The sequence below is a fragment of the Planococcus sp. CPCC 101016 genome (assembly GCF_007859295.1).
Classification (GTDB): Bacteria; Bacillota; Bacilli; order Bacillales_A; family Planococcaceae; genus Planococcus.
Genome location: NZ_VOHB01000003.1, coordinates 288,358 through 346,028 on the forward strand (window position 1 = coordinate 288,358; position 57,671 = coordinate 346,028).

Here is a 57,671-nt window from a genome sequence, read left to right on the forward strand (position 1 = left end):
AGCAGTAGTATAGTGAAAATATTTAAAACTGATTCTTTACCTGAGTGAGTAAAAAAATCCGATAAAAAAGCCGCGAATCCCTTCGCAGCTTTTTTTACGTATATTATTTCACTCCAAAAACCCAACAATCCCCTCCATTAACCCATCCGCCAATGGTAAATCAGGGTCCCTGTATGCAACCTCATTTTCACTTTCATCCGATACCGTTTTCAGCACATGGTGCATACCGTCAATGATCAGAAGTTCAAATTATGGATACGTGTATATATCATTGTGTATTGAAAGCTTCGTTTAGACTTGTTTTAAAACATGGACGCGATACTATTATTCTCGTGAATATACTAAATCGTCTCGGACATAGGGACGTTATTTTCAATAAAATTCAACGATTATTTCATTTTCTTCATCGGAGTTTAAGAAAGACTTTAAGACTTCCTCTGTTCTTTTATCAGCTTCCGTTAAAAATCCTTGGCTGATTTTCTCTTCTTCAAATTTCTTCTTTTCAATGTTTATATCCTCAATAATTTGCTGGGTAGGAGGGTCTGGAAAGATATTTCCTTTTACATCTTCTACCTTCATGTTCTCGGTCTCCACAACATTATCGAGAATTTTCGCTTTTGGGAGGCGGACCGTTACTTGATTGGACACTTCATCATATGTCACATCCACTTTCGACAGATCCGACCCAGCTTTCATATATCCCGTGTACTCAATGAGCTTTATCGTCTCTGCAAAGCGAATATCAGTCAACGGGATGTTCTTTGAATCCCGATTTACCATTGCTTTACTATACTCATACTTTAATGTCGCTAGCTCTGACAACTCCACGACTCTCTCCTGGATTATGGACGTATTAGAACTTTGGTTAGCAGTAACTCCAAATGGTTTAAATTGAATAAAAACAACTAAAACAATTATTCCAATAAGTAACACTGGAACCATCATTCCTACTATCAGCTTTTTCATGCTTAAATTCTCCCTACTTGTTTTTTTCTCGTCTCAAGGACGTGATTCTTGTTTTTGATTTTGGATAAAGGAAAGAGCAGCTATCCCATGATTTGCTCGAATCTTAGTATTTGGTCCCTGTATTCCACTCAATTATGAATACCTACCATTTTACTTTTGAAAGCTATTTTGATAATTCGTACCAAGAAGTCTAACATTTTTTCTTTCACGATGATGAGATTTCTAAAAATCATAAAGACAATCGAATATTTATTGCACCTTCAACCATTTCATATGATTTGATATTACCCACAGGAATTTTTTTTACAACATCCCAAGCATTAAAATCTACTTTAATCGTTCGATTCGTATATTCTGCAAAAGGAGGTTTGTTAAAAATTTTGCTGGTAATGATATTTATATCAAAAGGCTTCATGTCTATTAATTCAAATTGAATTGTCCTTTTATCCAACTGGATCGGCTTCAATGTAATCTTGAATGGCACATTTTTCTTGAACATCATTTTCTTCACTTCTGTAGTTCCATGAAGCACTAAATACTCAGACGTTATTTCAACTCTAACATCTCGGTTACCTAATTTCATTCCGATTAATTGTTCCATATTGGCAGAAGAAATTGGTATTTCAAAACCATTCACAGACGCACTAATGAGTTTTTCTTTAAGTTTGTTTAACAAGATTTCATCTCAATTCAAAAGTATTTTTATTAATTTCATCTTTGTAACTATCAAAAAAATTTCTAATTTATCACAATTTGAGTCTGAATTCAGTATATCCGAATGTATCTCTTTCTTAAAATATGATATTTAGAAAAGAAAAGACTTAATGAAACAAATGAAAGAATTATAGCATAACTATTTTTCCTTTAAACAAAACCTTTTTAGCGGTCTTTCCGATTATATTTTTTCCTATACCATCTACTGTGCCCCCAATGTAGTGATACTCATCACTTTTGAATCAATCCAACTTCCAAAAGCACCTTTTCAGCTTGCACTGGATAATCAACTTCCACACTGCCGTCTTGTTGAACCCAAAACCTTATAAATCCAGCAAAGTTAATAGATTTTTTCACTTTATCCACTCTATTTCTTATTCTAGGTATATCGGGATTTGCCATAACGTACAGAGCGTTTTCTTTTCCGAGAGTTTGATACTCCATCAATTTTCCAATCTGCATATAAGTGTGCGTCTTAATTTGTCCTGAGTCGAACACTGTATCCAGAGCATGATTGTTTGCGTGAGAACCTTTGGATTCGATATAGATTTTATGACCATCTTTTTCTCCTTCTACGTCAACGCCTGTTTTATTGCCAGTTAAGAAGTTGGGACAATGAAAGCCTGCCGCCTTGATGAAATTCCACACTGCTTCATTGACGGTATCTTCATTCATAATAAATGGGTCTTTAATCAGGAGCTTACTGTTACTTGTTGGCATGCATGATTCCCCTCACTTTACGTTCTCAGCCACTTGCAAAAGGCTTAAATACTGCTCTTTAAATCGTACTGGAATCCCCTGCTTGCTGCTTGCAGATTTTTGAAAAACGCTATTGATTCCTTGCATAAACTGCAAATCAAATCCTATTTTGTTTTCAGTAGCCTTAAATAATTGAGTATCTTTATAGCGATTCGTTTTAGCAGCAACAAAGAGATTATCCGCCACGACGATGTAGCCTATGCGATTTTCGATTGCACGAAGCTTGAGCATGGCAATCGCTTTTTCTTCCTTTACCGGTCCATCAGACAAGTAAATCCCAATGTGGTGACCCTCTTCAGCTATCGGCTGTTTGTATAAATAGGTTCGATCAACTAACTCTGCATAGTTCGCTACATGAACATGAACGGATTCTCCGTTCTTCATCAAGTGCAAAGATGTCTCAGCTTCTTCGTCCTCATCAGTCAGCTTTGATGAATAAATCTCCAGCTTTTCCAAATCTACTGTACAATCCGCTTCTTCACTAAAGCCCACTGTAAATTGCGTGTATTGCTTGTTACTATAAAAAGGCTCAGCTGTCTCTTCATCTATAACTGGATCATCTGTAGAGAACAGGCTAAATGCGTGTGTCTTCTCTCCATTACCCAATTTATAATTTGCTTTCAACCGTTCTCCGGATTTAAAGCCAATTCGATCTGAAGGTTGCTTTTCATCTGTCCGATTGGCCATGGTACACAAAACAGTCGTGTCCAACTCAATAGATCGCCCTTTTAGTACATTGCACCATTTCGACATCTTCACATTGCCGCCGGTTAAGTTAATAAGAATATCCAACCCTTCTTGTTCAAGTTTTTCTGTGACTAATGGGAAAAACATATCATGACAAATATAGACCTGAATACGTTTGTCATTTAAAATGACTGGTTCATATACTCTCATCTTTTTTAAATCATCGGGATCTAAATCGAAAGCAAGTTTCTTAGCTGTTGAATGTTTTATGAAAATAGACTTTTCTGTTTCTCCTTCTTCAGCTGCTCCATTTACATATAGTGCGCGCTCTGTGCCATCTGGAAATGATATACCACAAATAATTGGTGTATCTAAATACTCTTCTAAGTCTTCTACTATTTCCCATGCTTCTTCTATAGTTGCTGCACCCATATAACCCTCAGGGAAAACAATTAATTCAACCGGTTTCTCTTCAATTATTTTTACCAACTGCCCAAAAAACTTCTCTCTCGAAAACTTTTTATTAAAATATGGCTGTACCAACAATATATTCATACGAGATAATCCTCCACTTCAATATGATGGACATTCTGCATGCCTAAATGGTGCTTATAGGTATCTACATACGGCTTCATCGTTCCAGGAGAAACAAGCCATCCAACATATTGAAAATTGGCTAGGTTTATCAATCCACCTAGTGCGTGCTTTGATTCACTAATTTCAATTTCGATACCCAATAGAGGGAAGTAAATGGTTTCTTCTTGTTTATCCAGCAGATACTGAAGGAAAGGAAAATGAATGACATCTGCGCCAATCCGTTGGGCGAGAAAGTACAGAAATTGAACATACCCTCCCTCAATACAAAATCCTGCTGCAACGTCGATTTTCGGAATGTAATAGTAATCACTTGCCGATTTCACATCCGCCTTTAGAAGAGGAGCCGGTGATTTAGTGAAGCTTTGTTTCAGTAAATATTTAGACTTTACCGGGACTTTTATTTGCTGGAACTTCTGATCAATATGATAAATCCATTTAAAATAATCGGGTTTGCGGTCATAGGCAATCTCCAAGTTCGTTTGAGAAAGTACTGGCAGCAGTTTTTCCGCAACTAAGATGGACTTCTTCTCACCGCCTGAACCTTTCAAACGTGGAAGGTTTTCCTTACCACTTACAAGTGGCACTATAGTTGTTTTTGCAAATGCCGGCAGTTTTTTCAGCATACTGCTGTCGAGGAAAAATAACTGCCGCTCGCCGTTTACTCTCTGCAGCGACCGCACAATTTTCATTCCTCTTCGGTAGGTGTCATTCTCTTTCGCAGCATGAGCGTTATTCACAACCATGAAGTTATAATAACAGGGTGATAACTGCAAGTTCCCCACATTACCAACTTAGTTTTTAGAAGAAGTAGTCGAGCCTTCCAGTTCAAAAGCCGCAAACGGAAGATATTTCCCAGCAATTAATTGAAGATGCTCCACTGAGCTCAAGTTCAATATTTCTACATCCAGCATCCACACCACGTCATATCTTGGTGCGTATGCATTTATTATCGATTTGAATGTGTATTCCTTTAAAGAATAGAATCCTAAATCTTCTCCTAAACGAACCAGTTGTTCTTGTACTGTTTTAGTAGATTGCTTAGCCATTATTAACCTCTTCTCAAAATGCCTGTATTACTGTTCGTTAAGTTTTGATTCGCTGAGAACTATCTCTCTACCACTTATTAATTCACCCAGCGTGAAATAAGTATGACCCGGAAGCGTGATCAAAGATCTTGGTTGATGATTTAATTCTCTATTTACAGTTAAAAGGTAAAATTTATACTCATCTTTTTCTCCAAAACCAAAATCTACCGTCCGTTCAGCAATATACCCTTTTAACCGATTTTGGAAATCTTCATTTAAAATAGAGATTGATTTTCCCAAATCATCGTCTAATGGACGTAAAACAAACTCACCTTGTATGCTGTAAAGTGTATCCATAATTCCTCCAGATTCACGAATCGCCATATGTTGAGCAACCTTATAAGAGCGTGGATGTGGATGGGCATGTACCAAATATTTTTTGATAATTGCTTGAGTCTGTCCGCCAGGCACAGATAATACTTCCTTCATATAGATCTCCTACTTTCAATTAGTTTAGAAACTCAGAAAATGCAAACCTTTATACGTTTTTTATCATCTCTATATACAGTATTTCTTCAAGACCAATTGCACGAATCTTTATAAAAGCTACCTAGTAAACTCGTCTACAATAATTGTAACTATTTTACTATTTATTTTATCAAGTAAATAGTATCACAAAAGATACAAGTAAATACATTTAAATCCTTATAAATATAATGTCCTTATTCATTTTTCTTTTTAAATGAGAACGCTAGCTTCTAAAACAAATATTCCCTTCTTTTCTCCATAGAAGTAATATGATTAATAACGAAAATACTTTTATAGGTTTCATGGTATTTTCTGTAATACAGAAATTAGATAGCTTGAAAGGAGAAACTTTATGACAGTTAACGCTTCAACCCTAATCCAGATTCACTGGGAAGGTTCTTATAAATTAGAGGATTTACCAATGCTGATGAATGACGAGATCGACTATGGGATCTATCAAATTTACGGGACGCATCCTGTATATGGAAGTAATGTCTTGTTGTATATAGGCAAAGCCGATTACCAAACCTTGGGCAAACGGATTTCTCAGGAAAATTGGTTGTATACCAATGACTCTAACAATCATAAAATCTATATCGGCCGGCTTCACGGCTCACAACCGCTAAATGATGAAATCTGGTCTACATATCTTGATTTGGCAGAACGACTGTTAATCTATACACATAAGCCTGCCTACAATGCTAGAAGCATCTCGTCTTTTCCAGACAAGGAACTGCAAGTTATCCATGTACTAAACTGGGGCCATTACCGTTCATTACTTCCAGAGGTTTCAGGACTGCGCTGGACGAGGAAGTTGGATGATGTAGAGTATGAGGTTTTTAAGGTTCAAGATGAAGAGACTACTATTTAATAATGAACTGAAAAAGATCTTTAGATGCAATTAGCCGAACGCTGGTGATGCTTCAGTGAATTATTTATTTTCAGAGAAGATTTTATGAGAGCAAACGAAAACGGCCGACACTAATTATTGCGCGACCTTTTTCGATTTGAGATTTGCCAGTAGTTACTAACAGGACATTCACTGTTTTTTCTTCAACAAAAAATTTCAAGACTCCACACCTAACTTAGCAGAACTCATCGAAGAGACAACTTTTCTCTTTTTCATTAAAATCCACTTGCTCCACCTTATATAGCTCGCAAAGGTTTCAGAGTACGACTTGGTCGAGAAGCCCTGATAGTCTGCAAAATCAATTGTTCTCTGTGTGCCGCTCAATTTTAAATGTTTACTAATCACCATATAAAACAGTAGGAATATTTCTACTACTGATTTCATTGTTTTCTTATGCAGTAATATTGATTTCTCCGATTGGGTTCAACACAGCTAAGCAGTTTTGAAAAGCTCAAAACCCCTGTTTATTAACAATTATATTTTATTGTTACTTAATAATCAGGAAAATAATAACATTTTAATGGTATAATACACAAAAAGGAGTGAATTGAATGGTTTCAGGTTTTGAGAACTTCGATAATATTTTTGAGGATATTTTTAAGCAAAAAAGCGATGAAATTAATGAACAATTAACTCGCAAGTTAATAATTTCAATGGTAGGTGATGTTAACTGTGGTAAATCTTCTACAATAAATAGACTCATGAAGGAAGACGTTGTAAGTGTCGGTGCGAAGCCAGGAGAGACAAAAGAAATTAAAGAGATTGCTTACAGAGAGAATATTATTTTTGTCGATACTCCAGGCCTAGATGACGTTGTGAAAACTAATTCGGATATCACTTTAAAGTACTATAAAAACTCCGATGTAATTCTGTTTTTCTTAAATGCTGCTGGAACTGTTCTTTCTGAAAGTGAACTTAAAAACTTAAAAGAAATTGAAAAAGTGAATCAAGACATCATCATTGTTTTAAATAAAATTGATGCCGCTGACGAAATTTCAGAACTTATTAAATATATACAAGATAATACTGATTACAACTATCCAGTCGCACCTATCTCTTCAAGAACGGGTGAAAACATCTCCTTCCTTCAAAATAAATTGATGGATATTCTCGAAAAAAAATCTAAAGATATTTTACTGGCTGCAAATTTAAAGGACAAGACCTCAATCGCAAATCGATGGATAATAGGCGCAGGCGCTTCTTCGGCCGCGGTTGGGGCTCTTCCAATTCCGGGAGCTGATTTTGTTCCCCTTGTCAGCATCCAAGTAGGATTAATAATAAAGTTATCTACGCTTTACAATAAACCGATCTCGAAAGAGCATGCTAAGGAATTAATTATCGCTACTGTTATAGGAAACATCGGTAAAACAGTATTCCGTCAAATTGTAAAAGTGGTTCCGGGTGCTGGTCTTGTTATTGGTGCAAGTGTCGCTGGAGCAACTACTGTAGCACTTGGATATGCTGTTAAGTATATGCACGAAAATGATATCGAATTAAATGCAGATCAATTAAAATCCGTATATGAAATGTTTTTAAGCCAACAAAAGAAGGCTTGATGACTACAAAAATTCTGTAACACTAGCAAGATTTTTATCAATATTCTCCCATTTCATTATATTAAAACTGTAGTATTATTGCTAAAATATAAAAAATGCAGGAAGATGACTCCAGTCCAGAAAGGGATGGCATTTTTCATGCATTTTTTGTATAGCTAAATTTTGTTAGACCTAGCTAAGCGGTTCACTTTTTGTCTAAGAATTATGGTCTTTTCAAAGTACTTCTTTCAACTACTTAAAGCTGTCCCCAGTGTGCGACACAGTTATCACGGCAGCCACTGCCACAAAATCACCAGAAAATATTTCCCTTTATATTTCCGGTTTCCAGCAGCACCTAGGCTCTCCCTGTATACCACTCACTTAAGAATATTTACCGATAATTATATAGATCCAATGGTAATTCTATTTACTGCCTAGTTTCTTAGTTATTGTATGCAGTATTTTTGCGTGTATTAAATTGGGTTCAACAAAGGGAAGCGGTTTTAATTGTAGTTCATTCATAAATTGAATTGTTTCTTTCTTAGGAACCTGATTTATGTTTTATATAATTGAAGGATATCCCAAGTTGTAATGATCCCCAGCAAACTTTCCTTCTTTTTACCTGAATGAGTAATCAGTAATGCATCTAACCTCGCTCTCGTATAAGAAAAGTCTTTAAATATCTCTTCAGCTTCGTATACCGTTATTTCTCTTCCAATAAAAATATAGTTATCTGCTTCTTCTTCAAATTCCAAGATATCTATAAGATTAGTTTCCTCGAGAGAAATAATATCTTCTTCAATATTTCTTGCTAGCCATTTCGTAATACCGTTCTCGGTTAATAAGCCAATGAATTCCTCTTCCTGATAAACAGGAAACTGAGTATAGTCCCTATCCCGTATTATCTTTAGTACTTCAGCCATTGAATTATTGTGCTTGAAGGTCTCCACTTTCTTATTAAAGTGAGTTATTACTTTTGGTGGGTTTGTCAATTCTTTTTCAACCCTTTCAATTTCTTCAACAACTGATTTATGAGGCTCAGCTATTGCATAAGCTCCTTGAGTGGATTCGTGGACAATGGCATTTCGGAGAGTTGCAAATTTGATCAATCGATCTTCATTTCGTTTTACGGTAACGTTACTTTTTGTCTGGTCTCTCACCAATTGTGTGAACGGTCTATATCTTTCACTCGAATTTCCATTGCTTAAGAACTGTTCAATTCGATTGAAGGCGGCAAGGAAATCATTGGAATTTCTCACTTCTTTTCCCCCTTGTTTCATTAAAATTTCGATTGCTTAGGTCGTTTTCATTTTAAAACCCCTCTTTTGCTCATTGCCACGTAAATATACTAGTTTTATCATTCCCTTAGTAAGCGTTCTCCACTAGCGTTACATGGAACCCAATTATGAATACTTACAGATCGCCATATAAATATAAAACGAATTCTTTCTACTGCTGATTTTCCTGGATTTCTTATACAGTATTATTGTATGTCTTGAATTGGATTCAACACAGGGAAGCTGTTTAAATCTATTTTTAACCTTCTTATGAATTTACGATTTCTTCAAATAAATTTTTGTTCCAAATTTTTTTACATAATTCTTTATAAAGTTTTTGCCTCTCTATTACATCGGCTTTATTAAATTCACTATAGGGCTTAAATGGAAGATTTTCTTGTTGAACAAAACGTAAAAAAGATGGGTTATTTACGTAGCAGTTGGCATTTAAGGACCTTGCCAATAAATTTTCGCTGTCGTATTTAATTACTTTCCTACCGAATTCCATATCTTGAAAACTTCTATTTTTATCTTTAGGTAAAATTAGTAAACCGCCAAATTGATTTCTAAAATTTCTATATTCATCTTCTGTTATAAAATCATTTTGATGAGTACTTCGAGAAAAGTCATCTGCCCATATATGCTCAATATCGTAAGGATTTTTTTGTTGACGATTAACATAATTGGGAAAACTGCTGTTTATCCCGCAGTTTGTTTCTAAGTAATAAGTCATTCTAGAAATAATATGCAGCATATACCTTTTTGTATATTGGTTCAGATAGAACTTATCTATGCCTTCTAATGGAATTTTCATATCAGGAAGAAATTGATATTCTTTAAATACTTCTAAAAGTTCCGTTAAACTTTTTCTTCTTATTTTTTTTGTAAGATTGAATACTGTGTATCTAACTGAAGAATAGTCTACTGTTCTAAAATTAAAGACTCTTGTTGCTATAAACTGATCGATAAAACAAGAAACCAGTTTAATTTTTTTATTAATAACTTCGGTTGTATCTATTGGAGAAATGGCAGCCATGATTATTTGATATTGTAAAGTAAAACCTCGATCAGCATTATGATAAACATACTCGTAGTCTGAATTGAAAGAGCTTGCGTAGCTTCTTAAACGCAAGTAAATATTCGAAAAAGTTTTAAAGTCAGATAAAATGAATCTCTCGAAATCTTCACTTTTTTCTAATCTCATCAACTCTCGTTTTTCTCTCACCCATTTATGAAATGTAGTCCCTATTATTTCAAAGTCCTCGTTTTCCGAATCTTTTTTTCCCTCTCTTATTGATTCAGCATATTGCGCTCTCAACCAGTTTTTTATAAAATCAGTATCCCCATCTTTCTCATCCTCTTTTAGCTCTAAAACTCTTTGCTTCCATAAGTCATTCGCTTGGTTTCTTTTCTTATTTTCATTAATCTCAGACAACAAGAACCCTTTTAGCATTTCAGTTGGAGTGAGTCTAAGTCCTCTGTCGTTCATCGTAACGAAAACTTTATGGGCATCTTGTTCAGAATCCGTCCTTATTTCAATGAACACAATTTTGTTAATTAACCACTCTATAAAAATAGGAAGAGCTTCCTTTTTTAAATTGTCTGGATAGATTTCTTCAATATTTTTATATCGGTTAAATAAGTTAATTACACTTTCTGATCTTTCTTGAGAAATATCATAAGTCCCGTTTTCAAAAAGACCCGCTAAACAAGGTTCTCTCTCTTCAACATTAATACAAAAGGTTTTCTGACCATACATTTCCGAATAAATTAAATTGTCTATATTAACTTTGGGAAAAGCAGAGTTTCTTTGTAGGTTATTAAGATATATGAGTAAAAGTGTCATCGAAGAAAGTCTTTGTTGACCATCAATTATTGTATGGCTATTCGTTAAAATTATAGGTCCTAAAAAGTAACTCCCATATTTAATAACATCACGCTGTGTATCTCTTTCTTCAAAGAACTCAAGAAATTCAGATGTTAAATCTCCAATTAATTCTTCAATCTGTTTTCTTTCCCAATTATATTCTCTTTGATAATACTGTACTGTGTAGCGGTTATTAAAAAGAGCACGAACATAAATTGCATTTCCCGTTATTTTTGTCATTACCTTTCTCTCCACCCTTCCACTTTTATCTACAAGCTATTATCTATTAGTATGCATCATGAACTGAGTCACCCGAAAAATTTTCAAGTATTGAAAATGCTAAGTATTATAGTGAAATGAAATTCCTTTTTAAAACTCTAGTTTTCTACTTACTTTTAAAAAGCATTCGCAAAGATATACTTATTTGCGGAAAGTTTACATTTCCTTTTAATTTTATCACTCTAAAAAATAAAATATAGATTATTCAGTTAATTATTTGATGATTACAAGCTAATTTAATAAAAAAGAACTCGTCTGCACTTAACCAGCGAGTTCTAATTCTCTATACTACGGAAGCTCGTTCACTTGTTTTATGACTTCCACAAACTTTTCAAATCTAATCTCGGTTCACAGTTTTATTCCCACTTATCTAAAAAACTTTCATATTACCAGAATTGCATCTCATCTAGAAACTCAATTTATTTCTTAGCCCGAGAATTATAATCCTTCTCAATATCCTTCTTCCACTCACGATCAATCTTCTTCCCCGTCCGGAAAGAAGCGACCGCTTCACTCACCACTTGGTAATTCAACTGGGTGCCTTCCGCGTCTGCATGGTAGTTGACCGCGAATTCCTCCCCGACTCCGAATTGGTTTGCAGTGGCCACCGCATCGATATTCGCACCGAGGAACATGAATTCCCAATTAGCTGCGGTTTTCTTCTGCGCAATCATTTCATGGATTTTCTTGTAATTGTATTCACAGCTGGAGTTCTCCATGCCATCCGTGGTAATGACAAACATCACGTTGTCGGCTTGCTGGTCCTGCAATGTGTTTTTTTGCACGTTGCTTATTTTCTGGATCGTCGAACCGATTGCATCGAGCAGCGCTGTCATGCCGCCCACTTCGTAATCCGTCTCCGTCAGCGGAGAAATGCCTTCCAGCGAAATCCGGTCGTGCAACAGTTCATACCCCTGATTAAACAGCACCGTCGTGACACGGACCTCTCCAGGAAGCTTGCGTTGTTTTTCAAGCAATGCATTAAAGCCACCGATTGTATCCTTTTCCAGTCCTGCCATCGAACCGCTTTTGTCGAGAATAAAGACCAGTTCTGTCGTTTGCGTTTTCATATCGTGTTCCTCCTCAAGTTTTCTTTACAACTTAAGGATATGATTTTTAAGAGATGAAAAGGTCGCTATGAAAGCGACATTTCAAGCACCCAGGAGCATTTGGTCAAACGCAAACAACGCCTCGTTGATTTCATGGATTTTGTAATTCTTTCGTTTAATGAAATAGATGATGATCAGATCGAATTTATGGCTGCGCGATAACCTGTACCCCGCTTTTTCAAGCAGCTCGTCCGTTTCGTGAAGATCCAGCTCAAGCGCTATGGCAAAGGCGACGATGGTCTTTTTCATAGGCGTGTATCTAGGGGAAGTGCGAATCTTAGAAAACAGTTTCCGGTCGATATTCGCTTTTTTATAAGTCTGTGTGTCAGTCATGCCCTTCTCGTCAATAAAACGGAGCAGCCGTTCTGAAAAAGATTCATCCATATCTTGAAAGAGATCTTCCAGTTCGAGATCAATTGGGGCTTCCACTCTGTTTTCTTCCATTTTGGGATACAAGCGAGTTTCTGGCTCACTTACCCTTCGATACCGACTATCCCTCTTCTCCAGTTCCCTTACTTCATTTTCATCAATAAAGGCTGCAATCGACTGGTAGAGTTTTTCACTGATTCCGAATGACTGCTTGTCGAATACAACAAGATAGACATGCATTTCGTGATCGATCAGAAAGGCTTCAATTTCTGAAATGGCAATCCGCAAAGCCGCTTCTTTTGGATAGCCGAAGATTCCGGTGGAGATGAGCGGAAACGAAATCGATTCACATTCGAGCTGGTGGGCAAGTTCCAGGGAGTTGCGGTAACAGTTCCGCAACAGGGCTTCTTCATTATGGTCTCCACCTTCCCAAACAGGCCCGACCGTGTGGATGATGAAGTCAGCATCAAGCGAAAAAGCCTCCGTATACACCGCTTCACCCACAGCACAGTGACCGATGCGGTCGCACGCCTCTTGCAATGCTTGAGGATCCGCTGCATGAAATATGGCACCGCAAACACCACCGCCCATCTTCAGGCCGGAGTTTGCAGCATTAACAATCGCATCGGTTTTCATTTTCGTAATGTCATTTCGTACGATTTCCAGTGGCATGTGGCTATCTCCTTATAGTTAATTCTAATCGTTTAAGAATCTATTCACTTTTGGGCTGAAGAAGGACAAAATCGAGAGCAAGTCGTGCCATAAAATTGAACCAGTATAGACAAGTTTTAGAGCCACTTCGGACAGCAGAGAACCACTCATAAAAATAAGAGAACCGCTTGAGGAAAAATGATTTTCTCAGAGCGGCGATGCGTGCAGTATAAATTATTGTATAATGACAAAAATAATTGGGAAGGCGTCTTTTCTCAGAATGAGGTCTAGTTCATTGTAAACGAGGGTAATTGAGCCGATTAGCCTCGTTCCAACACAAGATGAGTTATAAATTTCTACGATTCCCTAACCATTCCCATTTGTTCTCTGGCGCCGTTCAATTATGAATACTAACCGGTCACTATATAAATGCAATACGAATTCTTTCTGCTACTGATTTCCTGCTCTTCTTATGCAGTATTGTTGCATGTCTTGAATTCAATACAAGAAAGCGGTTTTACACGGAAACAAGTATTCGTAATCTTTCAAGTTCATTTTCATATTCCATTTTTTTTGCTTGTAATTCTTCATTTTTTTGTATTTCTTTATCTACTACAGCTTGGGGTGCTTTATCTTTAAATTTTTCATTCGTAACTTTATTGTTGGAAGAAATTAAACGCATTTTTATGCTTTCTAATTCTTTGCTGATTCTACTTATACTTTCTTTCTTATTTAAATCATTTGCAAATCTTCGAATCGCATTGAAGGTTTTTGATACCTCATCGCTATTTTTAGAGTGTACAAAGTTATAGCTATGTTCATCAAAAGAATGATGCTCTTGATTTTGTCCTTTCCAATTTATTATATCGTTTTTAATGATAGGTAAATCGTCATTATCCTTAAACTCATTTATCAAAATTTCATATATACTTTCAAGCGATGCTTTCAAATGATTACTTGTTTTATTATGCGTAAATCTGCCTGTCATTTCTAAATTTTTCTCCACACAATAACTTGTAGCAATTGATTCAAACCAAATTCTACAATAAACCAATGCTTGTCTAATATCATAATTATCTAGTGCATTGAGTATTTTTGATTCAAAATCTATATTGTATTGCTTAATAATAGTTCCAGTCTCAGTATTTTTGAATATATGGCTTATAGTGCTTGTATGTTTTTTCCCATTAATTTTATTAAATGAATTACAGTAACGCTCCCAAAAAAGCCTATCGTGCGTAGTAACAAGTTGCTGAGTTCTCTTTAAAAAAGAATTAGTAAACATCATCTCTATAATATTGGCTCTATGATCACTATCAATTGCATTGACAATATCATCGAAAACTATAAAAGGGACATTATTTTTTTCTGCTACCGCTAACATAATGGAGAGCCCTAATGATCTTAAATGTCCCTCACTTAATAAAGCATGAGCATCAATAACCTGATTCTTAGTTCCTTTATTAATAAAAATTCTATAGTTATCCTCTTCTAATCTAAAGCTTATTTTATTTACTACTTCACTCAGGTCGTCATGCTTATTTATCAAATTATAATACTCTAAAATTTTCCCTTCAATATTGGAGATTTGCTTCTTCTCTAGTTCTAATTTAAATTTTGTTAAATCTTCATAGAATTGTTTGTACGAACCTTCAACATTAGAAATAAATTCATTAAAAGCCACTTCTTTCTCTTCTTGCTCCTTTAAAACTCCTAGGTGACTTTCAAAGCTTATTAGATGACTATTAATTTCTTTTAACTCATTGTTAAATAAGCCAATTTGTTTTTTAGCATTGGTTAAATCATTGATTAAAGCTTCAGATTCTTTAATTTTTAACTCAACACTTTTTAGAATATCTTTATCCTTTTCAAATTCAGAAGAGATGTTACGTTGGTTATCAAAGTAAGTTTGAAGTTCGACATGGAAATCATTTTTATCTATAAATAGTTTTACACATTCATTTTTTGTTTGTTTATCAAAAGATGCTTCCAGCTGTTCAATGGCCTGAAAAAAATTAGAGCAGTATAGCTGTTCAAAGTTACTCATGTTCCTTTTTAAGTCTTTTATTAACTGTTTTAAAAAGTCATAAAATTGATTATCAAGTGTAGATTCCATCGAATCTAGTTGCCTTTTCATATTCGTAATTTCTTTTAATTTATCTAACTCTAAATTAGCTTTTTCAAATGGATTTACTGCCACTTTATCAATTGGAGTATTACAAGCTGGACAATAACCCTTGTCAGTTCCAACTTTATTTAGAGCATTGTAAAAGCTTTCATAATTTAACTCTACAGCACGAGACCCTATTTTCTTAACTAATTCTAGATATGAATTAACACCCTTCTGCATTGCTTTAATCTCATTGAAAACTTTATTAGAATCGATATCAACTAACTCTTTGTGTAACATTGTTTCTTTTTGGCTTGTTAAATCTTCAGCCCTTTGTTTATTTATCTCTAAAAGGCTTTCGATATCTAACAAGATGTTTTTGTCATCAATTAAATGAAATTTTTCTACAATACTAGAAAAGACTTTCAGTTTTTGTTCATTTATAACTTCTCTTTTAATTAGGTTTTCTTGATGTTTCTCTTCAGATTCTTTTCTTCTTCCCCCGACCTCATAACGAATGAATTCATCCAATTTAAAACTATTTGGTTTTACAAATGACGAGAGTAAATCATCTAACTCATGTAACCCTAATAAATTCGCAATAATATCTGATCCTTTTACGCCCGTATCTTTCGACCCTAATAATGAAAATTCTTGCAGTCTATTCTTCTCAATAAAACATCTATGGAAAAATTCTTTATCATAATCTGTCATTTTTTTCTCATCGATTTCATCATTATTGAATACAACGTTTACAGATGGTCTATTTCCTCCCCTTGTTATGTAATCCTTTAACGCTATACTTCTTCTTTTTCTTTCCTTAATATCCGAGGTAACTCTATATTCTAATGCTTCGCAAAATGAAGTTTTCCCTGCCCCATTCGGTCCAAAAAAAATATTCTTATATCTATCAACTTTTGTATAACTACCTTTATCATTTTCATTATGTGATCCAAATCCTTTAAAGTCTTTTATTTGAATAGACTCTATGTGTGGATAATTTTTTGTAAAGCTCACGTTCCCCTTTACTTTTAACTTTAAAATTAAATCTTCTCCTTTTTTTCTTTTTTCTTTAATGCCTGCTAGTTTAATACTTTGTAATTCTTCTTTTATGTAATTACTAAGTCTTCCTTTGGAGTTTATATTTTTATATGCAGACCAAAAAATAAATAAATAAGCATCCGATTTTCCTTTATAATTCTCTTTAATAAATTCTTTAAAATAGTATCTCATTTGATTTCCTTCTCCCATCAGCGATATTCCTCTTGATAAATCCGCTTCCTCGGACCACACTATTCCCAAACAATTTATAACCTGAATATATTAAATGGGCGACTATGAAACATTAATTTCATAAGTCTGTCAATATATGCAATACAAATTGTAATGTACATTCGGAACGTTTAGAATTATCTCTTTACTTTTATAAAAGAATCAATACCTAACTATCAAACTCTTCAATACATTCGTTTACTAAGATTAGTAAGAGTCTATTCCTGTCAATTTCATTGCTAAAAAAATCGATACCTTTAAAAAGTCCAACTGCAAGTATTATAGATACAAAATAACTAATTACCAATATTTTGGATTCCACATCAAAGAAATTTAAAAAAGTGATAAGAGTAGCAGTAATTATAGCAATCAGAATGGTTTGAAAAGAGTTCATAACTGCATTCAAACGCGGACTATTTATTTGGAGCTCTAAGAACGTCTTGTAACTCTTAAGTTTATTTAAAGAGGCCATTTCTTCTTTAACTTTCGTTTTAATTAATCTACAGTTTTCGTTGAAATCTTTAGGAGAAAAATCTTTCTTGTTTTTGAACTCTTCATACATGTTAATTGGGGGATCAGGATTCCCAATCCATTGATAGAAATTATATTTTTCTCTAGATTTCTTCTCATACCAAACAAAAAATTTATTATATAAAATATCAAGAAAAAACAAAAGAATATTTATTATTATAATGATTATGCCGACATTTATAACTAGAGTTTTTATATCCTTGTTTATGTCATGAATTTCTTTCCAATTCCATACTAGGGTTAACATTACAAATATATTCACAAATATATACAAATATCTTTTTTTATTCAAAAAAACCTCTCCTAATGAGCAATAAGTTGGCATTTAAAAATATAATTATCATAAAATTTTCGCCAATTTCGAATTCACACAATAAACATAACAACCTTTCATCCCTCTCGTCATCAACGTCTTATAAGTATTCCTCACCAACTGATCAAGCGGATCAACCTCGTACTTCCCTTTCGGCTTCGCCGGTCTGGCACCTTTATCCTTGAAGTTCTCTCGCTTTACTTCAATGGATTGGGTTTCCGGATTATAGGTTAGGTCATTGCCGATGATGACACCGACGTATTCCATTTCAAGTCCTTGGACGGTGTGGATGCAGCCTATTTGGTCGGAGCCTTCCGGATGGATGGCCCAGTCGATGCGGGCGGGATCGTTCCACGGCATAGCGAAGTCATGAACCTCGACCACGACGTCTTTCGGCAGTTCTCCATCAACTCTTTTAGTATTCCATTCCCATGCATAGCCGGCGAGCAGCCTGCCGCCTTTTTCTTTTACTACTTTTTCGTACAACTCATGCGGAGAATCAACGACTTGGAAGTCGAAGTCTCCGTCCAGCTGGATGTCCTGCTTCCGGTCGTAAAGGACGTTGTCTAGCCACTCCAGGTAATTGCCTGAACCGGCGCAGCGGAACTGTGAATCGAGTTCCACGACATGAACTGTAGAATTCTGCTTTTTGGCTTCTTCTTGCAACAGATTGAAGCGGCCGATGTCTTTATTGGAGATGACTTGCTCGTCGTCGATAAAGAAGACGCTGACTCTGCTGGAACGGATGATTTGAGTCGCCTGGTTTTCGCCCTCGATTTTACGTTTCATGTGTCCTTGGCTCTTCAGTCGATGCGCTTCGTCACAGACCAGGACGTCATAGTAATTTGCAGGTGTTTCCACATACGACGCAGAACCTTTAAAAAGGCTCCGTATTTCCACAAAGCCGCTCCGGCCGATCAGTTTCTTCCGAAGGATTTCGCGGAATGATTGGTTCGGTGTAATGTATTCGATGGTCGCTTCTTCGCCTAAAAGGAAATTCATTAAGTTCAAGCCGATAACCGATTTACCTGTTCCCGGTCCGCCTTTGATGAGGATCGTATGCTTTTGGTCCGTTTCCAGATCCATGCCGTTATAGATGGACAGCACTTTTTCGTAAGCGACCTTTTGTTCATCGAGGAGAATGAATTCCTCATTTCCTTCGAATAAGGAGTTAACGGCTTCAACCAGTTTCTTGGAAGGACGAATACGCCCTTCTTCGATTTTCCGAGCGATTTCCGTGCCTTTTCCTTCTGAGACCGCGTCATTGATTCGCTTCCGCAGCAGCAAATCATCAAATTGGAAATAGATCGGCGACTGTTCGACATAGCTTGTATAGCGTTCATTAAGCAAAGGCTCTGCCAGTTTGTTCGGGATGTAATTATGCAGATAGGCACAGGAGCTTAAGCTGATGGATGAATCTTCGTATAAGGCTTCATTGAAATTCTCGAGATAACGTTTATAGGACAGCGATTGATAGGACGGATGAACGGTTTCGCGTTCCCGACCGCCTAAGAAGGTTTTGACGATGCCGTCCCCTTCCGCCAGCTGTGATTTATTCCATTGCTTCAGTTCGACGATGACCGCATTTTGCCGGCCGGTCTTGTCTTCCCCGGTAATCAGGAAATCAATGCGCTTTTCAGTAGAAGGCAGCTTGTATTCCAACAGCACATGGGTACCTTCTTTCAAATCGGCGTCCCGCAGAATCTTGGCCATTTGCGGCAAGGAGTTGGTCCACGAACGGATTTCGCTCGGCGATACGGAATGATTCATTTTTTCCTGCACCTTTTCAAGGAGCACAGATTCGATGCGCTGTTCCAGCACATGGTTGATGAATTTTGAAGAGCTTTCGTTGTAGATGATCATGAGGATGCTCCTCTCTAAATATGGATATTCAATACAAATATATTAACATTATTTAACTGTTTTAAGTTAAATATACGAAATATTTTTACAATTTTATCACTTTTCTCTTTTAAATCTAGTTTTTGTTGATTCCAATTTTCTATGTAACCTTATTTCTCTTATGCCCGTCTACCTAACAAGAGGTGAACCACATGAAAAAAACTAGTATTGGCATCTTCCTTACATTCCTTCTCCTCTTCAGCGGCTGCTCCAACGCCGAGCCGGAGATTACAGAATCAGAGGCAGAAGCGATTGTCGAGCAACGCCATACGAATTCGTTTGGGACAGTAGAAATCATTTCGATCAGCTATGAGCGTGGCCGGTATGTGGTTGAGTGGGAAAATGAAGGGAATTGCGAATGGGGCGTTGATTACCTGGATGGGCAGAGTGGTGAGATTGAGATGGGCGAGAGGACGATTTGCTGATGGGCAATCGTGGAGTTTCGTCTTCAAGCTAAAGAAACCTCCAAGCATTCAATCTGCTTAAAGGCTTTCTCTACTATACCTAGACAAAGTGTAATCCAAAAAGTAGCATGCAATTTTTCAAGTTCTTCTCCTAAACAAAATCATGCCAACACCAATTAATAGGAAAACTACTCCGATGAAGATGAGCAGTAAAAGAAAAGCTGCCAAGGCATAGGCAAATCCTTCCCCTTGCCCAATGAGCTCACTAAACTCCGGAATTCCACCCATAACTATAAACAGCGGTGGAAGAACAATCAGCAGGATTCCAGTCACCAATAGCTTTTTTGGTTTGCTCATCCCAGTCAGTCCTCTCTTTTCAGTTTCCTTCCAGTCATGCTTATGTAATAGTTACCAGCAAAATGAAGCTTCACTGCTTGAACAGAAATTGCCGTTCATTCCTCGCACTGCTTTCTGCTGCTCTTCCATACAGAGCTTATGACTTTGATGATAAGGACTGTCAGCAGAGCGAACGGAACGAGCCAGAGGATATATTCCCAGTAGGACATATCGGTGCTTTGATAAAACGTACTACCGATCATCGCACCCATAAAGGCTAAGAGGAAACTTAAGTAGGGATCGACTTTCTTTGTAATTATCGGTTCTTTCAACCAGCTGACTATTTTTCTTTTATTCATAGATATCCCCTTTTTTGCGCTTATTTCGTGTTTCCATGGTGGGCAAAATAAATGCATACAGCAGGAATCCACCAAGGGCTTGGCCGATGACCAGATTCCATACCGGTGCACCATCCAATATATACGTCACCACAAACCCGATCACACCAAAAATTAAAGTTCCTAAAATCGTGTTTTTAACGCGTTTGGTCATTTAATCCCACTTTCGGTTAATTGTTTGAATGAGCCTCTCTTTTCACCTATACCCTTCTGTAATTGCTGGAAACTAATTGGCAATAAGCATTGAGTTTGCTTTGTGTTGCTGTTCGATTTCTTTACGGAATTTTTTCTAAAAGTAGTGCCTCCCTTTCGTCGACTTCCAAGCTATGCCATACTGAATCCAGAAACAATAAGGAGGAATTTTTCATGGCAGAGTTAAATGCAATGTTAGGGTGGACGTTTACGCAAGAAATCGATGTACCGGCGTCGGTCAATGAGTTGCTGGTTCCAGGGGAAGTAGCCCAAATCGCTTATAAGACGGTCCGCGACACAGCAGTTGTGACGAACAAGCGCATTATCATTTCCGACAAACAGGGATTGACTGGCAAGAAGGTTGAAGTCTACACGATTCCTTTCAAATCGATCATCATGTACTCATCGGAAAACGGCGGCACGTTTGATTTCAATACGGAGCTGGAACTATGGACAAGTATCGGCAAGTTTAAATTGAATTTGGCGAAGAAAGTGGATATCCGCAAACTTGATAAGGTAATTGCGGAAGCGATTCTGTAAGTTTTACTTAACAACCTTTATTACTACGAATAGCCGTTCAGTTTCAATCACAAAAACGAAATAGAAAACAAATAGACCCCTAATCAGCAATACAATTAGAGGTCTATTTTTATTGATATATAAAGGTTGGAACTCCCATACTTTTACCATATGGTAAGGTATATTGTATTAAGGAGTGGATACAATGAAAAAAGGGTGGATTTCAATCATTGGAGGATTCATTTTAGGAATAGTTATTTCCTTCTTTACACTTGAATATAACGGTTGGCAAATTATAAGACACGGTAGAGACGGGATAGCTTACCAAAAAATCAATGACATTGATATTAACCTTTTGCATAACTCTTTCGTAATTATCCTTGTATCTTGTATTGGAATTTATTTAGTTTTATATTTAGTTGAAAAACGAAGAAATAGGGTTAATTAGAAAAAACAAGATGATAGGACCCAATAAGAGTCAGTAACCTTTCCTATTGATTTAAAAATCCCTAAGATTTTTACAAAAAAGAAATCTCCTTCACCTCAGTATTTTCAATAATGTCGTTATAGAATTCCTCGCCCTTCTGTCTCTTTTGGTATCCCATACTTCTAGCACTCACTGATTTCATTGTCCCCTTTCGTAAAATTGTTATAATGGCAAAAGAGAGTTGGAAACGAGGAGGCTGCCGGAATGAGAAAAATTCACATCGGGGTGATTGCACCGTATGAGGCAATGCTGCCGCTTATCGATGAATTAAAGGAAGAGCAGTCTGATTTACTGATTGTTGCCGAAGTTGGCGATTTGGAGCGAGGCGTCGAGCTGGCGCGCAAGATGGAACAAAATGGAGCCGATATTCTGATTAGCCGCGGCGGAACCGCGAAGCTGATGAGAGAAGCGGTATCCCTGCCGGTTGTTGATATCCATATATCCGGCTATGACCTGCTGCGTTCCATTATGTTGGCGACTGGCCATTCGAACGATAAAAAAGCATTGGTCGGGTTTCCAAATATCACGCTGGGGGCTGCTTCCATTATCAGTCTGCTGGAGATTGACATGAAAGTCGTAACAATTCCTGGCGCATCGGAAGTGGAACCGATTTTGCTCGAATTGAAGAACGCGGGATATTTAACAGTCCTTGGAGACGTGGTTACCAGCAACTCAGCAGCGCGGCTCGGGATGAACGGCCTGCTGATCCAGTCGGGACAGGAATCGATACTGGAGTCGTTGGATGAGGCGCGGCAATTGTTCAAATCCCAGCAAAAGAGCCAGCAAACACTCCGGGTTTTGCGGGAATTGCTGAATGAGTCGAAACAAGATGTTCTGCTGATGACTGAAGATGGACAGATCCTATTCGAAAATTGGACTGCCTTTAAGAAACTGCCTGTTGCAGAAAAAGAACTTGCATCCACAAAACAGCAGCTGCTCGAAACAAACGAAGAAATTATAAAGATCATCGAAGACGCGAAAATCCCGTTCCGCATACATGCAAAGTTCATTGAGGACCGAGATGGCAAGATTGTTTCATTCAATTTTAAACGTCTTTCAACGGCATCGGCTAATTCGAACGCTGTTAGGATTGAACAGCTTATTCAACAGCCTTCTCTTGTTGCAGAAAGTGCGGAAATGACAGCGATAAAAAAATTGGTTGAAGAACCCGCCGTTGCCGGTGACACGCTTGTGTTGATCGGGCAAACTGGGACGGGTAAAACTTCGGTGGCGCGCTACCTCCATACCTTCCACCAAAAGAATGGTTTGTTTGTTCATGTGAAAATAGATGCGTCCCTTCCATCCTTAGATGACATCGAATTTTTACCAAATTCCACTTTGCTGCTGGAGTTCAGCAAATCACCTGACTTGAATCATGCCCATAAACTCCGAGACTTAATGGTGCATGTCGAAGAAAATAATGTGCAACTTATATACTCACTGCTGGCTTTGCACCATTCCTTTGAGGAAGAACTGGAGTTGCAGGAGGCAGTAAAAATCCAGCTCCCCTCTTTGGCTGACCGGCTGGAAGATATCGACTACCTGGTGCGCCAATTTTTGACTGAGTTTCACCAGATCCTGGGTACACGTCCAATTAAAGTCCGGGATGATGCGATGCAGCAGTTGAAGAGTTATAAGTGGCCGGGGAATCTTAATGAATTGAAAGCCTATGTTAAGAAGTTGGCGATTTTCGAAAAAGAGTACGTGATTGAAAAAGAGACCTTAGATCAAGTGCCGTTTACAACTGCATTCCAACAAGCAGACCAGTTATCTTTGGATAAAAATGATACCTTAAAAGAAATCGAGAAAAAAATTATCGAACAAGTGCTGAGCGAAGAAAATTTCAACCAAACAAAAGCAGCAAACCGATTAGGTATAAACAGAGCTACTCTTTGGCGCAAACTCAAAAACTGAGTTTGCGTTTTTATTTCACTTAAAGTGTTGCATTTTTAAACTACTTATCATCTTTTAGACAAAAACATTCTTTTAAGTGTTGCATTTTATTTAAAAAGTTTTATAGTAAATAATGAAAGCGTTTACTGATATCAGATTTTTGCAACTACTATAAAATAGAAAAGAGGGGTCAGAATGAAAATTAAAGCTACATTAGATCGTATCCCAGGAGGTATGATGGTTGTTCCTTTATTATTAGCAGCTGTTATTAACACGGTTGCACCAGACTTATTGCGGATTGGCGGATTTACAGAGGCACTTTTTGTTGACAGTGCCAGTGCCTTGATTGCTTTATTCCTCCTCTGCACCGGAGCACAGATCAATGTTCGCAATGTCGGTGTTTCTCTCGCTAAAGGCGCTACTTTGCTGACAACCAAATGGATTGTTGGGGCTTTGTTCGGCTTGATTGCTTATATGTTCGCTGGAGATAATGGATTGTGGCTTGGACTTGCACCGATTGCGATTATCGCTGCGATGACGAACAGCAACGGCGGACTTTTTGTTGCACTTGTTGGACAGTACGGCAATAAAGAAGACCGTGCTGCCTACTCCTTATTGGCATTAAATGATGGACCGTTTTTAACCATGGTGGCATTGGCAATATTCGGAGCCATGGGCTTTGTTGATGGCCTCTTCTCGCCTATTTCGTTTATCGCCGTCTTGCTGCCGATTGTCATCGGGATGATTCTCGGGAATTTGGATGAAGATATGCGCTCGTTCCTGGATAACGGCAGTTCGATGCTGATTCCATTCTTCGCCTTCGCACTTGGCATGGGCATTGATTTTAATGCCATTATCCAGGGTGGACTTGGCGGAATCGTACTTGGCCTGATGACCGTGTTCATTACAGGTACCGCTGGATACTTCATCTTTAAAGCTTTAAAATGGAATCCGATTGTTGGTGCAGCCGAAGGTTCAACAGCCGGCAATGCCGTCGCTACACCAGCTGCGATTGCAGCCGCAAGCGCCAGCTTTGCTTCCGTAGTCGATATTGCAACAGTGCAGGTAGCTGCTTCCACTGTGACAACCGCGATTTTATTGCCATTGTATATCGGCTTCCTGGTGAAGCGTCTCGAACGTAAAGGATTCATCTTCGAAAATGGAGAAATGCTGAAAAAACAAGCTTAGAGGAGTGACAGGTATTGGGAACTCAAATTGGCATCATTGCCGATGATTTTACAGGAGCAAATGATTCCGGAGTCAGACTGGCTCAAAAAGGCTTGAAATCCCGCGTGATTTTAACGGATTCACCTGAACAGACAGACCCGAACAATCAGGCTATCGATGTCTGGATCGTTGATACCAACAGCCGGTCGATGAACGGCGAAGAGGCCTACCAGGCTGTTTTCAAAGAAATTGAAGGCCTGAAAAAAAGAGGCGTCACTGCCTTTTACAAAAAAATCGATTCCACTTTGCGCGGCAGTGTGGCAGCCGAACTAAAAGCAATGCAGGATGCAACGGCTTTGGACGTTATTTTTGTAGCACCTGCCTTTCCGAGCATGGGCCGGACCGTTGAAGGCGGAAAGCTTTACATCAACGGGCAGCTTGTTACGGAAACAGAATTTGCCCATGATCCTAAAACACCGGTTCTGCACGATTTCCTCCCGGATTTATTGGCAATGGAAGGCGTTGGAATTGCGGTTCTGGACCGCGAAATTCTTTACGGTGAGTCTCCAGAAAAATGGGTAGAAGAACAACTACAGGCTGGTGTCACCTGGATCGTCTGTGATGTCACCGAAGAAGCGGACTTTCCACTGCTTGCCGCTCTTGAAGCAAAATTAGACTTCAGCATCGGCTGGGCGGGATCGGCTGGCATGATCAATCATTTGTACGCGCCGATGCAACACATAGACCCGAAAGGATCTTTTGATGGTCCGATTGGCAAAGTCCTGGTCGTCTCCGGCAGTTTGTCCGGGAAAACGCAGGATCAACTAGCTGCTTTGGAAAAACGGTCCGCAACGCGAATGATTGAAATCGACCCGTTGGAATTATTGACTGCTCCAGCACGCGCATTAAAAAGAGTCGACGATCTCGGACAGCCCGCAGATTGGGACAGCGCAGCCCTTTATGTAGACGGTTCACAGGAAAATCGTGATAAAGTCAGTGCATGGGCTTCCGCCAATGAGTTGACGGCTCATCAGACCAGTAAAGGCATATCGGAAGGATTAGGGCATCTTGTAGAAAAGGCGCTCGCGGTCTCAGACTTCGATGCCATCATTATGACCGGCGGCGATACGGCAAAAGATATTTGCGCTGTGCTTGGCATTCACGACATGGAGCTGCTGTTTGAAGTCGAAGCCGGCCTCCCGCTCGGTGTCGCCAAATGGAATAAAAAAGACATTGTCATCATCACCAAAGCTGGCGGATTTGGAACAACTGAATCCATCAGCCATTCAGTAGATTATTTGAAGGGAGCAGGATTACATGCAAACGACTAGACCAATTATCGGAATCACCATGGGTGACGCAGCTGGGGTCGGACCCGAAATCATCCTAAAAAGCTTTGAACACGACGTAGTTCATGAAACCAGCCGCTCGTTTGTCATTGGAGATGCTTCGATTTTAGAACGCGCTAAGAAATTTACAAACAGTACAAAAACGATTCATCGCATTGAAAATCCTTCCGAGGCGAAGTTTGAGAAAGACGTCATTGATATTTTGGACTTAGACTTGCTAACGGACGACCTGCCAATCGGCGAAGTATCGCCGGAAGCTGGAAACGCGGCATTTCAATATTTAGCGAAAGCGATCAAATTAGCGAACGAAGGCGAAATCGATGCCATCTGCACCGCTCCGTTGAATAAAGAAGCCTTGCAAAAAGGCGGCCATATGTATCCGGGCCATACAGAAATTTTGGCTGAACTGACGGGCACCAAAGATTATTCCATGATGCTGTCTGCACCTAACTTGAAAGTCATTCACGTCACGACGCATGTAGGAATCGTTGATGCCATCCAGATGATCACTCCGGAACGCGTCCTGCACGTCATCCACCTTGCTCACAGCACATTGACGAAAGCAGGCATTCCAAACCCTAAAATTGCCGTCTGCGGGATCAACCCGCATGCCGGCGAAAACGGCTTGTTCGGATACGGCGAAGAAGAAGAAAAAGTAATTCCGGCTGTTGAAAAAGCTATCGCAGAAGGAATCGATGTGCAAGGACCTCTTCCAGCCGATACCCTGTTCTTCAGAACCGTTCGGGGAGATTTCGATATTGTGGTCGCCATGTACCATGACCAAGGCCATGCGCCAGTCAAAGTGCTTGGGCTCGAAGCCGGCGTCAACATCACTGTTGGCCTGCCGATCATCCGTACCAGCGTTGACCACGGCACAGCCTTCGACATTGCCGGCACCGGCATTGCCGATGAAAACAGTTTAGTCGAAGCGTTGCGTCAAGCTGTGGAACTGGCTCCGAAGAGATAACTGTTATGAGGTTGAGATTAGCTAGCTGTATTCCATCTAAGTAAATTAAGGAAAAGCTATCTATAAAAAGAGTCAGGACCCTGTAAATCGGTCCTGACTCTTTTAGTTTGGATTTTTATTATGAGGCTAACAGGTTTATCTTATTCACAATATCTCACCCATCTGCGATTTTTTCATCTGTTAGATAGCTGAATACAATTCCACCCATTCACCTCACACTGCCCTTCCTCATTTCGACCTGTTGCTACAATGGTTCCATCTGCTCTCAATCCAATCGTATGAGCACAGCCTGCCGCTAAGGTTATGATATCGGACCAGCCGCCCACTTCGCATTGCCCTTCTGTATTACGACCGGTAGCGACTACACTGCCATCCGCTTGGAGGCCAACAGTATGATTGCTGCCAGCCGCGATCTCGACAATACCCCTCCAGCTTTCTACATCACACTGCCCGTCTTTATTCAACCCAGCAGCCACAACTGTACCATCCGATTCGAGTCCAACACTGTGAAGATACCCGGCTCCTGTTTCAACGATGTCTCGCCAGTCGTTCATTTTGCATTGGCCGTAGCGGTTGTTTCCAGTAGCGACCACTGTACCATCGCTTTGGAGACCAAGTGTATGCCAATCGCCTGCTGAAATCGAGACGATGTCTCGCCAACTGCTGACATTGCATTGGCATTCGTTGTTCCGACCAACTGCGACTGCGGTGCCGTCAGCTTTCAATCCAACCGTCCGGCGCCATCCTGCCGTTATCGTAGCAATGTCTCGCCAGTCGTTTACCTCGCATTGATTGTATTTATTCCAGCCAATAGCGAGTGCCTTCCCGTCACTTTGAAGGCCAACCGTATGAGAACTTCCGGTATGAGCATTTCCCGCTGCTACTGCTACGATGTCTCGCCAATCGCTGACATCACATTGGCCATATTTATTGTCCCCCACAGCTAGAACTCGGCCAGTTGATTGGAGTCCGACGGTATGGCGGTAGCCGGCTGCTATGGTCTTTTTCGGCCATCGTTTGATCTCTAAAGCCATATTCGACCTCCTTAAAACAAGCTCACTTAGGAAAGATTTTTTACGGCTGATCTTCAATCAGTTCAATCAACCGGATCACTTCCTCATCCACCCCCGGCTCAATCTCTACCAGTTCCGTCCCTTCAATAATCTCGTTGTAGAAATCTTCCCCTGTCGGATATTCGCCGTCCCAGCGCAGCGGCACATTGTACACATTGACCGTGCCGTCGCCATTGCTGCTGTAGGTCACGGAACCATCCGCTAAGCGCGATCCTGCCAGCTGAATGACGTCTTCTGGATACGCGGCGCTTGTGTCATCGTCCGGATTGAGCGGCGTGCCTTCCGGAATTTGCTGAACGTACAAGCCGTCTATCTCCTGGTTCGGCCCGAGCTGCCGCCACACTCTGGCGTATTCAATTTGCTCGCTGGAATACTGGGATAAGGCATCTTTCCCTGAATCGGAAGCGGCTTCATCTGTTATCGCTTCATCTTCCGCTCCTTCTTTTCCACCTTCTTCTAACGGCATTTCCTCCGTTTCTTCATTGCCTCTTGAAGGATCCATGATTGGCGCATCTTCTTCACCGCAGCCAGCCAATAGCAACAACGCAGCACTTACGTAAAAGGTCTTCACGATGCTCTTCATCCTTCCCACTTCTCCTTTCCTTTATTCCGAAACAATTTATTAGCTGTACTTTCTCTAAGCCTTAAGTTTTTTCCTGCTTGAAAACTACCTCTTATTAAATAAAAAAAGCGTGGACAGCTTGATTCTGTCCACGCCTTTACTCAGTTCTTATCCTCAGTTTCTTTCACCAGGTTGTACCAACTCACGCCGCCGTGTTGTGATTCCGACAGGCCGTGATCGACAAAGCCCAGTTTTTCATAGAAAGAGACCAATTCTTCTTTGCAGGTTAAGGTGATGCCTTGTCTTTTATTTTCTGCTGCAAGCTCTTCTATTTTTCCAATCAAGATCCGTGCAATGCCTTGCTTTCTCGCATTTTTAGAGACGGCTACTCCCAATATACTTTGGTATCCACCTGTTTTCGGGTTCTTTTCAATTGCCTCAAAAAGATCGTCGGTTATGTAAGGCTGGTTGATGATCGGACCATTGATGTACCCCAGTATCTCCCCGTCTTTTTCTGCAACGATAAAGGTATCGGCTATCGTGTAGATCCGCTCGATCATCGCTTCTTTTGTGGCGGCTTCTTCTTTTGAAAAGCCTTCATCTTCGATTGCTAAAAGCTGTTCTAAATCACCGGCTTGAACATTTCTTAATGAAATCATCCCTTGTACATCCCCTTCCGTGACCTCATTCATTTCACATTACATTATTTTGTACCGATTATACTGTGAGCTTATAATTCTTTCAATGCAAGTTCGCTGAAAGAGAAAAAGCCCAGTTCTCAAAAAGAACTAAGCTGTAGACAAAATCTAGACTTGTTGAATAAAGATGGATAAAGCCAACCGGACCGACCACTTCGCTTTCCGTAGGCTTTTCTTCTTCCTCGTGATCACTGGACAACCCACGCTACGGCATCGCTGCTAGCTTCGTCGCAAAAGAGTGTTTGTAGCCGATCCGTTTGGGCATCTCGCCTTGAAACAGGAAATAATTTCAAGACATTGTTGCTCCTAAAGAAATCGATGGATTAAGACGATTCGTAATTCAGCTTTTCCAGGATCCGGAGCGCAAGGCGGCGACTCCTGCGGGAGCAGCGTTAGCGACATAAAAGTAATCCACTCGGGCGCCAGTCCGAGTTAGTTCGGCGCGAGTCCGCGGAAAGCGTCCGTCCTGGAGCGAAGGCTCCGGCACCTAGCCTATGATCCCTGTATCTTTATTCCCTTAAAGAAACTTGTTTGATATAGTCTTCCAACGCCTCAGCTTCCAAAGGTTTGCTGTAATAATACCCTTGAATGTTAAAGCAGCTTCTGGCCATGAGGAAATCCAGTTGCTCTTCTGTCTCGACGCCTTCAGCAATGATATCCAGATCCAGATTTTGAGCAAGTGTGATGATGGTGCTTGTGATGGCGGCATTGTCTTTGTCAGTCAGAATATCCAGCATGAACGATCGATCGATTTTCAAGGTATCGATCGGGAAATTCTTCAAGTAACCCAAAGATGAATAACCTGTGCCGAAATCGTCTAGGGCGATCTTAACACCCAGCGTTTTGATCTCTCTCATTTTTTCCAAGGTCACATACGTATTTTTGAAAATCTGATTTTCGGTCAACTCGATGTGCAGGAATTCCGGAGCTAAACCGGTCTCTGCCAGAACCCCTTCAATCATGGAAAGCAGATCATCTTCTTGAAATTGCCGGCCGGACAAATTTACCGAAACCGTCATCCCTGCAAATCCTTGAGCATGCCAACTTTTTAATTGTTTACAGGCATTAAAAAGCACCCACTTTCCAATCGGCACAATCAATCCTGTCTCCTCCGCAGTCGGAATAAAGTCGATTGGAGAGACCATTCCTTTTGTGGGATGGCTCCATCTAATCAATGCTTCTGCGCCAATAATGCGATTGGTTCTGCTGTCGATTTGAGGCTGGTAATGAATTCTGAGTTCATCATTCTCCAACGCTTTATACAAGGCATTTTCCAAAAAAATATTCTCCAGGCTCCTGTCGCTCATTTCACTGCTGAAGAAATGGTGGTACGTGCCGGATTTTTCTTTCGATTTGTACATGGCTGCGTCTGCGTTTTTGATCAACACTTCAGCTGTGGCGCCGTCTTCCGGAAATAGACTGATTCCAATACTGGTTTTGATATGAATTTCATTTTCATTCAGCAAAAATGGTTCGGCAAACGAATCCACCAGTTGATCAACGAGAGTTAATACTTCGTGATCGTTGTCGAATCCAGGCAAGATAACGGTGAATTCATCACCGCCCTGGCGCGACACAAATGCTCTTTTTGGGATATTGCGGCTTAACCGATTGGAAACATCCTTCAACAAAACATCTCCGTAACTATGGCCCAGACTGTCATTGACGATTTTAAAGCGATCCAAATCCAAGTACAGCACTGCCACTTTTCGACCTGAAATCTTCGCCTGTTCGATTTCCTGGTTCAAGAAGTCATTGAGCATGAGCCGGTTCGGCAAATCCGTCAGGTGATCATAATAGGCGAGGTGACTGATTTCTTTTTCCAGTTGTTTTCTCTTCGTAATGTCTCGGAACGTGACCACCTTTCCAATGATCTTCCCATTCTCTTTTATCGAGGAAACTACATATTCAACTGAGAAATCAATGCCATCTTTTTTCCGGAATTTTGGATCTTCCTTCAACTGGAAGGATGTTTCCGTCAACTCTTCGTCTTTATTCATGAGTATTTTATAGGACTGTCCGATCAATTCGTTTTTCCTGTAACCTAAGATGAAATCTGCAGCCCGGTTGCAAAACGTAATCTTTCCGTCCAAATCCAAACCGAAAATGCCTTCTTCCACTGAGTTCAAAATCAGCTCTTTTTCCCGCCCCATATTCTCGAGCTTTGTGACCACTTTCTTTAATTCATTGTTCTTCAGGAGAATTTCGGAAGTTCTATCCTCTATCAGGACTTCCTGTTTCTCCATGTACAGCAAGTTCGAAAGTGTCGAAGCTGTAGCTTCGGCAATGGACTGGGCCAACGCTATGTCTGATGTATGAAAGGTCTGTTCGTTTTTGTTGAAACTGACAAGAACCAAGGCTCCCAGAACCTCTCCCATCGATACAAAAGGAAGCATCAGCATTTCTTCAAATCCGAATGCTTTACAGACTTCCTGGTTCACTCGTGCATCTTTTGTGACATCGGCAATATGAACTGACTTTTTAGAGCGGATCACTGCATCAAAGACGAGATCGTTTGAAGGGTCAAATTGCAAATCGTTGTGTTTTTTCAGCCATTCGTCTTCTTCCCATTCGCTTTTAGCGCTTAAATTGGAGGGCTTGATTTTTGCACCTGCGATCGGATCCAATAAATGGACGCCGATATTGTCATTTTTAAGAACCCTTCCGATGTAATGGAAGCATTTCTCCATAACCTCGGACATGGAAGAACTCATTGACAAATCCCGCGTCAGATCCAATAGCAATTGCTTTTCCGACAAGAGGTTTTCTTTTCGTTTCAGGTTCTTAACGTTCCGGATCGCGACGCCCGCCATGTTGACATAAGCTTCTACCGTCTGTATTTCATCTGCCGTCAGATCCATTGGAATCCCGTAGTCAAAAAGGAAAACAAGACCGAACAATTCCCCTTCGTACGATATCGGAAGAGCCAGCAGCGACTTGATGCCAAACCCCGCTACTGCTCTTGGGTCAGGGCGATTGTCTTTTGCCGTATCCGGGATATAGATGGTCTTCTGGGTTTCAATGACTTCTTTCGCCAATAAATCAAATTCCGTATCCACCATATGCATATCGAGTGTCATGCCATTGATGACTTCCGGTTTGCCTACATATCCACGGAAATTCCCGTCCTCTTGCGGCAAGTAAATACCGACAGAATCGCATCGTACCACTTCTTCAGATATGGCAGTAATGACGTGTTCCAACAATGGGCGCAATTCAAACTTCGTATTGATCAATTTCGTTATATGGGCCAACCGGGTATACCTGGTTTGTTCTTTCTCCATAAACCGAGCCTCCATTCTTTATCTTACCGATACGCAGATTACAAAATCAGGAAATTTTATCCGACTTCCTCAAAAGAATATCCAAGCGTTCATATTTCAGGAAAATTACTATTCATCATCACATTTTACCTTATAAAGTAATTTGTTTTATGGTCATTTATAACTATTATTTTCCAAATAAATTTTCTGCTATGTTCTCTGAAAATCGTTAAAACAAAGTCAAACTCTAATGGTGATCTCGCTTTATCCATAAAAAAAGGATTGAACAGGCTATCCTGTCCAATCCTTTGTATTTTTAATTTACAGCTTCAACCACTTACATCGCCCTGGCATTGCTGTATCAGTTCTTGTATTCTGCCATAATCGTGTTGATCAGAATCCCCATCACTTGGCCTTTAAATACATCTGGAACAGATTCACCAGTCGGGTTCTTATAGTACAGGAGGTTGGCTTCTTCATTGTAAGTAAATCCGATTTTCATTAAGTTGTTTTTCAAGGTTTCCGGCAGTTGATCGCTGCCAGTCAGTTCTTTGAAATACGGTGTTGTGTAAATAGAAACGTCCACATCATCTAAACTGGATGCGAGTACAAATAAATCCGTGTCACTTTTCACAATCCATTGGCCTTTAGAGCTGATGGCCAATTGCATATGTTCCAAATTAGAAATACCGGTTAAATTAACACCGAAAATCTGATTGATCAAGATACGGCTCTCTTCTCCACTGAGTGAATAATTATGTTCTTTGATATAGCGGTCCATTACTTCGTTCTTTGTCATCCCCATAATCCGTCCATCCTGCGTTATAGATGTCGGTTCTTCTTTCAAGGAAACGCGCAGGGCTTCCATCACAGTTGAGGGATAGATCGCCAGTTTGCTGCCATAATCCATTTTTGAAACGTAGTTTAAATCAATATCAAAAATTTCTTCTACTGCAAGACGAACTTCGTTTCCTTTAATCTTTTTGCCAAAAGAAGATAAGTAATGGTCCATTACTTTTACTTTAGGCATCTGTTCGATCACGTTATCTGATTGTGTGGATTTCGCATCTACCCCTAAACTGACACGGACTGCTTTCATGACTTTCTTTGAATACTTGGCATCTTGGTTGTTTTGCTGAACTTCATATGCTTGCGTATTGGATATTGTCGTTGTTTCTTGAGCAAAAGCACTGCCTACTCCACCAGTCAACGCAACGCTTGCCACTAAAATGGATAAGATAAATTTTTGTACGTGAATTTTCAACTAGCTCCCTCTTTCTGATAGTAAAATTTTATAAATATCGTCATCTGCATTTCTTTAAATCTATCATTCTCCCTTTATATTACAATAAGTAAGCATTTTAGTATACATCAAAAGTACCGTAAATTTGAATAAAACATATCAATAAAGAGTCATCCACTACACATGCCTAATCCTAAAGCGATAGTAGTTTTCAAATAGAAAAAGCCCAATTCTCAAAGAGAACTTGGGCTTTCCTGACTTTATACTTTTGCCAAAATCAAAACGCCTTTTTCTTTCAACACAAGATTGCCGCTTACTTCTTCATCAGACAGCAGTTCTTTGTACTGGCTGTCTTGAAGTTCGATCGTGACTTCTGCGTTGTTGTGGTTCAACACGAACAAGAAAGTTTGTCCGTCTTTCACGCGCTCGGTTGTTTCCACGCCTTCCGGAACAGCAAGCAATGGCTCGACGCCTGCTTCTTCGCATACGGTCTGGAGGAAATCGACGAGGAATTCCGCATCCGGGCTTGACGCTACATACCACGCTTTCCCTTTTCCGAATTGGTTGACGGTCAGGACCGGCATCCCTTTGTAGAAATCGGAACCGTATTCTGCGACAGCTTCAGCGCCTTCTGTATGAATCAAATCAAACAATAAGTTGCATGAGTACTTGCCGCTCATTTTGCCGCGGACTTCATTCATGACGATTTGATTCGTTTCGTCCGGATGAAGTGCATCGATTTCTTCCGCCCAAATGCCAAGTACGTTGCGGAGTTCACCAGGATAGCCACCCAGTGTCACGATATCGGTTTCGTTGACGATGCCGCTGAAGAACGTCGTCAGGAACGTGCCGCCGTTTTCGACGAACTTCTCTACTTTCGCTGCATAGCCTTCTTTGATCATATAAAGGACTGGTGCAATGACAACATCGTATTTGCTCAAGTCTTCTTCGACGCCGATCATATCGACTTGGACATTCAATTTGTAGAGTGCGTCGTAATATTTATGGACTTCGTTGACGTAGTCGAGTGAAACGGAAGGTCCGCTTGACAGTTCAGTCGCCCAGCGGTTTTCCCAGTCAAAGACAATCGCCACTTTAGCGTTTACCCCCGCATCAAGCAAGGTATCGGATAGTTGGTTCAGTTCTTTCCCCAGTTGCGCAACTTCATTGAAGACACGCGTGTTTTCGTGCCCAACGTGTTCAATGACCGCTCCGTGGTATTTCTCGCAGGCACCGACTGAACGGCGCAGCTGGAAGTAAAGAATCGTATCTGCCCCGCGGCCGATTGCCTGATAGCTCCATAAGCGCATGACGCCTGGACGCTTCAAGGAGTTATACGGCTGCCAGTTTTGCTGGCTCGGCGTCTGCTCCATCAGCATGAACGGCTGGCCGCCTTTCAGTCCGCGCATCAAATCGTGCGTCATCGCTGTGTAGCTGAACGGCGTATCGATCGCCGGGTAGTTGTCCCAAGAAACGACGTCCATTTCTTTCGCCCATTTGAAGTAATCGAGCATCGGGTATGTACCCATCAGGTTTGTCGTAATCGGGATGTTTGGCACATGTTTCCGGATGGCGTTGTATTCCAGCTTGTAGCAATCGAGCAAACTGTCGGACTGGAAACGGCGGTAATCGAGTGAAATGCCTTGGAAATCGGATACATTGTCTTCGCGTTCTTCGCTCAATATATTCGGTGCAACAATTTCGTCCCATTCGTAGAACGTGTGGCCCCAGAATCCGGTATTCCACGCTTTGTTGAGTTTTTCAAGCGTGCCGTATTTGTCGCTCAGCCAGCCGCGGAAAGCGTCCTGGCAATTGTCGCAATAGCAGTAGCCGCCGTATTCATTCGACACGTGCCAAATCAATACAGCCGGATGGTCTTTGTAGCGCTCCGCCAATGTTTCGGCGATCCGCTCTGAGTATTTGCGGTACGTCGGGCTGTTCGGGCACGAGTTGTGGCGGCTGCCGAATTTGCGTTTTCTGCCGTAGAAATCCACACGCAAAACATCCGGGTATTTTTTCGCCATCCATGCCGGATGCGCTGCCGTACTGGTTGCCAGGCACGTATAGATGCCGTTTTCATAAAGGCGGTTGATTTTGTCATCCAGCCAGTCGAAATTGTACATGTCTTCATTCGGCTGATTGAGCGCCCATGAAAAGACGTTTAAGGTCGCAACATCAATTCCAGCAAGCTTAAACATCCGGACGTCTTCGTCCCAAATTTCTTTCGAATCCCATTGTTCCGGATTATAGTCCCCGCCGTGCCAAATCTTCGGTAATTTATCGTTAATCATTGTCTTCCATCCCTTCTAGTTAACCCTCATTCAGCCGAGCTTCGGCTGATCCAGCAATTGGATTTTATCGGTTGTCGTATTTTCCAGTTCCAATACGACGATTTCGTTGTTTTCTTTTTTCAATAATGGGCCTGGCAAGTAGAGCCGTTGCTGCGGACCCGCTGTATTCCAGTAGCGTCCGAGATTAAAGCCGTTAATGAAGACATTGCCTTTCGTAAAACCGTGCGTGTCGACATACGTATCCACCCCTTCCGCTGCATCGAAATAGCCTCGGAAGAATTTCGGGAAACGCAGGTATTGGCTCAACTCGTACGCTTCCGGCAAGTGGTTCATTTCCACTTTGAACATTTCCCAGTGGAAGAAATACTGTTCGCCGAGCCATAGGTTTTTGATCAGTCCTTTCAGGTCCGTCAAATGCTCTCCGTAATTGGCGCGTCCCATATTTTCAACGAGGATTTCCAATGTGTTCACGTTGTCCGGAAAGTCCAGTGTCACCATTTTCTCGGTGTCATTGATATACGTCGTCGTGATGTATTGGCCGTTCACATAAATAAACCCGCGGTCCCGGATAGTGCCTGAGTTGAATTTTAATTCGCCTTGGCGATTGACCGTCGTCCGGTACAGCGTATAGCCATACGCCTGGTCGATGTCTTCCATCGCTAACGGCACAATGTGTTCGACTTTCGTGCTGATGTCTTCCAGGACGTCGAACAAACTGACAGACTCTGACAGGTCAACGGTTCCGTATTCTTTCGCCGTCTGTGTCTCTTGAAAATCTTCCGGCACGTCCGTGTATTCGCTCAAAACCTTCTTGACCGCCTTGTATTTCTCGGTGATCGCACCGCCTTCTGTCAGCAAGCTGTCATAATCGTAGCTCGTGATGGTCGGGTAGTAGATGTCGTAATGGTTGGCGCCGTTCATGAAGCCGAAGTTCGTGCCGCCGTGAAACATATAGAAATTGACGGAGATGTTCTTCTCCATGATTTCTTTGACGACAGACGCTACGTCTTCCTCGCTCCGGACCGTGTGTTCACCGGACCAGTAATCAAACCAGCCGATCCAAAACTCGGCCACCATTTTCGGGGATCCCGGCTTGAATGCTTCAAGTGCATCGAATGACTCCTCTACACGCGAGCCAAAGTTCAACGTCGTCGTTACATCCGGCAGCGAGCCTTGTTTGATGAAGTCGGGTCCATCTGATGTGAACAGGAACGTATCCAGTTCATGCTTTTGGTACTGTTCTTTGAAGAAGTCGAGGTACGCCAAATCATTGCCGTACGCGCCGTATTCATTTTCGATCTGCATGGCAATGACCGGACCGCCGTTGTGATAAAGATGCTTTTTAAACTTCGGCAGCAATTCCGCAAAATAATCTTCCACATGCTTCAGGAAAGACCGATGGCTGCTTCTCATGACCAAGCTTTTGTGTTTCAGCAGCCAGGACGGCAAGCCGCCCATTTCCCATTCGGCGCAAATATACGGTGCTGGGCGCAGGATCACGTACAATCCAACTGTGTGTGCCAGTTCGATAAAGCGCTCGATATCCGCCATTCCGGAAAAGTGGAATTCGCCTTTTTTCGGCTCATGGAAATTCCACGGAATGTAAGTTTCGACTGTATTCAGTCCGAGTGCCTTCAACTTCAGCAAGCGGTCTTCCCAGTGCTCCGGCACCGTACGGAAGTAGTGCATTCCACCCGATAAGATTTGGAAAGGCTTATCCTCCAAATAAAACGATTCGTTTTTAACAGTCAGCACTTCGACGCCTCCTATGTATGTTGGAATGATGGTTTTCGGTAGTTGATATTCCGCAAAACAACTCCGCTTTCGGGCCCACAGGATGTGGGTCATGCAGCTGGTGCGACAGGACGTCGCGGCGTCAGCTGCCAAGGGCTCGCGCCAAGCCTCCTCGTCGCTTCGCGACTGCAGGGTCTCGGCTGTCTCGCTGTCCCACGGGAGTCTCCGTTGTTTTGCTTCATATCTTAGGTAGAATCACCATAAGTATGGTCATTTTTTTATAGTAATTATTCGGCGCCGGCGCGTCCACGGGCTAAGGAAGGAAATAAACCAAAAGAAGTTTGGATTATTTCCTTTGCTTCGAAGCTAGTGTAGCGATGCAGAAGCAGGAATTTTTTCGCTATTACTTTAAGAGCTATGCCCACAAAGCGGCCGGTGCGACATTAGAATTCAACGCTACTTACACACGCGTTAATTTATAAACAATAGAAGAAAAGTCTGCGGGATGTTCATTCGTGCGGTAACGGTTCCATTGCAAGCCTGCGCCCATCAGCTCGTCGCCGTAAAATGTGGCGTCTATTCCATCGATTGCGTACTCGAATTCAGGATTCAACCCTTTAAAGAAGATGCGGGTGTGGCCTGGGTTCGGCTGCGCCAACGCTTGGTAAAAGCCGAGTATCGCCTCACTCTGGTCTTCTGAAACAACCATCCAGCTTGTCACGTTTCCATCTTCCGCAAACGGACTTTCCATTCGATAAAATTGCCCTTGCTGGATCAGCGCGCGATTTGTTTTGTAAAAAGCGATTTGCTCTTTTACTTCTTCTTTTTCTGCATCCGTCATCATCATCACATCGAGTTCATAGCCAAATGCGCCAAAGTAAGCAACGTTTGCACGTGTCTCAAGACTTGTCACACGGCCGACTTGATGGTTCGGTACTGCGGATACATGTGCGCCCATCGAACTGATGGGGTAAACCATCGATGTGCCGTATTGAATCTTCAAGCGTTCAACTGCATCGGTATCATCGCTCGTCCATCCTTGCGGCGCGTAATGCAGCAAGCCCGGATCAAAGCGGCTCCCTCCCCCTGCGCAAGACTCGAACAGCACATGCGGAAACTCGGCCGTTAAGCGTTCATACAAGGAATAAACTCCGAGAATGTAGCGATGCGCTACTTCGCGCTGACGATTTGCCGGCAGCTCCAGGGAGCCGATTTCCGTCATGTAGCGATTCATGTCCCATTTCACGTAGGAAATCGGTGCGTCACGCAATACAGCTGCCATTAAGCTGTGAATAAAATCCACAACTTCTTGTCTTGAAAAATCCAGAACAAACTGGTTTCGGCCATGTGACATCTTGCGGTTTGGCACATGAATGACCCAATCTGGATGGGTTTTATACAGCTCACTTGCTTTTGAGACCATTTCCGGTTCAAACCATAGACCGAATTCCATTCCCAATCCGGTAATGTCTTTAGCCAATTGGGTAATGCCATTCGGCAATTTGCGTTTGTCTTCAAACCAGTCGCCTAAAGAAGTCGTATCGGCATCACGCTTTCCGAACCAGCCATCGTCCAAGACGAATAGTTCGACGCCCAATTCCTTAGAAGACTTCGCGAGTTCAAAAATTTTCTTCTCATCAAAATTGAAATAAGTCGCTTCCCAGTTGTTGATCAGCACCGGACGTTCCCGGTCGCGCCATTTTCCGCGTGCCAACCGTGTCCGATATAACCGGTGGAACGTCTGGCTCATATCATTCAAGCCTTCTGAAGAATACACCATCACCACTTCCGGCGTTTGGAAGCTGTCGCCAATTTCCAGCAGCCAATTAAAATCAAACGGATTGATGCCCATCATCATGCGCGTTACATCGTAATGATCGACTTCAACCTGCGCCAGGAAATTGCCGCTGTAAACGAGGCTCATTCCGTAAACTTCGCCTTGATGTTCCGTCGTCTTCGGCCGCTTCAATGCCAGAAATGGATTGTGCTGGGCACTGCTCGCCCCTCTTGTGCTGGCAATGCTTTGGATGCCCGGAACCAGTTTGCGGTCTTTGATATGACGCTCTCTGGCCCACGAACCTGACAGCTGTACCATCTCAAAGTCTGAATCCGGTAAATCGATGCTGGCACTCATCGCCCGGGTCAAATTCACTTCCCGCTGGCCGTGATTGAGAAACTGCGCCGATCGGGTAATCGCATTTAATGCTTCAAACACCGTATAAGAAAGCCGAACTTCCACATCGATTTCACGATCATATAAAGAAATCTCCAAAGTGGTTGCCTCGTCTTCGTTCTCCACATAAGTGGCCGGCAACCCTTTCAGTTTCTTTTTCCCCCGAAAGATCTGATGATCCTGGTACACAAAATTCGTAATGCGGCTGCCGCCTTCCTGCAACACTTGATAAGCAGGCTCACGGAAATCCGTCGTCCCGTATGCCGGGTACTCCTGCTTAATCACATCCAGCGAAAAAACAAGATCACCTTCATTAACACAAGCGGTATTCGGAGTCGCCTCCACATGAAACAAGCGTTCAAACGACTCACGATGACGCAATTTCTTTCCATAATAAAGCTGGCCAAGCTGACCATTTTTCAAAACACTAAAAATATAACTGACTTTCTCAGTTTGCAGGTGAAACTCTCGTGTGGAGTCGTTGTATAAAATCGGCACAATGTACCTCCTACTTAAAGTTATAGAAGTTGAGTTTATGTTTTGTATATCGATATTCCACAAAACAGCTACGCTTGCCGCGGGCGAGCGCCAAGCCTCCTCAGGAGCTTTGCTCCTTGCGGGGTCTCTGCTGTCTCGCTATCCCGCAGGCGTCTCCGCTGTTTTGCTCCATATCTGCTAGTAATTTAGTGAAGAAATATAAGATTATAGTTTGTTAAGTAGCTTATTAAATGAAATTCACTATATTTTTTAATACTTCAGATTTAGATATGCAGCAAAACCGTTGAGACTCCCGCGGGGTAGCGCAGTGCCGAAATCCACTTGGGCGTTAGCCCAAGTTAGTTCGGCGCAAGCCCGCAGGAAAGCGAAACGGTTTTGCGGAATATCGATTGCCAACCATTAACCTTTAACCGACCCCATCATTCCAGCAACAAAGTGTTTCTGCATCAAGAAGAACACAAGCGCAGTCGGCAATGTGGCGATAACGATCGCTGACATGATCACGCCGTAGTCTGGTGAGTAGCTCGATCCAAGGTTTGAAATCAGCAATGGAATGGTTCTCTTTTCCGGTGATTGCAGGATGACCAATGGCCATAAGTAGTTGTTCCAGCTGTTCATAAACGAAATGATCGCCGCTGCTGCGTACGTTGTTTTCATTGTTGGCATATAGATTCGGAAAAAGACGCCCAATTCACTCAAGCCGTCAATGCGTCCCGCTTCCACCAAATCTTTCGGAAACATCTTCGTGTTTTGGCGGAAGAAAAAGATAAAGAACGCCGTCGTTGCTGTCGGCAAAATAACAGCGCCCAATGAATCAATTCCAATTAACGGCGCCGTGTCGCTGATGCTGCCGAACATGCGGTACAAGGGAACCATGATCGCTGCGAACGGAATCATCATCGACAGAAGCAAAATCGTGAAGACGATGTCTTTTCCTCGGCTGCGGTGAATTTCAAAACCATAACCGGCAAGCGATGCCAATAGCAGCGTCAAAATCGTGGTGATGACCGCAATGATTCCTGAATTGATCAAAGCCGGAACAATGTCCACTGTTGCAAAAAGGGTCTTCATGTTTTCGATCAAATGAGTACCGGGCAATAAGCGCCCTTGCGTCACATCGACCGATTTATTGGTGATGCTGACAAGCATCCACAAGAAAGGAAAAATGGAAACGATGGCTGCGAGGCTTAGAAACGTGTAAATGAAGATTCTCTGTAAGTTTTTCATTTTTTCTCACCCGCCACTCTGAATTGAATAATTGAAAGAATTACCACTAAAATTACGATGACATACGATACAGTTGACGCGTAACCGAAGTCAGGCGTGTATTCGAAGGATAAGTTGTAAATGTATTGCGAAATCGAAATTGTTGCATTTCCGGGTCCGCCGTTGGTGATGTTGACGATTTCATCAAAGATCTGCAGTGTACCGATTGTTGACGTGATCGATGTGAACAAAATAATCGGCTTCAGCATCGGAACCGTGATTTGGAAAAACTGCTGGAAGGCGTTTGCCCCATCAATTCGAGCTGCTTCGTAAATTGACTTATCGACGTTTTGCAATGCCGCCAAATAGAAAATCATGTTATAGCCTGTCCATCTCCACGTAATTGCCAGGATGATGACGACTTTCGCCCAAAAAGGATCAGCTAAAAAGTTGATCGTTTGAGAAATAAAACCGAAATTGAGCAAGAATTGGTTGATGATGCCATCGATGCCGAACAAGTATTTGAAGACAACCGAATAGGCAACCAATGAAGTCACACAAGGCAAGAAAATCGCGATTCGGAAAAAACCTTTGAATTTCAATTTCGGGTCATTTAACAAGACGGAAAAGAAGAGCGCCAATACAATCATCAATGGAACTTGAATCAGCAGATAAATTGATGTATTGGTTAGCGCTGCGATAAACGTCGGGTCACCGAACAATCGCTGCCAGTTATTGAAGCCCACATATTCCAGATTCGCGCCCATCCCTGATTGAAATGATAATAGAAAGGCTTGAACCATCGGGTAAAAGTTGAAAATGGTGATGGCGATGATCGAGACAATGACAAACAGCCAACCAATTTTTCTTCTGAAAAAGACACCGGTTTTTTGGCGTCTGGTCTCTTGATATTTATAATGCACTGGGAGATCCACTTCGGCTTTTTTTGATGCTTGCTGGCTCATGCTTCTCATTCCTCCTATAAAAAAAACTTGAGTTGTGCCGGACTGGTAAGTGATAAAGCACTTCTACCAGTTCGTCGGCGACAACTCAAGGCTTCATTTATTTCCAATCAATTATTTGAGTTGTGCTTCAGCTTGTCCTTGGACATTTTCAAGTACTGTTGTAAGCTCTGCGCCGTTCAAATAATCTTGCATTCCAGTTACCAAGATGTCTTCAATTGCATAAGTGTGAAGGCCATAGTTGACTGCTGGAATTTCGTCTGTCCATGTTGAAAGATCCGTGATAAGCTGCTGTCCGCCGAAGAATTCATCTTCAACTGCGTATGCATCTCCTTCAGCAGCTGGTGAGTAAGTCCCAAGAGCGCCGATTTCTTTTACAAGTGTTTGATACAAGTCAGGGTTTGAACCGAATGTGTTAAGCAAGAAGTCTGCTGCTTGTTCTTTGCCATCCACGTTCAAGACGTACCATGAGCTGCCTCCTAAGTTAGAAGCGTTAACTGCGCCTTCCATATCCAAACGCGGCATTGGAACGACTGCCCAGTTGCCAGATTGGTCTGCTGCTTGCTTAACGCTTGGTGTAATCCAGTTTCCTGTCGGTACACTTGCAACGTCGCCGCTGTTGAATGCGCCTACAAACTGGCTCCAGTCAGAAACGATTTTCGCGATGTCCGCATCCATCATTTCTTTGTATGTTTCAAATGCTTTTTCAAGTGTTTCGTTGCCTGCAAGGTTCGGTGTTGAACCATCTTCTTCTACATACCATGAACCATTTGTTTGAATCATCATGCGGACTTGCGCCAAATCGTTCGGATCCAATGTCAGCATGTTTTTGCCTGTTGTTTCTTTCACATCTTTACCGATTTCGATATATTCCTGCCATGTGATATTCGTTACGTCTTCCACTGTGTAGCCTGCTTCTTCAAGATAATCTGTGCGTACATACAATGCTGCTACGCCTGAATCGAAAGGCAATCCGTATTGCTCGCCTTCAAAGCTTGTTGTCGCAATTTTGTAATCTGCAAAATCGTCTGAATTGATGACGTCCGTCAACGGATGGAATGCATCCGGGTAAGCTTGCAAGAAGCTTTGCGCACGGTAATCTTCAATCAGGACAATGTTCGGCATACCGTTAGTTGTACCAGAGCTAAGCCCTGTGTTTAATTTTTGGATAATATCGTCTTGTGCATTTTCAATGACGTTTACTTCGTATTCGCCGTCGCCATTATAAGCTTCTTTTGCGTGTTCAAGAGCTGCGATGTTGAATGCTGGATCCCAAGCCCATGCCGTAATCGTATCTACGTCTGATGAACCTTCTGAACCGCTGCCTCCACTTGCCTCTTCATCCCCAGAAGAACAAGCTGCTAAAACGACCATGCCGACTACCAGCAATAACATAAGATAAAACTTCTTCATCTAAAATCCCCCTTTTTGTAAGCGCTTAACTTTACGCCTTACATACAGTATAACGACATAAAAAAAAAGATTGTTAGCACAATCTTTAGGTGTTTTGTTTGAAAATTTTTAGATATTTCAAACTTTGATATTTTAATTTGGATTATTGTTAGGTTCTTGTAATTTCTTTGGATTTCGTTGAAACATCTGTCTTTTGAAGAGGCAATTCTACTTTCACTTTTGTGCCTTCCCCTTTTTTGCTTGTAATTTCTACGCCATATTCTTCCCCGTACAGCAATTGGATGCGTTCATGGACATTGCGGATACCGATGCCGCTGAACAAGTGGCGTTTCTCTTTAATATCTTCTTTCGTGTGGTCGCCTTTTATCTCCATGCCATCGCCATTATCCGCGATTTCGCACAATAAATTATCGCCTTTTTGGGAAACGAGGATTTGGACGAAGCCTTCTTTTTTCTCGTTAAACGCGTGGAAAAAGGCGTTTTCAATAAACGGCTGCAAGATCAGCTTCGGCAATTGGCGATCCAGGCAATCCGGCGAAATGAAAAAATTCACTTTGATCCCATCGCCATAGCGCGCTTGATTAATGAGAACATAGTTTTTCAAGTCCGTGATTTCCTGTTCCACCGTAATGGTTTGATCGACATTGCTGAGGGCGTTTTGCAATAATGAAATCAACGCATGAATCATATCCGTCGCTTTTTCTTTTTTGCCTTGCTGAATCATAAATTTTATCGACGCTAAGGTGTTGTAGAGAAAATGCGGATTGATTTGGTGCTGCAATGCCATCAGTTCCGCGCTGCGCTGCTTTTGCTGGGCCAGAACGACAAGGTTGACGTATTCCTGCAATTCGCTGAGCATGGAATTAAAGGCATTGGCGATTTTTTTCGCTTCATAGCCTCCGGTTTCAGCTACCGGCATATTAAAATCGTGTTTAGCCATGGCCGAGATTTGCTTGACCAACCGGCTGATGGAATTGGTCATCCGGCGGGAAATGAGAAACACCACAATCACCGCAAGTAAGACGATGCCAAGACTGATCAACAGAATTTCTTTCGTGTTGATCAGATTATCCAGAACCGCGTCTTTGTTTACGAGGTTCACCAAATACATATTATAGGTCGGCAAGTATTGCGACATCAGCAAATAATCGGTATCAAAGACGTGCGCATCTTTGAATTCCAGTTGCTCTTCGTCCACTTCTTTTGCCATTGCCAGGATATCGTTCGCTTCCTCACCGATCATATCCTGTTTATTGCTGGAAACGATTTTTCCTGTTGCATCGACCAGCAGCACTTCGTTTTCAACACTCGTGTAGCCTTCGTAAAATTGTTTCAGCTGCGCTTCCCGGATCGGGAAATACAGCACGCCGTAGATTTCACCGGTCGACCTTTCCATAAGCGCTTTCGTCGCCACAATCATCGGTTCATCTGTAAACGAAGTGGACGGCAAATATTGATAAAGCAGCGTGTTCGGACGATTGATCGTGTATTCGGTAATCGGGTGATTTCGCAGCACTTCCCAGGAGACGGGCCAATTCGAATAATTCACATTGTACAACCGCTCATTGTTCCCGAGCACAATCATATTGGCATCGTACGACTCGACTGTCCGGTAGATGCGTTCAATTTGCTGGCTGATGTCGTGATAGGATCTATAGGTTTCCAGGGTGCTGGCATTCGTTTGGGTCAACACCCGTTTAATGGTGCCGTTGTTTTGCACCTCATGCGTCGCACCGACGATGGCATAGCTATAGTCTTCGAATTGGGTTTCAATCTGTTCCAGTGCTTTCGTATTTGAAATGCTGAAGGTGTCCATAAACAGGTTGGAAGACATCCGGATTGAGCTGAAGGTAATCAATAAAGAGACGGCCACGATGCTGATCACCATAATCAGGAACATTTTAATGAACAGGCTGTTATTTCTTAAGATCAGAAAGGCCTTTTTCTTCATTTTCATGGTGGATTTGGTGCTCCTTTCGATAACTGCCTGGAGACATCCCGGTTATGCGCTTGAACACTTTGCAGAAATAGCTGTGCTCGGAATAGCCGACCATCCCACTGATGTTGGAGATGGATACCGTGCTGTTTTCCAGCAGTTCCATCGATTTTTTAATCCGCACGCGGTTCAAGTATTCGCTGAAGCCTTCTTTATGATGCGTGCTGAAATAAGAAGAAAGGTAAGACGCATTAAAATGGAAGTGGCTGGCGATTTCAGACAGCCGGAGCGGCTCTGTGTAATGCTGCTCGATATAAGCCAGGATCTTATCGAAGTTGTTGGACTGGTCGTTTGCTTTGTCGCCGATCAGCATGACATTGCGCACTTCCTCCAGAAATCCATTAAATTGATCCAAGGCCTCGTTGACATGTTTCGCTTCATTGATCGTCGAGAAGTAGGTGTATTTTTTCTGTTCGATGTCTTGGGTATCGTATTTCATGCTGTCCAGCAGCACAATGACGTTAAAGACGATATTGCCTAAAAACGATTTGAATTCAAAGCTATCGTTGTTGTATCGCCCAGCCAAATAATCGACGTGGTTTTCCAAATACGTAAACGCCGCTTTGAAAAGCCGGTCTTTAAACATCTCGATAAAATGATTCAAATCAAAACTTGCCTGTTTTTCATTCTCTTCCGGCAGTCCATCGTAGAAAAACAACGGACTTTCCGGCAAATAGAATAAATATTTTTTAATCTGTGAGCGCCCATCGTCGTGTACTCGTTTTAAGTCATCAATCACATCAAAAGGTTCATACATCACCCATGTCGTATCCGGCGTTTCCATTGCCTGGTGTTCAATCGTTCTTTTGATGCCATCCAGCTGACGTGGAATAAAATTGAGCAAAAGGATGGTTTCCGTGTCACTGGAATTCAATGCAAAGACCGGCATTTCTTGCAGAATGGACCGTTTCAACATGGTTTTCAGCTGATTCGGATCTAGATTTTTCCCGTGAACGCTCACTAAAGCAAACTGGCTATTAGGGAAAGCATTCGCTAAAGCAGCCTTTTCCAAAGAAAAATCATATCCAAGAATCATACTTTCCAGAATCTCTTCGGTGGAGCGTTCTGGTTTCGCTGCTGCAGCACAATGCTGCAAATCTGGAATTCTGCTGATTATCTGATTAAGGATCCGCAATAAATCGGCTCCGTTTAACTTGGGTTTTAATATATAGTCGGCGACTCCGTTCTGGAAAGTCGACCGTACATAATTGAAGTCTTCAAAACTGCTGAGCACAATAAATTCGATGTCCGGAAACGCTTTCTTTCCTTCTCTGACTAAATCGATGCCGTCCATGATTGGCATAACAATATCCGTAATGACAATATGCGGAGAAAATTCCGCAATCAATTGCATCGCTTCTTTTCCGTTCGAAGCTTCCCCGACAATTTGAAATCCTTCTTGTTCCCAGTCAATATAATTAATGATCCCTTGTCGGATCAACATCTCATCGTCCACAATTAGAACTTTGCACACTTCTCCCATGAACTTACCCCCTTAATATGCAACTCATAAGAAAACGTTGATTTCTGTGACTGCGGCTATGAGCCGTTTACTGAACCCAGTTCACTTGGCAATTCTCTCATTTCTCTTTTATGCCAATCTACAGATATAGTAACATCTTTTCACGAAATCGTGTCGATTCAGCAGAGATGCTTGGAATTTTATTCCTCTTATTAGTTAACTAGTTGAACGAAACGAATTGCAACGATAGAAAAACCCGGCAAGCTTTTGCTAGTGAAAGCATCGGCTTGTCGGGCTTTATTCCGCTTTAGCGGTTTTCGTCGGTTTCACTAGAATCTTCATCGGTTAGTGAAGGTTCTTCTTTCTGAACGGCCGGCAATGTGGCAACTGAAGCCTGTTCGGCAGGTCGGTTGTTGCGATCCACATAGGACTTCAGCAATTCGCCGACGTCGATGCCGGTCATTTCCTTGAGCGGCTCCTGCATGTCGACCATTGTTTTGGTGACACTCTTGCCAAAGGACGGAATGCCCTGGCCGTTGCCGGAATCAATGATTTTCACAGATTCGATATTGCTTAGCGGCAAGGCAACTTTTTCTGCGAAGATCGGCAGCATCTCGATCAGTTTCTCGGTGATGATAACATCGCCGTGCTCTTCCATCGCTTCTGCCAACAGCTTGCGGGATTCGGCTTCCGCTTTCCCTCGCTCACGGATGACTTCGGCTTCTGCCGCACCTTCGTCGCGTTTAATCTTCGCTTTTGCTTCCCCTTCGATCACAGAACGGCGTGCGTCTGCTTCAGCGGAACGCGTCGTTTCGTAATAGGTGGCATCGGCTTTCGTCTTACGCACCTTGCTTTCTTCTTCTTCCAACTTAACGGCGCGTTCACGCGCTGCAAATTGCATGCTTAGTTCTTCTTCCTGGATTTCCATCGCCAGCTTGGCTTTTTCCAGTTCGTATGACTGCTCAGACTTGGCACGCGCACGCTCTGTCTCTTCTTTGAAGGCGGCATCTTTCAAGTCTTTTTGTTTTTTCGATTCCGCTGTCGAAATCTGGCGCAGGTATTCTTCTTCTTTCGCTTCCTGATCCGTCTGTGCACGGTGAATCCGTGTTTCCCGTTCCGTGTTTGCTTCCGCGATTTCAGCCAGTTTGCGGACTTCCGCAATCCGCGGCCGCCCTAGGTTTTCTAAGTAGCCATTGTCTTCGTCGGCATCACGCAGATCCGTCAAGCCGAGTGACGTAATCTTGAAGCCCATCAGATCCAGTTGTTTCTGGGCGACTTCCTGAACATCCGTGTTGAATTTTTCGCGGTCGCTGTTGATGTCTTCGACCGTCATTTTCGATAAGATGGCACGCAAGTTACTGCCCAGCACCTCAATGATTTCCGTTTCAATTTCTTCCTGTTCTTTTCCAAGAAACTGTTCGGCGTAATTAGCGATGCCGTTCAATGTATCTGCTACTTTGACCATTGCTACGGCATCCGCAACAATTGGCACGCCCGCGTTCGTGTAAACACGCGGTGTCGATAGCTTTAGCTGAAACGATGTCAGGCTGACAGGTGTCGATGTCTGAAAACGTCTCAACAGATAACCGCCGCCCCGGATGATTTTCATCGAGCGCCCTTCGTCATCGGTAAAGATGTTTGTGTCTTTTGCCGGATCCCCAAGTTTCGGTCCGGTAATGATCAATGCCTCATTGGATTTAGCGGTCCGGTAACGGATTTTCATCCAGAAAAAATAACCGATACCCGCGATTGCGGCGATGATCAGCAATGCAATAATAATGGTAATGATGCCTAATGATTCCATGCTGCTTCCACTCCCTTTGATTAGATGATTGCCTCGATTCCGGCCGTACAGGAACTCGCCAACAAGCTATGGTCACTCCGTGTTTCTACATGCATGTGACGGCGGCTTATAATAATTATACGGATGTTTTATCAAAATGTTTCAAAAAAAGGCAATGTTTTTACAGCAATTGACGAACTTCTTACGGGCGGTAGCCATAACCGAAGTCGATAATGAAATAAAAGAAGAAAACCAGCATGGCTGCCGGAAGCAGGCTGATGGCGATTAGGATTTTCGCTGGGAGGGTCCAGGCATTGGCGAACCAATTCATATAGATGAAAATCAGAATACCGATGAACGGCAGGAGCAGCAGGTGCGATGCAGTTTCTGCCCATTGTGAATTTTCGTCCCAATAGGCATCCGGAACGGGAGCGATGCCGCTGTATTTCTCATTGATGCGATTGGTTATGCCGATAAACAGAAACGACATGATTCCATAATAGAGGACGGCCAGGCTTTTGCCCCACCAGCTGAAATACGGATTGGTCATGACGAGGATAACGATGATCCCTACAACAATGAAGAACCAAGAATATATGTCCATGCAAGCCCTCCTTTATTAATAGCGCGCTCTTTCTTACCATACGTGCCGGAAGGAAATAAGTTCCAAGAGTGGTGCGTTTGAATAGAGGTTCTTTTGTAAATCTTTTGAAACGTTTTTGCGCCTGTGCCGTATTACAAGTATGAGGAGGTGCGCGGATGACTATGATGAATGAATTTTTCTTTTTGATTCCATTATTGACGATACTGGTTTACCTGCTGGTGATCGGCTTTGCAATCTATGCTGTAGTCACTGGCTTGAGGCTGGCGAAAGAACGCAACACTCAGTTGAAGGCGATTGCCGACGAACTGCGGCGGCGACCTTAATTCGAGAAAGGGTGAGGGGTATGGGATTGATGAGGTGGCTGTTTTTCAAAAAGAAGCATTTGGCTTATACCGCGTTTGGCGACGATATGTACTACAATGCAGCGGGCAAATTCAGCGCACATGGAATTTCCTATGATGCGGTCTTGAAAGTGAACGCGAACGCTACCCCTCCGCTTTTCAATAACGCTGCAAATTCAGCACAGTATGATTTTTATGTGGCGAAAAAAGATCGCTACCGTGCGCAGCAAGCACTTAACAGATAGAGTTTTCATCTATAACTAGTAAAAGGAGGGATAACTGTGGAAATCGGATTCTTCTTATTATTGGCTATCCTCGGCGCTGGATTCCTCCTGCTGATTGCCTTTGACATGCACCGAAAATCAGAGATCAAACTAGCTGAAATCCAATTGCAGCGCGACAAAATTGCTTTGGAGCAGAAGCAATTGGAGATGCGCGGGAAAAATTTGTGATAGCTATACATATGAAAAAACGCATCAAGCATTTGCTGTCTGATGCGTTTTTTCATGTGCTGATGTTGTGGGAAAATAGCTTTCTGCAAACAAATTTCGTATTCCGCAAAGAAAACTCTTATTCTGCAAACAAACGGCGGTTCGCGCAGAAGCTTTCTCGCTTTGATTAACCGCGTCGTGCCAATCGCAGCGACCAGGATGCCGGTTCCAAGAAACAGTTTAGAAAATAGCTGCAGTCCGACTGTCGGCGATGCCGTCAGGATGCCGCTGATGAAAAACAGGCCGAGGGCGCATACAATAAGGAAAATATTTAGTGCTGACTCCTTCCTTTTTAAACTCCAAAAGGATAGTTGCAGGAAAAGGATCAGCGCCGAGATGAACATGATGACGGGAAATAACGGCATGAATTTTGCTGCGTAAACGAGGTAGTCGATGGTCAGAATATCGTCGGCCGATGTCACTTCTCCATTCAGCCAATTCGAAAATATCGCAGAATATGGCCACTCCCATGATACGTCGTCCAGTTTGCTGCCTTCGTACAGGCTGAAGAAGGTGGCGATCGCGAAGAAAATCAAGGCGCCGAAGAATAAGATGAGTTGACTGGTGCGATTATTGATTTTTCTTTTCATTTTTTCTCCTTTCAGTCTTTTTCTATAATATACCATTTATTTTCCTTTTAAATGGAAGCAATTATTTTTTTATTATCCAGGACTGTCTTACGGACAATCGGGTATATCTCTATTACAGCAATTTCTTGCTGGATAGTTGTCCTCTGTCACTGGGTTTATTCGCAAAATAGATTTTCATGTTCGGCAAATCGTTTGAAAAGGAGATGGCGTTTTGGAATATCAATTGACGTTGCGCTTGGCCAATAAAAATGAGGGGTATTCGTGGTTGTTCGAAAGTCCGGAAGATACGATGCCTTTATTTGATGAAGTAGTGGATACGTTCCAGCATTACGAAGCGGATGACATGGAAACGTTTATCCGTGAGAAGAAGAAAGAAATCGAAGAAACCGGCTCCAGCCATACGGCACAGATCGATGTCACAAAAGTTGAACCACGGGCGATTATTCGGTCCGCTTCGTATAAGGAAATGTGGTACGAAGGGAAGTATTTCGACGATATCCTGGAAGTGCTGACAGATAAATTGGGCCCACCGGAAAATCAGCAGTTTGAATAAAACCTAATTATAGAAGCAAGCGATCCTTCGGGACGCTTGCTTTTATTGTGAAAAGACTGTGTAAACGTGGAAGTACCGGTTGAAAATGTGAACACCCGGGTATGCACGGCGAACACCCGGGTTGAAACAACGAACACCCGGGTTAACACAATCCACCCACAAAAAAAGCCAAGCAACAATCGCTCGGCTTTCTTCTCCATCAATCAAAGCTCGCTCTTACTTCCTCGAATCAATCACTTGTTCCACCATTTCCGCTACCGGTTCTTCCCCTTCGATCATCATTGCGACAATCATCTCCGGGCTTTCCAGACTGTAGCCGACAAACCAGCTGGTCTCTTCGCCTCTTTCCCGGGCCGTGCCGCTTTTGCCGGCGAGTTCGATGCCGAGCTCTTTGCCGGCATTGCTCAAGCTGCCTCGCAAGGTTTCAGCGTTTGTGGCGTCCAGCAAATTTTCATTCCATAGTTGCTGATCGTCATCATCTAAAAATAACGTCGGCTTGTAGAGCTGGCCATTTGTCAAAATCGGGCTGTAGGCGGTCGCCAAGTGCAGGATGTTCACTTGCATCTGCCCTTGGCCAAAAGCTGTGTCGGCGAGCTGGCCTTCGGAGCCGAACGTGCCGTCCCGCGAAATGCGTGATGGCGTCAGCTCAATCGGGAAATCAATTTCTTCGCCGAAGCCGAAGTTTTCCAGGCCTGTCCGGAAATCGTTATTCGGGATATTGAGGGCTTGCTGGGCAAAATAGATATTGTCGGAATAGATGAGCGCTTTATTCAAATCAATCGGGTTTGCTACGTCATCGCGCGGACGCGTCACGCGGTAATCGCCCCAGGAACGGTAACGCTGCCAGGACTTGCCGGTGATATCCAGTCCTGTTGCCGGCTCGAGCGTACCGCTTTCCAAACCGATGGCCGCAGTGATCGGCTGCAGGACCGGTCCCGGTGTGTAGACGGCCGCAAAGCGATTGAAGAACGGCTGCAGCGGATCATTGGCGAGTTCCTGGAACCGGCTATTGGTAATGTTCGGAACAAATTCATTGGGGTCAAAGCCTGGCGAACTGACCAGCGCCAAGGTTTCACCCGTGTCCGGATCTACGGCGGCACTGGTTCCCGCTTTTTCACCCATCGCTCCGTAAATGGCTTGCTGCAATTCCGCATCAATGGTCAATGCCACGGTTTCGCCCGGCACCGGTTCATTATCAACGGACGTGATAACAGCATCTTCGCGCTGCTTTTTCAGAATGATGCGGCCTCCCGTCTCGCCGCGCAGACGCTCCTGCAGAATTTCTTCGAGTCCTTGACGACCGACCAAGGCTTCGGTCGAATAGCCTTGGCCGCTCCACTCAGCCAATTGCTCGGCAGTGATCGGCCCCAAATAACCAGTAATGTGCGACAGCGCCCGGCCATACGGATACGTGCGCATCACCACTTCTGTCTGCGATGTGCCGCGAATCGTGAACAGCCGGTCCAGTGTCGCCTGATTCGCTTTAATCTGTGCAATGGGCACGAGGTAATGCGGCTGCACCCATGCTTGATTGAGTTTATCGTCCACCGCTTCTTCACTCATTCCAAGCAATTCTGCCAGCTGCGGCTTTTGGGACATGTCGAAGTTTTCCGGCACCACACTCACCTCATAGCCCGTGCTGCTGGTGGCAATCGCTTGGCCGTTTCGGTCAACAATTTCCCCGCGCGGCCCTTCTGTCACTTGAGTCGTCACCTGATCCCCTGCTTCCAGTTTTGGCAGAATAAAAGACGGGTCCCATTCGACAAACCAATCTTCCACTTCCCCGCGCGATTCATACAGCAAAGTCAGCGTCTTCTTGAATTCCACTGGGCCAATTGCTGAATCGAAGTTTACTTGAATCGGGAAATCGGCCGGCTGCTCTTTGTTCCATGCGGCATCTTCTTCAGGTTCGGTGTAGGTGACTTCCAGATTTCCAATCCCCAATTGCTCATGCAGTTCCTGCTGCCACGTGACAAAATTTGCTTCTCCGTAAACCGATTGGGTGCCTTGATTCAAGTAGTTCAGATGCATTGCAGGAAAATCACCGCTCTTCCATAGCTCGATAAACTCCACCACCCGCTGTTCGGGCGACGCTACAGTTTCTGCTGCTTCATCTGTCGGCTGCTCCGGTGCAGGCTGCACCTCTTCCTCTTGGCACGCCGTCAACATGAGCATCAATAGAATAAAAATTCCAATCGTCATCATCTTCCTCATCGAACGACCTCCGCTCTTATCCTTTCTCCTATTATCGCTTGATTAGGGAATAAGTTAAAGACTGAATTTTCTAACCTTTAAATAGTATGCTTTAACCAGCGAATAAAATTTCCCATAAAAAATAGCCAGGCGATAGTCGCCTGGCTAATGCATCAATTATTTCTTCGTTTTCTCTTTGATTTTATTGGCAACGTCATCTTTCATGACCATCGCTTTTTCTTTATAAGTCGTCGCTTTTTCTTTGTAGTCGTCTTTGTTTTCTTTCCAGTGGGCTCTGCCTTTTTCGATTGACTTGTCTTTCAGCTGGTTTAGCTTGTCTAAAAATGCCATTTGAATCATCCTTCCGTTTTTCCCGCCGTTAGAACGGCCAGGTAAACTGCGTTAAGCATAACTTGTTTCAGCCCCATTGTCTAAAGACAGCCGGCAGTGATGGTGAAAAATGAAACCTATCGCGTTCAATGGCGTATACTCTATATACATAATTCTGCAATTAAGATTTTAAAAATAAAAAAAGGCGGTGCTCTATGTTTGAGCAAATGAAGGCGCGTTATCTGATCTTGTTTTCTGTACTCGGCGTGATTTTGACGATGGTTGCCTTGATTGTCTTGGACGTCAATGAAATGACCTTTGATGTCATCAGCCAATTGATGCTGTACGTGGTGGTGCCAGGGCTCTATTTCAGTTATTATTTCCGGAAGCATAACGCTTCTGTCTGGAACGTCCTGTCTTTTGGCGGCATCCATAAATGGCTGCCGGCTTTATTCGCCTTAGTGGTAGTGTCGATCGCCTTTTCAATCAGCATGTTCTGGTTTCAACTGTTCATGCTGGCACCGATTGCGCCGTGGCTCGTCGATTTCATGCTGGAAGCGATACCGATTCCGGATACGCCGCTGTATATTGTCTTCACGATTTTCACCATCGCTATTTTAGCACCAGTGGTTGAGGAGTTTATGTTCCGAGGGGTGCTGTTGAAGCGGATGATCGGCAAGACTTCGGTATGGGGCGGCATTTTAATCTCCAGTCTGCTGTTCGGCGTATTGCATCTCGATGTCATCGGTGCCTTCTTGTTTGGGGTTGTGGCTTCCCTGCTATACTTGCGGACCAACAACCTGCTGATTCCGATCCTATTGCATATCATCAATAACTCGCTGGCGGCAGCTGCCATGTTCCTGGCACCCACCTGGCCAGAGTCGATCGCCATTTTTGATTTGGCGGATATCTACTCAAAAGCGACGCCGAATGCCGTACTTCTGGGCATCTCTGCTGTACTGATGTTCGGTGCCATCTTCTGGCTTGCGCGCGGCTTAAAGGCACACCAGGAACCGAAAGAAGAAACGATCCATGAATAGAAAAAGGGCCACCGCATAAACTCCGCGGTGGCCCTTTTTGGCTTTAGACAGCGACTTTCGCTGAAAACTGGCTATGGTATAAGTCGGCGTAGAAACCGTCTTTGTCAAGCAGCTCTTGATGTGTGCCTTGCTCGATAACTTTCCCTTGGTCCATAACCAAAATCAGGTCGGCGTCTTTGATCGTCGACAGGCGATGCGCGATGACAAAGCTGGTGCGTCCTTCCATCAACTGGTTCATCGCCTGCTGGATAAAGATTTCTGTCCGTGTATCGACACTCGACGTTGCTTCATCCAAAATCATAATCGGCGGATCGGCGAGAATCGCCCGGGCAATGGTCAATAATTGCTTCTGTCCCTGTGAAATATTCGATACTTCCTGGTTCAGAATGGTATCGTAGCCGTCCGGCAAGGTTCGGATGAAATGATCGGCGTGCGCCGCTTCGGCCGCAGCGAGGATTTCCTCTTCACTGGCACCGGTTTTTCCGTAGGCGATGTTGTCGCGGATCGTGCCGTTGAACAGCCACGTGTCCTGCAGCACCATGCCGAAGTTCTGGCGCAGCTCGTTTCTCGACATCTCCCGCGAATCAAAGCCGTCAACCGTAATGCGGCCGCCATTTAATTCATAGAAGCGCATCAATAAATTAATTAAAGTGGTTTTGCCGGCACCGGTCGGCCCGACAATCGCGACCGTCTGCCCCGGCAGGACGTCGATATTCATTTTTTCGATCAATAAATTGTCTCCGTAGCCGAAGTCGACGTCTTCAAAAGCGACGGCGCCTTTCGCGCGTGCCAACACAGAAGTGGTCACTTCTTTGACTTCCTCCTGTTCGTCCAGCAATTCAAAGACCCGTTCAGCGGCCGCAACCGTCGACTGGATGATGTTGGCGATGTTGGCCGTCTGGGTGATCGGCTGTGTAAACTGTTTGGAATAAGTGATGAATGCCTGGATGTCGCCGATGGAAATGGCGCGCTGTGTCACCAGGATACCGCCAACGATGCTGATCAGCACATAGCTCAAGTTGCCGATCAAGGCCATCATCGGCATGATGATTCCTGAGATAAACTGTGCTTTGCGCCCTGCATCGTACAGTTCATCATTGACGGCGTCGAATTGTTCGTTGGACTTCGCTTCATGGCCGAATGCTTTGACGACCTGGTGGCCTGTGTACATTTCTTCCACATGGCCATTCAGGCGCCCCAGATTTTTTTGCTGGCTGCTGAAGTATTTCTGAGATTTTTTCAGAATCGGTCCGATGACGAACAGGGACAGCGGCAAAGAGACCACTGCAATCAAGGTCAGCAGAGGACTGATCGTCAACATCATTACGAGAATCCCGACAATCGTGACAATCGAGGTAATGAATTGCGTCAAACTTTGTTGCAGCGTGCTGCCGATCGTATCGATGTCATTGGTCATCCGGCTTAAAGTTTCGCCGTTTGCCCGGCCATCAAAATACTTCAATGGCAGTTTTTCCAGCTTTTTATTGACGTCTTGGCGCAGATCATAGACTGTATCCTGCGCTACCGTTGACATCATGTACTGCTGGATGTAACTGAACAAACTGCTGAATAGATACAGTCCGGCAAGAATGGCGAGAATCTGGCCGATGACACCAAAGTCGATGCCGCCGCCCGGCACTCCCTGCAATTGTCCGTAGGCGCCTTCGAACAGTTCAGTGATCGCCATTCCCATAATTTTTGGCCCGACGATGGCAAACACCGTGCTGAGGATTGCCACCAGGAAGACCGCAGCCAATTTTTTGCGGCGTGGTTTTAAATAAGAAACGAGGCGGCGAAATGTCCCTTTGAAATCTTTTGCTTTTTCTGCCGGCATATTCGCTCCGCCGTGAGGAGGTCCCATTCTGCTCATGCGATCTCCTCCTCTGACAGCTGGGATAAGGCGATTTCACGGTAGACTTCATTGGATTCAAGCAGTTCTTCATGCGTACCTATTCCTACCATTTCGCCTTTTTCCAACACGATAATGCGATCCGCGTCGACCACTGTACTGACGCGCTGCGCGACCAGCAGTACCGTAGCATTTTTTGTTTCGTCTTTC

The 57,671-nt window shown here is 42.6% G+C and carries 49 protein-coding genes (1 of these 49 running past the window's edge); 13 read left to right on the forward strand and 36 right to left on the reverse strand.

Annotated features, from left to right (window positions below; translation table 11 throughout):
• Window positions 1-372: 372 nt before the first annotated feature.
• The 7 genes from FQV26_RS13445 to FQV26_RS13475 all read right to left on the reverse strand — a co-directional run bounded on the left by FQV26_RS13445 (window position 373) and on the right by FQV26_RS13475 (window position 5,237).
• Window positions 373-966, reverse strand: a complete 594-nt coding sequence (locus FQV26_RS13445; RefSeq protein WP_146558053.1) for a DUF4230 domain-containing protein — start codon at window positions 964-966, stop codon at window positions 373-375.
• 229 nt (window positions 967-1,195) lie between these two features.
• Window positions 1,196-1,642 (reverse strand): hypothetical protein, encoded by a 447-nt coding sequence (locus FQV26_RS13450; protein WP_146558054.1) that lies wholly within the window; start codon window positions 1,640-1,642, stop codon window positions 1,196-1,198.
• A gap of 269 nt (window positions 1,643-1,911) precedes the next feature.
• Window positions 1,912-2,400 (reverse strand): hypothetical protein, encoded by a 489-nt coding sequence (locus FQV26_RS13455; protein ID WP_146558055.1) that lies wholly within the window; start codon window positions 2,398-2,400, stop codon window positions 1,912-1,914.
• 12 nt (window positions 2,401-2,412) lie between these two features.
• Complete coding sequence (locus FQV26_RS13460) at window positions 2,413-3,681, reverse strand: NAD(+) synthetase (RefSeq protein WP_146558056.1); 1,269 nt, start codon at window positions 3,679-3,681, stop codon at window positions 2,413-2,415.
• Window positions 3,678-4,412: a hypothetical protein gene (locus FQV26_RS13465; protein WP_146558057.1), complete on the reverse strand. Its 735-nt coding sequence runs from the start codon at window positions 4,410-4,412 to the stop codon at window positions 3,678-3,680. The genes FQV26_RS13460 and FQV26_RS13465 overlap by 4 nt, the downstream gene beginning before the upstream one ends.
• 102 nt (window positions 4,413-4,514) lie before the next feature.
• Window positions 4,515-4,769 (reverse strand): hypothetical protein, encoded by a 255-nt coding sequence (locus FQV26_RS13470; protein WP_146558058.1) that lies wholly within the window; start codon window positions 4,767-4,769, stop codon window positions 4,515-4,517.
• A gap of 27 nt (window positions 4,770-4,796) precedes the next feature.
• Window positions 4,797-5,237 carry a hypothetical protein gene (locus tag FQV26_RS13475; RefSeq protein WP_146558059.1) on the reverse strand — a complete coding sequence of 147 codons (441 nt, stop codon included), beginning with the start codon at window positions 5,235-5,237 and terminating at the stop codon, window positions 4,797-4,799.
• A gap of 391 nt (window positions 5,238-5,628) precedes the next feature.
• On the opposite strand from FQV26_RS13475, the gene FQV26_RS13480 reads away from it, so the two are divergent.
• Both FQV26_RS13480 and FQV26_RS13485 read left to right on the forward strand, forming a co-directional pair.
• Entirely contained in the window at window positions 5,629-6,147 is a 519-nt protein-coding gene (locus FQV26_RS13480) for a GIY-YIG nuclease family protein (RefSeq protein WP_146558060.1), read from the forward strand.
• A gap of 590 nt (window positions 6,148-6,737) precedes the next feature.
• Window positions 6,738-7,742, forward strand: coding sequence for a GTPase (locus FQV26_RS13485; RefSeq protein ID WP_146558061.1), 1,005 nt, complete (start codon window positions 6,738-6,740; stop codon window positions 7,740-7,742).
• A 533-nt stretch (window positions 7,743-8,275) separates the two neighbouring features.
• Here the strand turns inward: FQV26_RS13485 and FQV26_RS13490 are convergent.
• From FQV26_RS13490 to FQV26_RS13520, 7 genes are all read right to left on the reverse strand, one after another.
• Complete coding sequence (locus FQV26_RS13490; RefSeq protein WP_186759945.1) at window positions 8,276-8,980, reverse strand: CBS domain-containing protein; 705 nt, start codon at window positions 8,978-8,980, stop codon at window positions 8,276-8,278.
• Window positions 8,981-9,266: 286 nt separating this feature from the next.
• Complete coding sequence (locus FQV26_RS13495; RefSeq protein ID WP_146558063.1) at window positions 9,267-11,105, reverse strand: DUF262 domain-containing protein; 1,839 nt, start codon at window positions 11,103-11,105, stop codon at window positions 9,267-9,269.
• Window positions 11,106-11,563: 458 nt separating this feature from the next.
• Window positions 11,564-12,214 (reverse strand): vWA domain-containing protein, encoded by a 651-nt coding sequence (locus FQV26_RS13500; RefSeq protein WP_146558064.1) that lies wholly within the window; start codon window positions 12,212-12,214, stop codon window positions 11,564-11,566.
• Window positions 12,215-12,295: 81 nt separating this feature from the next.
• Window positions 12,296-13,294: a macro domain-containing protein gene (locus tag FQV26_RS13505; RefSeq protein ID WP_146558065.1), complete on the reverse strand. Its 999-nt coding sequence runs from the start codon at window positions 13,292-13,294 to the stop codon at window positions 12,296-12,298.
• A gap of 496 nt (window positions 13,295-13,790) precedes the next feature.
• Window positions 13,791-16,634: an AAA family ATPase gene (locus FQV26_RS13510; protein ID WP_146558066.1), complete on the reverse strand. Its 2,844-nt coding sequence runs from the start codon at window positions 16,632-16,634 to the stop codon at window positions 13,791-13,793.
• A gap of 190 nt (window positions 16,635-16,824) precedes the next feature.
• On the reverse strand, window positions 16,825-17,478 hold the full coding sequence (locus FQV26_RS13515) for a hypothetical protein (protein ID WP_146558067.1): 654 nt from the start codon (window positions 17,476-17,478) through the stop codon (window positions 16,825-16,827).
• A gap of 48 nt (window positions 17,479-17,526) precedes the next feature.
• On the reverse strand, window positions 17,527-19,362 hold the full coding sequence (locus tag FQV26_RS13520) for a DUF2075 domain-containing protein (protein ID WP_146558068.1): 1,836 nt from the start codon (window positions 19,360-19,362) through the stop codon (window positions 17,527-17,529).
• Between the two features lie 191 nt (window positions 19,363-19,553).
• Here FQV26_RS13520 and FQV26_RS13525 point away from each other — a divergent pair, with 191 nt between their 5' ends.
• Entirely contained in the window at window positions 19,554-19,826 is a 273-nt protein-coding gene (locus FQV26_RS13525) for a hypothetical protein (RefSeq protein ID WP_146558069.1), read from the forward strand.
• A 117-nt stretch (window positions 19,827-19,943) separates the two neighbouring features.
• Here FQV26_RS13525 and FQV26_RS13530 read toward each other — a convergent pair whose 3' ends face one another.
• Together FQV26_RS13530 and FQV26_RS13535 are read right to left on the reverse strand one after the other, a co-directional pair.
• Window positions 19,944-20,162: a hypothetical protein gene (locus FQV26_RS13530; protein WP_146558070.1), complete on the reverse strand. Its 219-nt coding sequence runs from the start codon at window positions 20,160-20,162 to the stop codon at window positions 19,944-19,946.
• Between the two features lie 330 nt (window positions 20,163-20,492).
• Window positions 20,493-20,693: a hypothetical protein gene (locus tag FQV26_RS13535; protein WP_146558071.1), complete on the reverse strand. Its 201-nt coding sequence runs from the start codon at window positions 20,691-20,693 to the stop codon at window positions 20,493-20,495.
• 212 nt (window positions 20,694-20,905) lie between these two features.
• Between FQV26_RS13535 and FQV26_RS13540 the strand changes: the two genes are divergently transcribed.
• The 6 genes from FQV26_RS13540 to pdxA all read left to right on the forward strand — a co-directional run bounded on the left by FQV26_RS13540 (window position 20,906) and on the right by pdxA (window position 27,113).
• Window positions 20,906-21,271, forward strand: a complete 366-nt coding sequence (locus FQV26_RS13540; RefSeq protein WP_146558072.1) for a PH domain-containing protein — start codon at window positions 20,906-20,908, stop codon at window positions 21,269-21,271.
• A 184-nt stretch (window positions 21,272-21,455) separates the two neighbouring features.
• Window positions 21,456-21,698 carry a hypothetical protein gene (locus tag FQV26_RS13545; RefSeq protein WP_146558073.1) on the forward strand — a complete coding sequence of 81 codons (243 nt, stop codon included), beginning with the start codon at window positions 21,456-21,458 and terminating at the stop codon, window positions 21,696-21,698.
• A gap of 243 nt (window positions 21,699-21,941) precedes the next feature.
• A complete protein-coding gene (locus tag FQV26_RS13550; protein ID WP_146558074.1) occupies window positions 21,942-23,651 on the forward strand; it encodes a sigma-54-dependent Fis family transcriptional regulator in 1,710 nt (569 codons plus the stop codon).
• A 174-nt stretch (window positions 23,652-23,825) separates the two neighbouring features.
• Window positions 23,826-24,818 carry a 2-keto-3-deoxygluconate permease gene (locus FQV26_RS13555; RefSeq protein ID WP_146558075.1) on the forward strand — a complete coding sequence of 331 codons (993 nt, stop codon included), beginning with the start codon at window positions 23,826-23,828 and terminating at the stop codon, window positions 24,816-24,818.
• Window positions 24,819-24,832: 14 nt separating this feature from the next.
• A complete protein-coding gene (locus tag FQV26_RS13560; RefSeq protein ID WP_146558076.1) occupies window positions 24,833-26,128 on the forward strand; it encodes a four-carbon acid sugar kinase family protein in 1,296 nt (431 codons plus the stop codon).
• Window positions 26,115-27,113: a 4-hydroxythreonine-4-phosphate dehydrogenase PdxA gene (gene pdxA, locus FQV26_RS13565; protein ID WP_146558077.1), complete on the forward strand. Its 999-nt coding sequence runs from the start codon at window positions 26,115-26,117 to the stop codon at window positions 27,111-27,113. The genes FQV26_RS13560 and pdxA overlap by 14 nt, the downstream gene beginning before the upstream one ends.
• Before the next feature lie 173 nt (window positions 27,114-27,286).
• On the opposite strand, the gene FQV26_RS13570 is transcribed toward pdxA, so the two are convergent.
• From FQV26_RS13570 to FQV26_RS13640, 15 genes are all read right to left on the reverse strand, one after another.
• On the reverse strand, window positions 27,287-28,147 hold the full coding sequence (locus FQV26_RS13570) for an RCC1 domain-containing protein (RefSeq protein WP_146558078.1): 861 nt from the start codon (window positions 28,145-28,147) through the stop codon (window positions 27,287-27,289).
• A 40-nt stretch (window positions 28,148-28,187) separates the two neighbouring features.
• Complete coding sequence (locus FQV26_RS13575; RefSeq protein ID WP_146558079.1) at window positions 28,188-28,769, reverse strand: hypothetical protein; 582 nt, start codon at window positions 28,767-28,769, stop codon at window positions 28,188-28,190.
• 140 nt (window positions 28,770-28,909) lie between these two features.
• Window positions 28,910-29,407: a GNAT family N-acetyltransferase gene (locus FQV26_RS13580; protein ID WP_146558080.1), complete on the reverse strand. Its 498-nt coding sequence runs from the start codon at window positions 29,405-29,407 to the stop codon at window positions 28,910-28,912.
• Between the two features lie 548 nt (window positions 29,408-29,955).
• Entirely contained in the window at window positions 29,956-32,730 is a 2,775-nt protein-coding gene (locus FQV26_RS13585; RefSeq protein ID WP_146558081.1) for a bifunctional diguanylate cyclase/phosphodiesterase, read from the reverse strand.
• A gap of 340 nt (window positions 32,731-33,070) precedes the next feature.
• On the reverse strand, window positions 33,071-33,973 hold the full coding sequence (locus tag FQV26_RS13590; RefSeq protein ID WP_261384344.1) for a hypothetical protein: 903 nt from the start codon (window positions 33,971-33,973) through the stop codon (window positions 33,071-33,073).
• Between the two features lie 239 nt (window positions 33,974-34,212).
• On the reverse strand, window positions 34,213-36,243 hold the full coding sequence (locus FQV26_RS13595; RefSeq protein WP_146558082.1) for a beta-galactosidase: 2,031 nt from the start codon (window positions 36,241-36,243) through the stop codon (window positions 34,213-34,215).
• A 30-nt stretch (window positions 36,244-36,273) separates the two neighbouring features.
• The gene (locus tag FQV26_RS13600; RefSeq protein WP_261384345.1) at window positions 36,274-37,998 is read right to left on the reverse strand and encodes a glycoside hydrolase family 35 protein; all 1,725 of its coding nucleotides are present in this window, start codon (window positions 37,996-37,998) and stop codon (window positions 36,274-36,276) included.
• 439 nt (window positions 37,999-38,437) lie between these two features.
• Window positions 38,438-40,648, reverse strand: coding sequence for an alpha-galactosidase (locus tag FQV26_RS13605; RefSeq protein ID WP_146558083.1), 2,211 nt, complete (start codon window positions 40,646-40,648; stop codon window positions 38,438-38,440).
• Between the two features lie 399 nt (window positions 40,649-41,047).
• Window positions 41,048-41,875, reverse strand: a complete 828-nt coding sequence (locus FQV26_RS13610) for a carbohydrate ABC transporter permease (RefSeq protein ID WP_146558084.1) — start codon at window positions 41,873-41,875, stop codon at window positions 41,048-41,050.
• A complete protein-coding gene (locus tag FQV26_RS13615) occupies window positions 41,872-42,819 on the reverse strand; it encodes a carbohydrate ABC transporter permease (protein WP_146558085.1) in 948 nt (315 codons plus the stop codon). The genes FQV26_RS13610 and FQV26_RS13615 overlap by 4 nt, the downstream gene beginning before the upstream one ends.
• 111 nt (window positions 42,820-42,930) lie before the next feature.
• A complete protein-coding gene (locus FQV26_RS13620; RefSeq protein WP_146558086.1) occupies window positions 42,931-44,229 on the reverse strand; it encodes an ABC transporter substrate-binding protein in 1,299 nt (432 codons plus the stop codon).
• 148 nt (window positions 44,230-44,377) lie between these two features.
• Window positions 44,378-46,186, reverse strand: a complete 1,809-nt coding sequence (locus FQV26_RS13625) for a sensor histidine kinase (RefSeq protein ID WP_146558087.1) — start codon at window positions 46,184-46,186, stop codon at window positions 44,378-44,380.
• Entirely contained in the window at window positions 46,146-47,708 is a 1,563-nt protein-coding gene (locus FQV26_RS13630; RefSeq protein ID WP_146558088.1) for a response regulator transcription factor, read from the reverse strand. Before FQV26_RS13630 ends, FQV26_RS13625 begins: the two co-directional genes overlap by 41 nt.
• Window positions 47,709-47,994: 286 nt before the next feature.
• Window positions 47,995-49,491 (reverse strand): flotillin family protein, encoded by a 1,497-nt coding sequence (locus FQV26_RS13635; protein ID WP_146558089.1) that lies wholly within the window; start codon window positions 49,489-49,491, stop codon window positions 47,995-47,997.
• Window positions 49,492-49,672: 181 nt separating this feature from the next.
• Window positions 49,673-50,074 carry a hypothetical protein gene (locus FQV26_RS13640; protein ID WP_146558090.1) on the reverse strand — a complete coding sequence of 134 codons (402 nt, stop codon included), beginning with the start codon at window positions 50,072-50,074 and terminating at the stop codon, window positions 49,673-49,675.
• A 155-nt stretch (window positions 50,075-50,229) separates the two neighbouring features.
• Between FQV26_RS13640 and FQV26_RS18820 the strand changes: the two genes are divergently transcribed.
• Together FQV26_RS18820 and FQV26_RS13645 are read left to right on the forward strand one after the other, a co-directional pair.
• Window positions 50,230-50,397 carry a hypothetical protein gene (locus FQV26_RS18820; protein ID WP_186759972.1) on the forward strand — a complete coding sequence of 56 codons (168 nt, stop codon included), beginning with the start codon at window positions 50,230-50,232 and terminating at the stop codon, window positions 50,395-50,397.
• A 29-nt stretch (window positions 50,398-50,426) separates the two neighbouring features.
• Window positions 50,427-50,660, forward strand: coding sequence for a hypothetical protein (locus FQV26_RS13645; RefSeq protein ID WP_261384346.1), 234 nt, complete (start codon window positions 50,427-50,429; stop codon window positions 50,658-50,660).
• 5 nt (window positions 50,661-50,665) lie between these two features.
• Here FQV26_RS13645 and FQV26_RS19055 read toward each other — a convergent pair whose 3' ends face one another.
• Window positions 50,666-51,496, reverse strand: a complete 831-nt coding sequence (locus FQV26_RS19055) for a YjdJ family protein (RefSeq protein ID WP_261384347.1) — start codon at window positions 51,494-51,496, stop codon at window positions 50,666-50,668.
• Window positions 51,497-51,707: 211 nt separating this feature from the next.
• Here FQV26_RS19055 and FQV26_RS13655 point away from each other — a divergent pair, with 211 nt between their 5' ends.
• Window positions 51,708-52,049 carry a hypothetical protein gene (locus FQV26_RS13655; RefSeq protein ID WP_146558092.1) on the forward strand — a complete coding sequence of 114 codons (342 nt, stop codon included), beginning with the start codon at window positions 51,708-51,710 and terminating at the stop codon, window positions 52,047-52,049.
• A gap of 216 nt (window positions 52,050-52,265) precedes the next feature.
• On the opposite strand, the gene FQV26_RS13660 is transcribed toward FQV26_RS13655, so the two are convergent.
• Together FQV26_RS13660 and FQV26_RS18825 are read right to left on the reverse strand one after the other, a co-directional pair.
• On the reverse strand, window positions 52,266-54,263 hold the full coding sequence (locus tag FQV26_RS13660; RefSeq protein WP_146558093.1) for a penicillin-binding transpeptidase domain-containing protein: 1,998 nt from the start codon (window positions 54,261-54,263) through the stop codon (window positions 52,266-52,268).
• A 156-nt stretch (window positions 54,264-54,419) separates the two neighbouring features.
• Entirely contained in the window at window positions 54,420-54,593 is a 174-nt protein-coding gene (locus tag FQV26_RS18825; RefSeq protein ID WP_186759948.1) for a hypothetical protein, read from the reverse strand.
• Between the two features lie 194 nt (window positions 54,594-54,787).
• Here FQV26_RS18825 and FQV26_RS13665 point away from each other — a divergent pair, with 194 nt between their 5' ends.
• Complete coding sequence (locus FQV26_RS13665) at window positions 54,788-55,612, forward strand: CPBP family intramembrane glutamic endopeptidase (RefSeq protein ID WP_146558094.1); 825 nt, start codon at window positions 54,788-54,790, stop codon at window positions 55,610-55,612.
• A 43-nt stretch (window positions 55,613-55,655) separates the two neighbouring features.
• Here FQV26_RS13665 and FQV26_RS13670 read toward each other — a convergent pair whose 3' ends face one another.
• Together FQV26_RS13670 and FQV26_RS13675 are read right to left on the reverse strand one after the other, a co-directional pair.
• Complete coding sequence (locus FQV26_RS13670; RefSeq protein WP_146558095.1) at window positions 55,656-57,482, reverse strand: ABC transporter ATP-binding protein; 1,827 nt, start codon at window positions 57,480-57,482, stop codon at window positions 55,656-55,658.
• On the reverse strand, window positions 57,479-57,671 hold the final stretch of the coding sequence (locus FQV26_RS13675; protein WP_146558096.1) for an ABC transporter ATP-binding protein. It continues 1,532 nt past the right edge of the window; only the last 193 of its 1,725 coding nucleotides appear in the window; the start codon falls outside the window, past its right edge; the stop codon is at window positions 57,479-57,481. Before FQV26_RS13675 ends, FQV26_RS13670 begins: the two co-directional genes overlap by 4 nt.

Bases quoted from the DNA above. Each gene is read 5' to 3' on its own strand.
- FQV26_RS13535 (WP_146558071.1), bottom strand. From the start codon at position 20,693: ATGACCAAACGCGTTAAAAACACGATTTTAGGAACTTTAATTTTTGGT.
- FQV26_RS13575 (WP_146558079.1), bottom strand. From the start codon at position 28,769: ATGAAGAGCATCGTGAAGACCTTTTACGTAAGTGCTGCGTTGTTGCTA.
- FQV26_RS13595 (WP_146558082.1), bottom strand. From the start codon at position 36,243: ATGATTAACGATAAATTACCGAAGATTTGGCACGGCGGGGACTATAAT.
- FQV26_RS13615 (WP_146558085.1), bottom strand. From the start codon at position 42,819: ATGAGCCAGCAAGCATCAAAAAAAGCCGAAGTGGATCTCCCAGTGCAT.
- pdxA (WP_146558077.1), top strand. From the start codon at position 26,115: ATGCAAACGACTAGACCAATTATCGGAATCACCATGGGTGACGCAGCT.
- FQV26_RS13630 (WP_146558088.1), bottom strand. From the start codon at position 47,708: ATGGGAGAAGTGTGCAAAGTTCTAATTGTGGACGATGAGATGTTGATC.
- FQV26_RS13550 (WP_146558074.1), top strand. From the start codon at position 21,942: ATGAGAAAAATTCACATCGGGGTGATTGCACCGTATGAGGCAATGCTG.
- FQV26_RS13485 (WP_146558061.1), top strand. From the start codon at position 6,738: ATGGTTTCAGGTTTTGAGAACTTCGATAATATTTTTGAGGATATTTTT.
- FQV26_RS19055 (WP_261384347.1), bottom strand. From the start codon at position 51,496: ATGAAAAGAAAAATCAATAATCGCACCAGTCAACTCATCTTATTCTTC.
- FQV26_RS13505 (WP_146558065.1), bottom strand. From the start codon at position 13,294: ATGCCACTGGAAATCGTACGAAATGACATTACGAAAATGAAAACCGAT.
- FQV26_RS13645 (WP_261384346.1), top strand. From the start codon at position 50,427: ATGAGGTGGCTGTTTTTCAAAAAGAAGCATTTGGCTTATACCGCGTTT.
- FQV26_RS13470 (WP_146558058.1), bottom strand. From the start codon at position 4,769: ATGGCTAAGCAATCTACTAAAACAGTACAAGAACAACTGGTTCGTTTA.
- FQV26_RS13665 (WP_146558094.1), top strand. From the start codon at position 54,788: ATGTTTGAGCAAATGAAGGCGCGTTATCTGATCTTGTTTTCTGTACTC.
- FQV26_RS13640 (WP_146558090.1), bottom strand. From the start codon at position 50,074: ATGGACATATATTCTTGGTTCTTCATTGTTGTAGGGATCATCGTTATC.
- FQV26_RS13445 (WP_146558053.1), bottom strand. From the start codon at position 966: ATGAAAAAGCTGATAGTAGGAATGATGGTTCCAGTGTTACTTATTGGA.
- FQV26_RS13545 (WP_146558073.1), top strand. From the start codon at position 21,456: ATGAAAAAAGGGTGGATTTCAATCATTGGAGGATTCATTTTAGGAATA.
- FQV26_RS13500 (WP_146558064.1), bottom strand. From the start codon at position 12,214: ATGAAAACGCAAACGACAGAACTGGTCTTTATTCTCGACAAAAGCGGT.
- FQV26_RS13495 (WP_146558063.1), bottom strand. From the start codon at position 11,105: ATGACAAAAATAACGGGAAATGCAATTTATGTTCGTGCTCTTTTTAAT.
- FQV26_RS13620 (WP_146558086.1), bottom strand. From the start codon at position 44,229: ATGAAGAAGTTTTATCTTATGTTATTGCTGGTAGTCGGCATGGTCGTT.
- FQV26_RS13525 (WP_146558069.1), top strand. From the start codon at position 19,554: ATGAAAAAAACTAGTATTGGCATCTTCCTTACATTCCTTCTCCTCTTC.
- FQV26_RS13465 (WP_146558057.1), bottom strand. From the start codon at position 4,412: ATGAAAATTGTGCGGTCGCTGCAGAGAGTAAACGGCGAGCGGCAGTTA.
- FQV26_RS13585 (WP_146558081.1), bottom strand. From the start codon at position 32,730: ATGGAGAAAGAACAAACCAGGTATACCCGGTTGGCCCATATAACGAAA.
- FQV26_RS13520 (WP_146558068.1), bottom strand. From the start codon at position 19,362: ATGATCATCTACAACGAAAGCTCTTCAAAATTCATCAACCATGTGCTG.
- FQV26_RS13510 (WP_146558066.1), bottom strand. From the start codon at position 16,634: ATGGGAGAAGGAAATCAAATGAGATACTATTTTAAAGAATTTATTAAA.
- FQV26_RS13625 (WP_146558087.1), bottom strand. From the start codon at position 46,186: ATGAAAATGAAGAAAAAGGCCTTTCTGATCTTAAGAAATAACAGCCTG.
- FQV26_RS13480 (WP_146558060.1), top strand. From the start codon at position 5,629: ATGACAGTTAACGCTTCAACCCTAATCCAGATTCACTGGGAAGGTTCT.
- FQV26_RS13570 (WP_146558078.1), bottom strand. From the start codon at position 28,147: ATGGCTTTAGAGATCAAACGATGGCCGAAAAAGACCATAGCAGCCGGC.
- FQV26_RS18820 (WP_186759972.1), top strand. From the start codon at position 50,230: ATGACTATGATGAATGAATTTTTCTTTTTGATTCCATTATTGACGATA.
- FQV26_RS13460 (WP_146558056.1), bottom strand. From the start codon at position 3,681: ATGAATATATTGTTGGTACAGCCATATTTTAATAAAAAGTTTTCGAGA.
- FQV26_RS18825 (WP_186759948.1), bottom strand. From the start codon at position 54,593: ATGGCATTTTTAGACAAGCTAAACCAGCTGAAAGACAAGTCAATCGAA.
- FQV26_RS13475 (WP_146558059.1), bottom strand. From the start codon at position 5,237: ATGAAGGAAGTATTATCTGTGCCTGGCGGACAGACTCAAGCAATTATC.
- FQV26_RS13660 (WP_146558093.1), bottom strand. From the start codon at position 54,263: ATGAGGAAGATGATGACGATTGGAATTTTTATTCTATTGATGCTCATG.
- FQV26_RS13580 (WP_146558080.1), bottom strand. From the start codon at position 29,407: ATGATTTCATTAAGAAATGTTCAAGCCGGTGATTTAGAACAGCTTTTA.
- FQV26_RS13555 (WP_146558075.1), top strand. From the start codon at position 23,826: ATGAAAATTAAAGCTACATTAGATCGTATCCCAGGAGGTATGATGGTT.
- FQV26_RS13610 (WP_146558084.1), bottom strand. From the start codon at position 41,875: ATGAAAAACTTACAGAGAATCTTCATTTACACGTTTCTAAGCCTCGCA.
- FQV26_RS13455 (WP_146558055.1), bottom strand. From the start codon at position 2,400: ATGCCAACAAGTAACAGTAAGCTCCTGATTAAAGACCCATTTATTATG.
- FQV26_RS13530 (WP_146558070.1), bottom strand. From the start codon at position 20,162: ATGAGCAAACCAAAAAAGCTATTGGTGACTGGAATCCTGCTGATTGTT.
- FQV26_RS13540 (WP_146558072.1), top strand. From the start codon at position 20,906: ATGGCAGAGTTAAATGCAATGTTAGGGTGGACGTTTACGCAAGAAATC.
- FQV26_RS13635 (WP_146558089.1), bottom strand. From the start codon at position 49,491: ATGGAATCATTAGGCATCATTACCATTATTATTGCATTGCTGATCATC.
- FQV26_RS13670 (WP_146558095.1), bottom strand. From the start codon at position 57,482: ATGAGCAGAATGGGACCTCCTCACGGCGGAGCGAATATGCCGGCAGAA.